This window comes from Agromyces aurantiacus, assembly GCF_016907355.1.
Classification (GTDB): Bacteria; Actinomycetota; Actinomycetes; order Actinomycetales; family Microbacteriaceae; genus Agromyces; species Agromyces aurantiacus.
The window spans coordinates 3,723,695-3,778,169 of the sequence record NZ_JAFBBW010000001.1; the positions used below are offsets into that span (position 1 = coordinate 3,723,695).

56 protein-coding genes and 1 pseudogene (2 of these 57 cut by a window edge) are annotated in these 54,475 nt (G+C 74.5%); 28 read left to right on the forward strand and 29 right to left on the reverse strand.

From position 1 onward, the window contains the following. The 5 genes from paaE to paaA all read right to left on the reverse strand — a co-directional run. Positions 1-972 carry the 5' portion of a 1,2-phenylacetyl-CoA epoxidase subunit PaaE gene (gene paaE, locus JOD46_RS17555; protein WP_204395743.1) on the reverse strand. Its footprint begins 243 nt before the window's first position, so the window shows 972 of its 1,215 coding nt (coding positions 1-972); it begins with the start codon at positions 970-972; its stop codon lies beyond the left edge, outside the window. Continuing rightward, positions 972-1,484 carry a 1,2-phenylacetyl-CoA epoxidase subunit PaaD gene (gene paaD, locus JOD46_RS17560; RefSeq protein WP_204396828.1) on the reverse strand — a complete coding sequence of 171 codons (513 nt, stop codon included), beginning with the start codon at positions 1,482-1,484 and terminating at the stop codon, positions 972-974. The genes paaE and paaD overlap by 1 nt, the downstream gene beginning before the upstream one ends. A 59-nt stretch (positions 1,485-1,543) precedes the next feature. After that, positions 1,544-2,392, reverse strand: coding sequence for a 1,2-phenylacetyl-CoA epoxidase subunit PaaC (gene paaC, locus JOD46_RS17565; RefSeq protein ID WP_204395744.1), 849 nt, complete (start codon positions 2,390-2,392; stop codon positions 1,544-1,546). Then, on the reverse strand, positions 2,389-2,694 hold the full coding sequence (paaB, locus tag JOD46_RS17570) for a 1,2-phenylacetyl-CoA epoxidase subunit PaaB (protein WP_204395745.1): 306 nt from the start codon (positions 2,692-2,694) through the stop codon (positions 2,389-2,391). The genes paaC and paaB overlap by 4 nt, the downstream gene beginning before the upstream one ends. A 67-nt stretch (positions 2,695-2,761) precedes the next feature. Continuing rightward, complete coding sequence (paaA, locus tag JOD46_RS17575; RefSeq protein ID WP_204395746.1) at positions 2,762-3,733, reverse strand: 1,2-phenylacetyl-CoA epoxidase subunit PaaA; 972 nt, start codon at positions 3,731-3,733, stop codon at positions 2,762-2,764. 147 nt (positions 3,734-3,880) lie between these two features. On the opposite strand from paaA, the gene paaI reads away from it, so the two are divergent. The 3 genes from paaI to JOD46_RS17590 are packed head-to-tail and all read left to right on the forward strand — an operon-like array spanning position 3,881 to position 6,376. Beyond that, entirely contained in the window at positions 3,881-4,345 is a 465-nt protein-coding gene (paaI, locus tag JOD46_RS17580) for a hydroxyphenylacetyl-CoA thioesterase PaaI (RefSeq protein WP_204395747.1), read from the forward strand. A gap of 17 nt (positions 4,346-4,362) precedes the next feature. Continuing rightward, a complete protein-coding gene (paaK, locus tag JOD46_RS17585; RefSeq protein WP_372432727.1) occupies positions 4,363-5,739 on the forward strand; it encodes a phenylacetate--CoA ligase PaaK in 1,377 nt (458 codons plus the stop codon). 16 nt (positions 5,740-5,755) lie between these two features. Then, positions 5,756-6,376: a TetR/AcrR family transcriptional regulator gene (locus JOD46_RS17590; RefSeq protein WP_204395748.1), complete on the forward strand. Its 621-nt coding sequence runs from the start codon at positions 5,756-5,758 to the stop codon at positions 6,374-6,376. A gap of 7 nt (positions 6,377-6,383) precedes the next feature. Here JOD46_RS17590 and JOD46_RS17595 read toward each other — a convergent pair whose 3' ends face one another. Next, entirely contained in the window at positions 6,384-6,626 is a 243-nt protein-coding gene (locus tag JOD46_RS17595; RefSeq protein ID WP_204395749.1) for a hypothetical protein, read from the reverse strand. A gap of 175 nt (positions 6,627-6,801) precedes the next feature. Here JOD46_RS17595 and JOD46_RS17600 point away from each other — a divergent pair, with 175 nt between their 5' ends. Both JOD46_RS17600 and JOD46_RS17605 read left to right on the forward strand, forming a co-directional pair. Continuing rightward, positions 6,802-8,904 carry a RecQ family ATP-dependent DNA helicase gene (locus tag JOD46_RS17600; protein WP_204395750.1) on the forward strand — a complete coding sequence of 701 codons (2,103 nt, stop codon included), beginning with the start codon at positions 6,802-6,804 and terminating at the stop codon, positions 8,902-8,904. Positions 8,905-8,936: 32 nt separating this feature from the next. Beyond that, on the forward strand, positions 8,937-9,317 hold the full coding sequence (locus tag JOD46_RS17605; RefSeq protein ID WP_204395751.1) for a SpoIIAA family protein: 381 nt from the start codon (positions 8,937-8,939) through the stop codon (positions 9,315-9,317). A gap of 96 nt (positions 9,318-9,413) precedes the next feature. On the opposite strand, the gene paaZ is transcribed toward JOD46_RS17605, so the two are convergent. From paaZ to JOD46_RS17635, 6 genes are all read right to left on the reverse strand, one after another. Further along, positions 9,414-11,492 (reverse strand): phenylacetic acid degradation bifunctional protein PaaZ, encoded by a 2,079-nt coding sequence (paaZ, locus tag JOD46_RS17610; RefSeq protein ID WP_204396832.1) that lies wholly within the window; start codon positions 11,490-11,492, stop codon positions 9,414-9,416. Between the two features lie 142 nt (positions 11,493-11,634). Next, on the reverse strand, positions 11,635-12,543 hold the full coding sequence (locus JOD46_RS17615) for a 3-hydroxyacyl-CoA dehydrogenase family protein (protein ID WP_204395752.1): 909 nt from the start codon (positions 12,541-12,543) through the stop codon (positions 11,635-11,637). Further along, positions 12,540-13,307 carry an enoyl-CoA hydratase/isomerase family protein gene (locus JOD46_RS17620; RefSeq protein ID WP_204395753.1) on the reverse strand — a complete coding sequence of 256 codons (768 nt, stop codon included), beginning with the start codon at positions 13,305-13,307 and terminating at the stop codon, positions 12,540-12,542. Before JOD46_RS17620 ends, JOD46_RS17615 begins: the two co-directional genes overlap by 4 nt. Then, positions 13,304-14,506, reverse strand: a complete 1,203-nt coding sequence (locus JOD46_RS17625; RefSeq protein WP_204395754.1) for a thiolase family protein — start codon at positions 14,504-14,506, stop codon at positions 13,304-13,306. Before JOD46_RS17625 ends, JOD46_RS17620 begins: the two co-directional genes overlap by 4 nt. Before the next feature lie 170 nt (positions 14,507-14,676). After that, on the reverse strand, positions 14,677-15,378 hold the full coding sequence (locus JOD46_RS17630; protein ID WP_204395755.1) for a hypothetical protein: 702 nt from the start codon (positions 15,376-15,378) through the stop codon (positions 14,677-14,679). 299 nt (positions 15,379-15,677) lie between these two features. Next, on the reverse strand, positions 15,678-17,861 hold the full coding sequence (locus JOD46_RS17635) for a DEAD/DEAH box helicase (RefSeq protein ID WP_204395756.1): 2,184 nt from the start codon (positions 17,859-17,861) through the stop codon (positions 15,678-15,680). A gap of 292 nt (positions 17,862-18,153) precedes the next feature. Between JOD46_RS17635 and JOD46_RS17640 the strand changes: the two genes are divergently transcribed. Then, positions 18,154-18,684: a GNAT family N-acetyltransferase gene (locus tag JOD46_RS17640; protein WP_204395757.1), complete on the forward strand. Its 531-nt coding sequence runs from the start codon at positions 18,154-18,156 to the stop codon at positions 18,682-18,684. 115 nt (positions 18,685-18,799) lie between these two features. Next, positions 18,800-19,942 (forward strand): hypothetical protein, encoded by a 1,143-nt coding sequence (locus tag JOD46_RS17645; protein WP_204395758.1) that lies wholly within the window; start codon positions 18,800-18,802, stop codon positions 19,940-19,942. A gap of 7 nt (positions 19,943-19,949) precedes the next feature. Here the strand turns inward: JOD46_RS17645 and JOD46_RS17650 are convergent, their stop codons facing one another. Beyond that, the gene (locus tag JOD46_RS17650) at positions 19,950-20,714 is read right to left on the reverse strand and encodes an HNH endonuclease family protein (RefSeq protein WP_307835086.1); all 765 of its coding nucleotides are present in this window, start codon (positions 20,712-20,714) and stop codon (positions 19,950-19,952) included. Between the two features lie 145 nt (positions 20,715-20,859). On the opposite strand from JOD46_RS17650, the gene JOD46_RS17655 reads away from it, so the two are divergent. From JOD46_RS17655 to JOD46_RS17670, 4 genes are all read left to right on the forward strand, one after another. After that, a complete protein-coding gene (locus tag JOD46_RS17655; protein WP_204395760.1) occupies positions 20,860-21,876 on the forward strand; it encodes an alpha/beta hydrolase in 1,017 nt (338 codons plus the stop codon). Between the two features lie 138 nt (positions 21,877-22,014). Further along, entirely contained in the window at positions 22,015-22,962 is a 948-nt protein-coding gene (locus JOD46_RS17660; RefSeq protein ID WP_372432735.1) for a YihY/virulence factor BrkB family protein, read from the forward strand. A gap of 107 nt (positions 22,963-23,069) precedes the next feature. After that, the gene (locus JOD46_RS17665; RefSeq protein ID WP_204395762.1) at positions 23,070-23,666 is read left to right on the forward strand and encodes an antibiotic biosynthesis monooxygenase; all 597 of its coding nucleotides are present in this window, start codon (positions 23,070-23,072) and stop codon (positions 23,664-23,666) included. Next, positions 23,663-25,450, forward strand: coding sequence for a glycosyltransferase (locus tag JOD46_RS17670; protein ID WP_204395763.1), 1,788 nt, complete (start codon positions 23,663-23,665; stop codon positions 25,448-25,450). The genes JOD46_RS17665 and JOD46_RS17670 overlap by 4 nt, the downstream gene beginning before the upstream one ends. Before the next feature lie 14 nt (positions 25,451-25,464). Here the strand turns inward: JOD46_RS17670 and JOD46_RS17675 are convergent, their stop codons facing one another. After that, the gene (locus tag JOD46_RS17675; protein WP_204395764.1) at positions 25,465-26,244 is read right to left on the reverse strand and encodes an IclR family transcriptional regulator; all 780 of its coding nucleotides are present in this window, start codon (positions 26,242-26,244) and stop codon (positions 25,465-25,467) included. A gap of 107 nt (positions 26,245-26,351) precedes the next feature. Between JOD46_RS17675 and hutH the strand changes: the two genes are divergently transcribed. From hutH to hutI, 4 genes are all read left to right on the forward strand, one after another. After that, entirely contained in the window at positions 26,352-27,953 is a 1,602-nt protein-coding gene (gene hutH, locus JOD46_RS17680) for a histidine ammonia-lyase (RefSeq protein WP_204395765.1), read from the forward strand. Positions 27,954-28,076: 123 nt separating this feature from the next. Further along, positions 28,077-29,600 carry a M23 family metallopeptidase gene (locus JOD46_RS17685; RefSeq protein ID WP_204395766.1) on the forward strand — a complete coding sequence of 508 codons (1,524 nt, stop codon included), beginning with the start codon at positions 28,077-28,079 and terminating at the stop codon, positions 29,598-29,600. A gap of 82 nt (positions 29,601-29,682) precedes the next feature. Continuing rightward, positions 29,683-31,404, forward strand: coding sequence for a urocanate hydratase (gene hutU, locus JOD46_RS17690; RefSeq protein ID WP_204395767.1), 1,722 nt, complete (start codon positions 29,683-29,685; stop codon positions 31,402-31,404). Between the two features lie 3 nt (positions 31,405-31,407). Beyond that, positions 31,408-32,733, forward strand: a complete 1,326-nt coding sequence (hutI, locus tag JOD46_RS17695; protein ID WP_204395768.1) for an imidazolonepropionase — start codon at positions 31,408-31,410, stop codon at positions 32,731-32,733. A 136-nt stretch (positions 32,734-32,869) separates the two neighbouring features. Here hutI and JOD46_RS17700 read toward each other — a convergent pair whose 3' ends face one another. Then, complete coding sequence (locus JOD46_RS17700) at positions 32,870-33,166, reverse strand: DUF503 domain-containing protein (RefSeq protein ID WP_204395769.1); 297 nt, start codon at positions 33,164-33,166, stop codon at positions 32,870-32,872. Between the two features lie 92 nt (positions 33,167-33,258). On the opposite strand from JOD46_RS17700, the gene JOD46_RS17705 reads away from it, so the two are divergent. Further along, complete coding sequence (locus JOD46_RS17705) at positions 33,259-33,612, forward strand: DUF2200 domain-containing protein (protein WP_204395770.1); 354 nt, start codon at positions 33,259-33,261, stop codon at positions 33,610-33,612. A gap of 4 nt (positions 33,613-33,616) precedes the next feature. Here the strand turns inward: JOD46_RS17705 and JOD46_RS17710 are convergent, their stop codons facing one another. Beyond that, positions 33,617-34,069 (reverse strand): hypothetical protein, encoded by a 453-nt coding sequence (locus JOD46_RS17710; RefSeq protein WP_204395771.1) that lies wholly within the window; start codon positions 34,067-34,069, stop codon positions 33,617-33,619. A 41-nt stretch (positions 34,070-34,110) separates the two neighbouring features. Between JOD46_RS17710 and JOD46_RS17715 the strand changes: the two are divergent. Continuing rightward, positions 34,111-34,257, forward strand: a pseudogene (locus JOD46_RS17715) (imidazolonepropionase); the annotation flags it as partial. A 126-nt stretch (positions 34,258-34,383) separates the two neighbouring features. Then, on the forward strand, positions 34,384-35,010 hold the full coding sequence (locus tag JOD46_RS17720; protein ID WP_204395772.1) for a hypothetical protein: 627 nt from the start codon (positions 34,384-34,386) through the stop codon (positions 35,008-35,010). Positions 35,011-35,044: 34 nt separating this feature from the next. Here the strand turns inward: JOD46_RS17720 and JOD46_RS17725 are convergent, their stop codons facing one another. From JOD46_RS17725 to JOD46_RS17740, 4 genes are read right to left on the reverse strand one after another with little or no spacing between them, the layout of a single operon-like run. Next, a complete protein-coding gene (locus JOD46_RS17725) occupies positions 35,045-35,338 on the reverse strand; it encodes a DUF503 domain-containing protein (RefSeq protein WP_204395773.1) in 294 nt (97 codons plus the stop codon). A 9-nt stretch (positions 35,339-35,347) separates the two neighbouring features. Beyond that, positions 35,348-35,605: a DUF6510 family protein gene (locus JOD46_RS17730; protein WP_204395774.1), complete on the reverse strand. Its 258-nt coding sequence runs from the start codon at positions 35,603-35,605 to the stop codon at positions 35,348-35,350. Next, positions 35,605-36,405, reverse strand: coding sequence for a ferredoxin reductase (locus tag JOD46_RS17735; protein ID WP_307835087.1), 801 nt, complete (start codon positions 36,403-36,405; stop codon positions 35,605-35,607). Before JOD46_RS17735 ends, JOD46_RS17730 begins: the two co-directional genes overlap by 1 nt. Next, on the reverse strand, positions 36,402-36,995 hold the full coding sequence (locus tag JOD46_RS17740) for a sulfite oxidase-like oxidoreductase (RefSeq protein ID WP_204395775.1): 594 nt from the start codon (positions 36,993-36,995) through the stop codon (positions 36,402-36,404). Before JOD46_RS17740 ends, JOD46_RS17735 begins: the two co-directional genes overlap by 4 nt. Before the next feature lie 93 nt (positions 36,996-37,088). Between JOD46_RS17740 and JOD46_RS17745 the strand changes: the two genes are divergently transcribed. The 4 genes from JOD46_RS17745 (at position 37,089) to JOD46_RS17765 (ending at position 40,697) form a co-directional block, all read left to right on the forward strand. Beyond that, a complete protein-coding gene (locus JOD46_RS17745; protein WP_204395776.1) occupies positions 37,089-38,339 on the forward strand; it encodes a molybdopterin molybdotransferase MoeA in 1,251 nt (416 codons plus the stop codon). After that, positions 38,336-39,250, forward strand: a complete 915-nt coding sequence (locus JOD46_RS17750) for an NTP transferase domain-containing protein (protein WP_239562877.1) — start codon at positions 38,336-38,338, stop codon at positions 39,248-39,250. Before JOD46_RS17745 ends, JOD46_RS17750 begins: the two co-directional genes overlap by 4 nt. A gap of 81 nt (positions 39,251-39,331) precedes the next feature. Next, positions 39,332-40,399 carry a GTP 3',8-cyclase MoaA gene (gene moaA / locus JOD46_RS17760; RefSeq protein ID WP_204395777.1) on the forward strand — a complete coding sequence of 356 codons (1,068 nt, stop codon included), beginning with the start codon at positions 39,332-39,334 and terminating at the stop codon, positions 40,397-40,399. Then, a complete protein-coding gene (locus tag JOD46_RS17765) occupies positions 40,392-40,697 on the forward strand; it encodes a MoaD/ThiS family protein (protein ID WP_307835088.1) in 306 nt (101 codons plus the stop codon). The genes moaA and JOD46_RS17765 overlap by 8 nt, the downstream gene beginning before the upstream one ends. 40 nt (positions 40,698-40,737) lie before the next feature. Here JOD46_RS17765 and JOD46_RS17770 read toward each other — a convergent pair whose 3' ends face one another. From JOD46_RS17770 to JOD46_RS17785, 4 genes are read right to left on the reverse strand one after another with little or no spacing between them, the layout of a single operon-like run. Beyond that, positions 40,738-41,157, reverse strand: coding sequence for a molybdenum cofactor biosynthesis protein MoaE (locus tag JOD46_RS17770; RefSeq protein WP_204395778.1), 420 nt, complete (start codon positions 41,155-41,157; stop codon positions 40,738-40,740). Continuing rightward, complete coding sequence (gene moaCB, locus JOD46_RS17775) at positions 41,150-42,214, reverse strand: bifunctional molybdenum cofactor biosynthesis protein MoaC/MoaB (protein WP_204395779.1); 1,065 nt, start codon at positions 42,212-42,214, stop codon at positions 41,150-41,152. Before moaCB ends, JOD46_RS17770 begins: the two co-directional genes overlap by 8 nt. Then, the gene (locus JOD46_RS17780; protein ID WP_204395780.1) at positions 42,211-43,407 is read right to left on the reverse strand and encodes a molybdopterin molybdotransferase MoeA; all 1,197 of its coding nucleotides are present in this window, start codon (positions 43,405-43,407) and stop codon (positions 42,211-42,213) included. Before JOD46_RS17780 ends, moaCB begins: the two co-directional genes overlap by 4 nt. Then, on the reverse strand, positions 43,407-44,510 hold the full coding sequence (locus JOD46_RS17785) for a HesA/MoeB/ThiF family protein (RefSeq protein WP_204395781.1): 1,104 nt from the start codon (positions 44,508-44,510) through the stop codon (positions 43,407-43,409). The genes JOD46_RS17780 and JOD46_RS17785 overlap by 1 nt, the downstream gene beginning before the upstream one ends. A gap of 130 nt (positions 44,511-44,640) precedes the next feature. On the opposite strand from JOD46_RS17785, the gene JOD46_RS17790 reads away from it, so the two are divergent. The 5 genes from JOD46_RS17790 to JOD46_RS17810 all read left to right on the forward strand — a co-directional run bounded on the left by JOD46_RS17790 (position 44,641) and on the right by JOD46_RS17810 (position 48,148). After that, positions 44,641-45,300, forward strand: a complete 660-nt coding sequence (locus JOD46_RS17790) for a GNAT family N-acetyltransferase (RefSeq protein ID WP_204395782.1) — start codon at positions 44,641-44,643, stop codon at positions 45,298-45,300. Between the two features lie 85 nt (positions 45,301-45,385). After that, positions 45,386-45,802, forward strand: coding sequence for a TOBE domain-containing protein (locus tag JOD46_RS17795; protein ID WP_204395783.1), 417 nt, complete (start codon positions 45,386-45,388; stop codon positions 45,800-45,802). A 5-nt stretch (positions 45,803-45,807) separates the two neighbouring features. After that, entirely contained in the window at positions 45,808-46,596 is a 789-nt protein-coding gene (gene modA, locus JOD46_RS17800; RefSeq protein ID WP_204395784.1) for a molybdate ABC transporter substrate-binding protein, read from the forward strand. Next, on the forward strand, positions 46,593-47,411 hold the full coding sequence (locus JOD46_RS17805; RefSeq protein ID WP_204395785.1) for an ABC transporter permease: 819 nt from the start codon (positions 46,593-46,595) through the stop codon (positions 47,409-47,411). Before modA ends, JOD46_RS17805 begins: the two co-directional genes overlap by 4 nt. Then, entirely contained in the window at positions 47,408-48,148 is a 741-nt protein-coding gene (locus JOD46_RS17810; protein ID WP_204395790.1) for an ABC transporter ATP-binding protein, read from the forward strand. The genes JOD46_RS17805 and JOD46_RS17810 overlap by 4 nt, the downstream gene beginning before the upstream one ends. A gap of 13 nt (positions 48,149-48,161) precedes the next feature. Here the strand turns inward: JOD46_RS17810 and JOD46_RS17815 are convergent, their stop codons facing one another. The 5 genes from JOD46_RS17815 to JOD46_RS17835 form a co-directional block, all read right to left on the reverse strand. Next, positions 48,162-48,644, reverse strand: a complete 483-nt coding sequence (locus tag JOD46_RS17815) for a SixA phosphatase family protein (protein WP_204395792.1) — start codon at positions 48,642-48,644, stop codon at positions 48,162-48,164. Continuing rightward, entirely contained in the window at positions 48,641-49,663 is a 1,023-nt protein-coding gene (locus tag JOD46_RS17820) for an arginase family protein (protein ID WP_204395794.1), read from the reverse strand. The genes JOD46_RS17815 and JOD46_RS17820 overlap by 4 nt, the downstream gene beginning before the upstream one ends. 82 nt (positions 49,664-49,745) lie before the next feature. Beyond that, on the reverse strand, positions 49,746-50,033 hold the full coding sequence (locus tag JOD46_RS17825; protein WP_204395796.1) for an SHOCT domain-containing protein: 288 nt from the start codon (positions 50,031-50,033) through the stop codon (positions 49,746-49,748). A 71-nt stretch (positions 50,034-50,104) separates the two neighbouring features. Beyond that, entirely contained in the window at positions 50,105-51,097 is a 993-nt protein-coding gene (locus JOD46_RS17830) for an NAD-dependent epimerase/dehydratase family protein (RefSeq protein WP_204395798.1), read from the reverse strand. A gap of 42 nt (positions 51,098-51,139) precedes the next feature. Beyond that, positions 51,140-53,998: a cation-translocating P-type ATPase gene (locus JOD46_RS17835; RefSeq protein ID WP_239562879.1), complete on the reverse strand. Its 2,859-nt coding sequence runs from the start codon at positions 53,996-53,998 to the stop codon at positions 51,140-51,142. Between the two features lie 152 nt (positions 53,999-54,150). Here JOD46_RS17835 and JOD46_RS17840 point away from each other — a divergent pair, with 152 nt between their 5' ends. Then, on the forward strand, positions 54,151-54,475 hold the 5' portion of the coding sequence (locus JOD46_RS17840) for a heavy metal translocating P-type ATPase (RefSeq protein WP_372432728.1). 2,006 nt of this gene lie beyond the right edge of the window; the window shows 325 of its 2,331 coding nt (coding positions 1-325); its start codon is at positions 54,151-54,153; its stop codon lies off the right edge, out of view.

Sequence of the window (54,475 nt, forward strand, 5' to 3'; positions counted from 1 at the left end):
CGACGAATTGCCATCGAGCGTGAACTCGATCTCGACCGTCTTCTCGCCGCGCTCGACGACGACGGGCCGGCCCTGGCGCGGCTCCGTCGCGCGGTCGGCGTCGGTCGTGAAGAGCTCATAGCGCACGCGACCGGATGGCACGCCGCGCGCTTCGAGCGTGTCGCGCGCGAGCTGCACGAGCTCGAACGGCCCGCACAGGAACCATTCGTCGACCGTCGCCGGCGGGATGAGGGCGTCGAGCATGCGTTCGAGCTTCTCGGCGTCGATGCGCCCCGACAGCAGCGGCGCGGTGCGCTGCTCGCGCGAGAGCACGTGGTGCAGCGCGAGCCGGGCCGGGTAGCGGTCCTTGAGCTCGGCGAGCTCCTCGAGGAACATCACGTCGCGCGTCGACCGGTTCGTGTAGACGAGCGTGAACCGCGCGTCATCCGAACGGGCCAGCACGGTGTGCGCGAGCGCCATGAGCGGCGTGATGCCCGAGCCCGCGGCGATGCCGACCACGTGCTTGCCGTCGAGCGAGTCGAGCCCCGACGTGAACGTGCCTTGGGGGCTCATCACGTCGATGCGGTCGCCCGCCGCGAGCTCGGAGTTCGCCCACGTCGAGAAGCGCCCGCCGAGGTCGCGCTTGATCGCGACCGACACGTTGCCGCGCACTGGCGGGCGGCAGATCGAGTACGAGCGGCGCAGCTCGTGCCCGTCGAACTCGCGGCGGAGCGCGACGTACTGCCCCGGCAGGTAGGTGTAGTCGTCGGCGAGCTCGTCGGGCACCGCGAAGGTGACCTCGACCGAGTCGTCGGTCAGCGGGCGCACCTCGGCGACCTCGAGCGAGTGGAACCGCGCGCGGCGACGCTTCGGCACGTGGTCGCCGCCGACCGCGCTCTGCAGGAACGCGTCGGCGATCGCGGCATCCGTCGTCAGCGTGCCCGCGGCGCTGCGGGCGGGGGCTCCGGTGGAGCCCAGATTGATCGCGGCCATCAGAGCACCTTGAAGTAGTCGAAGGGCTCGAGGCAGTCGAGGCACTCGTAGAGCGCCTTGCACGACGTCGAGCCGAAGCGGGCGAGTTCGCGGGTGTTCAGGGAGTCGCAGCGCGGGCACTTGACGGCCATCGTCAGGCGGATCGGCCCGCCGTCGCGCACGGGTGCGTGACCGCTCGGCGCCTGGATCCCGTACTTCCGGAGCTTGTCCTTGCCGGACTCGCTCATCCAGTCGGTCGTCCACGCGGGTGCGAGCACCATCTTCACGTCGACGTGGTCGTAGCCGGCGTGCGTGAGGGCCAGCACGACGTCGTCGCGCATGGCGTCCATCGCCGGGCAGCCGCTGTAGGTCGGCGTGAGCTCGACGCGCACGGCGCCGTCGTCGTCGACGGCGACCGAGCGCAGCACGCCCAGGTCCTCGATCGTGAGCACGGGCACCTCGGGGTCGGTCACCGTGGCGGCGACGTCCCACGCGGCGCGTGCGGCCGGGTCGGATGGGACGGGGCGGGCGATCGTCTCGGCGGGTTTCGAGACGGCGCTGCGCGCCTCCTCAACCCTCACACGCTCCGCGCTCACCACGACGCCCCCGGATGGGCGCGGGCGAGCACCTGCATCTCGGCGAGCATCGGGCCGAGGTGCTCGGTGTGCCGGCCCTCGCGGCCGCCGCCGGAGGCGACGAACGCGAGCCGGCCCTCGGGCCGGGCGAGGTCGGCCTCGGCGAAGACCTCGTCGATCACGGCGTCGAAGGCCGGACGCAGCGACGACGGCAGCGGCGCCACGCCCTCGGCGGCGAGTCGCTCGACCAGCACGTCGTCGCGGAACAGCTCGTCGACGTAGGGCCACGTCTGCTCGACCGCGCGTAGCATGCGGCGGCGCGACTCGTCGGTGCCGCCCGCGAGACGGAGCGTCCACTGGATCGCGTGGTCGCGGTGGTAGTCGACCTCCTTCGAGGCCTTCGCCGCGATCGCCGCGAGCGTGGCATCCGTCGACTGCTCGAGCGCGCGGTAGAGCTCGACGAGGTAGGTCGCGACGAACAGCTGCCGCGCGATGGTGTGGGCGAAGTCGCCGTTGGGCTGCTCGAAGATCCACGCGTTGCGGAAGTCGGGCTCGTCGCGGAAGTAGGCGAGATCGTCCTCGCTGCGGCCGTCGCGCGTGCCGGCGTAGTGCAGCAGCGAGCGCGCGTGGCCGAGCAGGTCGAGGGCGATGTTCGCGAGCGCGACGTCCTCCTCGAGCTCCGGTGCGCGGCTGATCCAGTCGCCGAGGCGCTGGCTGAGCACGAGCGCGTCGTCGCCGAGGCGCAGCGCGTACTCCGCGACGTCGTCGGATGCCGCGTGGCCGGCGCCGGCCGCCTCGCCGGCGTACTCCTCGGCGAGCGCGACCCGGTCGACGGTGACGTCGCCGTGGGGGTCGATGTCGCTCACAGGTGCTTCACCCCTTCGGACTTCGTGTAGTACACGGCGTGCCGGTAGTTCTTGCCCGCGGGGCTCTCGAAGAACGCGCCCTTCGCGTCGGGATCGCTCGTGGTGACCGCGTCGGCGGGCACGACCCAGATCGAGACGCCCTCGTTGCGGCGCGTGTAGAGGTCGCGCGCGTTGCGCACGGCCATCTCGGCGTCGGGCGCGTGCAGCGAGCCGACGTGCACGTGCGAGAGGCCGCGGTTGGCACGCACGAAGACCTCCCAGAGGGGCCAGGCCTCGGTGCCCGTCTCACCTGGAGTCGACATCAGTTGATCCTCTCGTCACGGGTTTCGAGACGCTCGCTGCGCTCGCTCCTCAACCCTCGATTGCGCGTCATGCGGCAGCCTGCTGCTTCTCGGACTGCTTGCGTGCGTACTCGGCGGCCGCCTCGCGCACCCACGCGCCCTCCTCGTGCGCCTCGCGGCGTCGACGCAGGCGCTCGGCGTTGGCGGGGCCGCGACCGGCGAGCACCTCGTGGAACTCGGTCCAGTCGATCTCGCTCATGTCGTAGCGCTGCTCGGCCTCGTTCCACTTCAGGTTCGGGTCGGGCAGGGTGACGCCGAGCACCTCGGCCTGCGGCACGAGCATGCCCACGAAGCGCTGGCGCAGCTCGTCGTTCGAGAAGCGCTTGATGTTCCACGCCATCGACTGGGCCGAGTTGGGCGACTGGTCGTCGGGCGGACCGAACATCATGAGCGACGGCCAGTACCAGCGGTCGACGGCGTCCTGCGCCATCCGCCGCTGCGCCTCGGTGCCCTGCATGAGCTCGAGCAGGATCTCGAAGCCCTGCCGCTGGTGGAACGACTCCTCCTTGCAGATGCGCACCATCGCGCGGCCGTAGGGGCCGTATGAGGCCCGGCACAGCGGCACCTGGTTGCAGATCGCGGCGCCGTCGACGAGCCATCCGATCGCGCCCATGTCGGCCCAGGTCGGCGTCGTGTAGTTGAAGATCGACGAGTACTTGGCCTTGCCCTCGATGAGCTGCTGCGTCATCTCCTCGCGGCCGATGCCGAGCGTCTGCGCGGCCGAGTACAGGTAGAGGCCGTGGCCCGCCTCGTCCTGCACCTTGGCCATGAGGATGGCCTTGCGCTTGAGGCTCGGCGCGCGCGAGATCCAGTTCGACTCGGGCTGCATGCCGATGATCTCGGAGTGCGCGTGCTGGCTGATCTGGCGGATCAGCGTCTTGCGGTACGCCTCGGGCATCCAGTCTCGCGGCTCGATGCGCGAGTCCTGGGCGATGAGGTCGTCGAAGCGGGCCTGGGCGGCCTCGTCCTCCACGACGCTCAGGTCGGCGGGTGCGGTCATCGTCGACTCCAATGCTCTCGGGATCGGGCGGGACGGATGTCGCGGCATCCGCATTACCAACCGATCGTTCAGTTAGTATAGGCTCGTGTCAAGCGCCGCGGCAACACGACCCGCGGCAGGTCCCCCGCACTCGATGAGGAGCAGCGCATGACGGATGTCGCGACCGAACGCCACGACGCGGCCCAGCCGGCCGGCGAGACGACGGATGCCGCGGCATCCCGCCTGAATCGCGACATGATGCAGCGCGACCTCGCCTCGGCGATGCTCGGCATGGTCGTCGAACGCGACGAGCCGGGCCACGCCGTCGTCTCGATGCGCGTGCGCGAGGACATGACCAACGGGTTCGCCATCACCCACGGCGGGCTCGTCTTCACCCTGGCCGACACGGCCTTCGCGATCGCCTGCAACGAGGACCACCGCGTCACCGTCGCGGCGGGCGCCGACATCACCTTCCTCAAGTCCACGGTCGCCGGGCAGACGCTCACCGCGACCGCCGTGCGCCGCGCCCGCAGCGGCCGCACGGGCCTCTACGACGTGACGGTCGTCGACGAGCAGGGCGACGCCGTCGCCGAGTTCCGCGGCCGCTCGATCTCCACCAACCGCACGTTCTGACCACCCCGGGAGCCACCGTGTCGACGACGACCATTCCCAGCACCACCGCCACCCCGGCCGCGCCCGCCATCCGCGCCACCGTCTCGGGCGTCGCGCCCGCCGCGGCCGACGAGCTCGACCCCGAGGAGCGCCTCTCGCGCGCCGAGATCGAGGCGCTCCAGCTCGAGCGCCTGCAGTGGACCGTGCGCCACGCCTACGAGAACGTGCCGCTGTACCGCCGCAAGTTCGACGAGCACGGCGTGCACCCCGACGACATCCAGACCCTCGCGGATGTCGCGAAGCTGCCGTTCACGACCAAGGCCGACCTGCGCGAGACCTACCCCTTCGGCATGTTCGCGGTGCCGATGGAGCGCGTCGCGCGCATCCACGCCTCGTCGGGCACGACCGGCCGGCCGACGGTCGTGGGCTACACGCACGGCGACCTCGACCGCTGGGCCTCGCTCATCGCGCGCTCGCTGCGTGCGAGCGGCGTGCGCCCCGGCATGAAGGTGCACAACGCGTACGGCTACGGCCTCTTCACGGGCGGCCTCGGCGCGCACGCCGGCATCGAGAAGCTCGGGGCGACCGTGATCCCGATGTCAGGCGGCCAGACGGCGCGCCAGGTGCAGCTCATCCGCGACTTCGAGCCCGACGCGATCATGTGCACGCCGAGCTACCTGCTCACGATCGCCGACGCCATGGAGGAGGCGGGCATCGACCCGCGGTCCACGTCGCTCAAGGTCGCGATCCTCGGCGCCGAGCCGTGGACCAACGAGATGCGCCGCCGCATCGAGGAGAAGCTCGGCATCGACGCCGTCGACATCTTCGGCCTCAGCGAGGTCATGGGCCCCGGCGTCGCGAACGAGACGGTCGAGACGAAGGACGGTCCGCACGTCTGGGAGGACCACTTCCTGCCCGAGGTCATCGACGGCGAGACGGGCGAGCCGCTGCCCGACGGCGAGAAGGGCGAGCTCGTCTTCACGTCGCTGACGAAGGAGGCGTTCCCGGTCATCCGCTACCGCACGCGCGACCTGACCCGCCTGCTGCCCGGCACCGCGCGACCCGGCATGCGCCGCATCGAGAAGATCACGGGCCGCAACGACGACATGATCATCCTGCGCGGCGTCAACGTCTTCCCGACGCAGATCGAGGAGCTCGTGCTCGAGATCGAGCACCTGACGCCGCACTTCATCCTCGAGCTCACGCGCACGGGTCACATGGATGACATGACCGTCCGCATCGAGCGCCACCCCGACCTGCCCGTCGACGCCTGCCAGGCCGCCACGGTCGTGCTCGCGGGCAAGATCAAGGAGTTCATCGGCTCGTCGGTGAAGGTCAAGCTCGAGGAGCCGGGCGCGCTGCCGCGCAGCGAGGGCAAGTACAAGCGGGTCTACGACCTCCGCGAGCCCCGCTGATGCGAGACTGAGGGGGATGTCGGAGAACGCGAACGGGGCGCAGCGGCGCGGGCGCCCGGGATACGACCAGCAGGGGATCCTCGAGATCGCCGTCGCCGCGTTCAACGAGTACGGGTACGACGCCACGTCGATGGGCGTGCTCGCCGACCGGCTCAAGCTGTCGAAGTCGGCGATCTACCACCACTTCGCATCGAAGGACGAGATCCTCGACCGCGCGCTCGACCAGGCGCTGAGCTCGCTCGAGCGCGTCATCGACGAGGCCGAGGCATCCGGCGGGACCGCGGCCGATCGGCTCGACCACGTGCTGCGCGGTGCGGTGCACGTGCTCGTCGCCGAGTTGCCGTCGGTGACCCTGCTGCTGCGCGTGCGCGGCAACACCGAGGTGGAGCGCAACGCGCTCGCCCGTCGTCGCGCGTTCGACCGCCGCGTGACCGAGCTCGTGTCGGCCGCGCAGGCCGAGGGCACGCTCCGCAGCGACATCGACGTGCGCGTGGTCGAGCGCCTCCTCTTCGGCATGATCAACTCGATCGTCGAGTGGTACCGCCCCGGCGGGCGCGAGGACGCCGCACGGCTGGCCGACGACGTGATCGCGGTCGCGCTCGACGGGCTCCGCGTGCCGTCCCCGGCGGTGGAGTAGCCCGCGGCTACGGGCACGCGACGCACGGCTCGGCACCGCGCCGCGCCGGCGCGGTGCGCGCGCCCGTCTCGCTCGACCGCAGTCGTGCGGCCCACGCGCGGAACCCGCGAGGCGCGACCGCGGGCGACGCGGCCGCCGCGCCATCCGCCCGCCGCTCTGCCACGAGGCGCCGCCGCTCGAGCTCGACCGCGATCCGGTCGTCGTGCGCCTCGCGAAGGTGGGGGAAGCTGAACTCCGAGATCTGCATCATTCCGGTTCCTTCCTGTGGTGCGATCAGCCTGCTCGCTGAGGTGCGTGCCGGGCATCGGGCGGATGCCCTATTCCCGACCGTGTCGGCGGCCGGGAACAGGGCCCGGCCTGAGGATGCACGAGTCCGACGCGGTCCTCCCCGGGCGACTGTCAGCGGCGTCGACCAGAGTGGAGGCATGACCTCGACCACCGCGCCCGCCGACACCCGCGCCGAGGCGCTCGCCGCGCTGCGCGAGCTGGTCGGTCGCGACGACGCCAAGTTCCACGACGGGCAGTACGAGGCCATCTCAGCCCTCGTCGACGGGCGGCGGCGGGCCCTCGTCGTGCAGCGCACCGGATGGGGCAAGTCGGCGGTGTACTTCGTCGCGACCCTGCTGCTGCGCCGACGCGGCGACGGACCGACCGTGCTCGTCTCGCCGCTGCTCGCGCTGATGCGCGACCAGATCGCCGCGGCCGAGCGCGCCGGGGTGCGTGCGGTCGCGATCAACTCGACCAATCCCCACGAGTGGGCCGACGTGCAGCAGCGACTCGCCGACGACGAGGTCGACGTGCTGCTCGTCTCACCCGAGCGGCTGAACAACCCGTCGTTCCGCGAGCAGCAGCTGCCGGCGCTCGTGCGGCGCATCGGCCTGCTCGTGGTCGACGAGGCGCACTGCATCAGCGACTGGGGCCACGACTTCCGGCCCGACTACCGCCGCTTGCGCGACCTCATCGCCGAGATCCCGGCCGGCGTGCCCGTGCTCGCCACCACGGCCACCGCGAACAGCCGCGTGGTGGCGGATGTCGCCGAGCAGCTCGGCCACGGCGACGACGTGCTGACGATCCGGGGGCCGCTCGCGCGCACGTCGCTCCGGCTCGGGGTGCTGCGCCTGCCCGACGCGCCGACACGCCTCGCGTGGCTGCTCAGCCACCTCGGCGACCTGCCCGGCTCGGGCATCATCTACACGCTCACCGTGTCGGCCGCGAACGACACCGCGCGGCTGCTGCGCGAGCGCGGCCACGACGTGCGCGCGTACACGGGCCAGACCGACCCCGACGAGCGCGAGGAGTCCGAGCGGCTGCTCAAGCGCAACGAGGTGAAGGCCCTCGTCGCCACGAGCGCGCTCGGCATGGGCTTCGACAAGCCCGACCTCGGCTTCGTGGTGCACCTCGGCGCGCCCTCCTCGCCCGTCGCCTACTACCAGCAGGTCGGCCGCGCGGGCCGGTCGAGCGAGAGCGCCGACGTGCTGCTGCTGCCCGGCCCGGAAGACCGGGCGATCTGGCACTACTTCGCCACCGCGTCGATGCCCGATGAGGAGCGTGCGCAGCGCGTGATCGCCGAGCTCTCCGACGTGCCGCTGTCGACGCCCGCGCTCGAGGCGCGGGTCGACCTCCGCCGGACCCCTCTCGAGCTGCTGCTCAAGGTGCTCGACGTCGACGGGGCCGTCCGCCGCGTGCAGGGCGGATGGGTCGCCACGGGCGAACCGTGGGTGTACGACGCCGACCGCTACGCCCGCATCGCGGAGGCGCGCGAGGCCGAGCAGCAGCACATGATCGAGTACGAGACGACCGACGGATGCCGCATGGAGTTCCTCCAGCGATCCCTCGATGACGCGACCGCCGCGCCGTGCGGCCGGTGCGACACCTGCGCGGGGGCCTGGTATCCCACGGCGCTCGCCGCGGGCGCGGCCGACGCCGCGGCCGGCGCGCTCGACCGCGTCGGCGTGCCGATCGAGCCGCGCCGCGCCTGGCCGACCGGCGCCGACCGGCTCGGCGTGCCCGTGAAGGGCCGCCTCACGCCGGGCGAGCAGGCGGCCGAGGGGCGGGCGCTCGCGCGGCTGACCGACCTCGGCTGGGGCGGCACCCTGCGCGAGCTGTTCGCCGCCGGCGCCCCCGACGGCCCGGTGCCGCCGCAGGTCATGGCGGCGTGCGTGCGCGTGCTCGCCGACTGGGGCTGGGACGAGCGGCCGGTCGCCGTGGCATCCGTGCCGTCGCGCTCGCGCCCGCAGCTGGTCGACTCGCTCGCGCGCGGGCTCGCCGAGGTCGGGCGGCTGTCCTACCTCGGCGCGCTCGCGCTCGTCGACGGCGGCCCGACCGGGGCGCCGGGCGGCAACAGCGCGTTCCGGCTCGCCGGCGTCTGGAACCGGTTCTCGGCCGACGGCCTCGACGTGCCGGCAGGCCCGGTACTGCTCGTCGACGACCTCGCCGACAGCCGCTGGACCCTCACGATCGCCGCCCGCGCGCTCCGGCAGGCGGGCGCGACCGCCGTGCTGCCCTTCGCGCTCGCGCTGCGCGGCTGAGCCGGGCATGATGGCCGCGAGGGGGAACCATCATGATCGAACTGCTGGACGACCTGCCGTCCGACGTCATCGGCTTCCGGGCCGTGGGCACCGTCACGGCCTCGGACTACCGTGAGGTGCTCGATCCCGCGATCGACGCGGCAGCGGCGTCCTCGGGCAAACTCGACCTGGTCTTGGTGATCGACGACGAGTTCGACCACTACTCGCTGGGCGCGATGATGGAGGACGCCAAGCTGCTCGGGCGCCCGCTCTCGATCTGGGACCGCGCCGCGTTCGTCACCGACCGCGACGTGCTCACGGGCATCGCCGTCGCCTTCGGCGGACTCGTGCCCGGCGAATTCCGGGTGTTCCCGCTCGACCGCCTCGACGAGGCGATCGCCTGGGTCGGGAAGGGCGCCGCGGCACGCTCGTGACGCCGTGGGCCGGGCCGGATCCGGTGGTCGAGTAGCGAGCGCAGCGAGCGTATCGAGACCTCCGCGGTCTCGCTACACGGCCTCCTCCGTCGGCGGCTACTCGACCCCCGCAGGCACCGGCGCCGGCTCCTTCGCCACGAGCGTGAGCACGTCGTAGGTCGCGACGATCTCGTCCTTCTGGTTCTTCAGCACCGCGTCCCAGCGCACCTCGCCGTACTCGTCGGTCTCACGCGGCGAGATCTCCTTCGCCGTGAGCTCGACGCGGATCGAGTCGCCCGGCGAGACGGGCGTGATGAACCGCAGGTTCTCGAGCCCGTAGTTCGCGAGCACCGGGCCGGGCGCGGCATCCACGAACAGGCCCGCCGCCCACGACACGAGCAGGTACCCATGCGCCACGCGGCCGGGGAAGAACGGGTTCGCGGCCGCGGCCGCCTCGTCCATGTGCGCGTAGAACGTGTCGCCGGTGAAGTTCGCGAACGTCTCGATGTCCTCGAGCGTGACCGTCCGCGGCTCGGAGGCGACCTGGTCGCCGATCCGCAGCTCGGCGAGCGACTTGCGGAACGGGTGCGGCTCCCCCGCAGCCTGGTAGGGCCGCGCCTCGGCACCCGAGTGCCACACGCCGGTCAGCGCGGTGAGCATCGCGGGCGAGCCCTGCACGGCGGTGCGCTGCATGTAGTGCTTGACGGCACGCATCCCGCCGAGCTCCTCGCTGCCGCCCGCGCGACCCGGTCCGCCGTGCACGAGGTGCGGCACGGGCGAGCCGTGACCGGTCGACGAACGCGCGTCGTCGCGGTCGAGGAACAGCAGGCGCCCGTTCATGGGCGCGATGCCCGTGGCGAGCGCGACCGCGACCTCGGGGTCGTGGGTCGCGACGCTCGTCACGAGCGAGCCGCCGCCGCGCGCGACGAGGTCGACGGCCTGGTCGAGCGAGTCGTAGGCGATGACGGATGCCACGGGGCCGAACGCCTCGACCTCGTGCACCGCCGGCGCGGTGGCATCCGTGAATTTCAGCAGCATGGGCTGCACGAACGCGCCCTCGGCTTCGACGCCCGACGGCGGCTCGGTGGAGCCGATGACGAGCTCACCGCCGGCCTCCTGCAGGCGGCGCACCTGGCGCAGCACCTCGTCGCGCTGCCCGGTCGAGGCGAGCGGGCCCATGGTGATGCCCTCGGTGCGCGGGTCGCCGACCACCACGCGCTCGGCGAGGCGGGCGCGCACCGCGTCGATGACCGCGTCGACGGATGCGGCCGGCACGATCGCCCGACGGATCGCGGTGCACTTCTGGCCGGCCTTCGAGGTCATCTCGACGACGAGCTGCTTCACGTACGCGTCGAACTCGGGCGTCTCGGGCGTGGCATCCGTGCCCAGGACCGACGCGTTGATCGAGTCGGTCTCGCTCGAGAACCGCACCCCGCCGGTCTGCACCGAGTCGTGGGCGCGGAGCCGCTCGGCGGTCGAGGCCGACCCGGTGAACGCGACGAGGTCGCCGAGCTTCAGGTGGTCGAACAGGTCGGGCACGCTGCCCGACACGAGTTGCAGCGAGCCCGCCGGCAGCAGGCCCGACTCCACGAGGATGCGCACGTACGCCTCGGTGAGGTAGCCGGTGGGCGTCGCGGGCTTCACGACCGTCGGCACGCCCGCGAGGAACGCCGGAGCGAACTTCTCCAGGGAGCCCCACACGGGGAAGTTGAACGCGTTGATCTGCACGGCGACGCCGGGCAGGCGCGTGTACACGTGGCGGCCGATGAACGAGCCGTCCTTCGAGAGCGGCTCGACCGGCCCGTCGACGAGCACCTTCGCGTTCGGCAGCTCGCGGCGGCCCTTCGACGAGTAGGTGAAGAGCACGCCGATGCCCCCGTCGATGTCGACCCACGAGTCGCGCTGGGTCGCGCCCGTGCGCGCCGACAGCTCGTACAGCTCGGCCTTCCGCTCCGTGAGGGCGAGCGCCATCTGCTTGAGCAGGAGCGCGCGCTGGTGGAACGTGAGGTCGCCGAGCGAGCGCTGGCCGACCGTGCGGGCGTGCTCGAGCACGGCGCCGAGGTCGAGCCCCTCGGTCGAGACGCGCGCGACGAGCTCGCCGGTCGAGGCGTCGCGCACCTCGGCGGCGGATGCCGCGGCGTCGGCGCCGGGGGTCCACCACGCGTCGCGCACGTAGCTGGGCAGGATCTCGGTCATCGTGTTCTTCTCCTCGTTCATGCCTGGGTGCTCCACGCCCCTGCGCCGGTTGCACGCCCGTTGCGCCGGCCCGGGTGGCGCGGCGCACGCCGAGGTGGCGCGCCGGGCGTGCCGGCCGCGGGCGCCGCACCGCGGGACCGCATCACTGCGCGTCCCACAGGTAGAAGCCCTCGCCGGTCTTGCGGCCGAGCTTGCCCTCGGCCACCATGCGGCGGAGCAGGGCGGGCGGTTCGAATCGGTCGCCGAGCTCGCCCGCGAGGTACTCGGCGATGCCGAGCCGCACGTCGAGTCCGACGAGGTCGGTGAGCTTGAGCGGGCCCACCGGGTGCTTGTAGCCGAGCGTCATGGCCGCGTCGATGTCCTCGGCGGAGGCCACGCCCTCCTCGAGCATGCGGATCGCCTCGAGGCCGAGCGCGACGCCGAGCCGGCTCGACGCGAAGCCCGGCGCGTCGTGCACGATGATCGGCGTCTTCGCGATGGCCTGCACCCAGCCGCGCGCCTCCTCGACGAGCGCGCCGTCGGTCTGCGTGCCGCGCACGACCTCGACGAGCGCCGACGCCGGCACGGGGTTGAAGAAGTGCAGGCCGAGGAACCGCTTCGGGCGCTCGAGCCGCCCGGCGAGCTCGTCGATCGAGATCGACGACGTGTTCGACGCGAGCGCGGCATCCGCTGCCAGCACCGCCTCGACGCGGGTCAGGGCGTCGAGCTTGAGGTCGAGGTCCTCGGGGACCGCCTCGACGACGAGCCCCGCCCCGCCGAACCCGTCGACGTCGGTCGCGACCGCGAGCCGGGCGCCGAGCGCCTCGGCGGTCTCGCCGGTCGTGCCGCGGGCGACGGATGCCGCGACCGAGTCGAGCACGCGCGTGCGCGCCGCCTCGGCGGCCACGTCGTCGCGTTCGACCACGGTCACGTGCGACCCCGCGAGCAGGAACGCGTGCGCGATGCCCGCGCCCATGCGCCCGCCGCCGAGCACGCCGACGCGTTCCGGGGCGTGATGCGCGGGCCGGGATGCGGCGGGCGGCCGTGTCTCGGAGCCGGTCGTGTCGGTCATTCCGCGCTCCTCTTCGCTCGCTTCTCCAGGAACTCCGTCATGCGGCGGTGCTTCTCGGGGCTCTCGAAGAGCACGGCCTGCTCCTCGAGGTCGACACGCGGGTGATCGGCCCGCGGCGCCCGCAGCACGCGCTTGGTCGCGATGGTCGCGGCGCGATCGTTCCGCGCGATGCGGTCGGCGATCGCGTGCGCCTCGGCGAGCAGCTCGCCGACCGGATGGACCGACGTGACGAGTCCGATCGAGAGCGCCTCGGCCGCGTCGACGATGCGACCGGTGAGCAGCAGCTCGGCGGCGCGCGCCTCGCCGACGATCTCGCGGAGCCGCCAGGTGGCGCCGGCCGCCGGGATGATGCCGAGGCCCGTCTCGGGGTTGCCGAACTTCGCTCCGGGCGTGGCGATGCGGATATCGGCGGCGAACGCGAGCTCGGCGCCGCCGCCGAGCGCCCAGCCGTCGATCGCCGCGATCACGGGCATCGGCAGCTCGTTGACGCGCACGAACGCGTTCGCGTTGATGCCCGCGAGCGCGTCGGCCGCGCGGCGGTCGCGCAGCTGCGCGATGTCGGCGCCCGAGGCGAACACGCCGCCCGCGCCCGTGAGGATGAGCGTGCGCGGCTCGGCCTCGAGCTCCTCGGACAGCGCGTGCAGCGCGTCGATCGTCGCCTGGTCGATCGCGTTGCGCTTGTCGGGGCGGTTCAGGGTCGCGACGACGCGATCGTCGCGGCGCTCGACGAGGAGCGGCGTGGCCGCGGCATCCGCCTGGCTCATCGCACCCCCTCGACGATCATCGCGGTGCCCTGCCCGACGCCCACGCACATGGTCGCGAGCCCGTACCGGGATCCCTCGCGCTCCATGCGGCCGAGGAGGGTGACGACCAGGCGACAGCCCGACGAGCCGAGCGGATGGCCCAGGGCGATCGCGCCGCCGTCGGCGTTGACGAGCTCGGGGTCGAGGCCGAGGCGTCGCATGCTCGCGAGCGACTGCGTGGCGAACGCCTCGTTGAGCTCGATGGAGCCGATCTCGTCGAGGTGGATGCCCGAGCGTTCGAGCGCCTTCTCGGTCGCCGGCACGGGGCCGAGTCCCATGATCTCGGGTGCGAGGCCGGCCGAGGCGCCGACGACCACGCGGGCGCGCGGCGTGAGGCCGTACCGCTCGACAGCCGAGGCGCTCGCGACGACGATCGCGCTCGCGCCGTCATTGAGCGAACTGGAGTTGCCCGCGGTCACGACCGAGCCGCCCTTCACGACCGGGCGCAGCCCGGCGAGCACCTCGAGCGAGGTGTCGCGGCGGGGCCCCTCGTCGACGAGCACCTCGCCGCGCGCCGTGGGCACGCCGACGATCTCGGCCTCGAACCGGCCCGCGTCGATCGCGGCCGCGGCGCGCTGCTGGCTCCGGAGGGCGAACGCGTCGGCGTCCTCGCGCGTGATGCCGTCGACGCGCGCGACCTCCTCAGCGGTCTCGGGCATCGAGAACGTGGCCTTGTCGCGCGCGAGCAGCGTGGGGTTGGGGAAGCGCCAGCCGATCGACGTGTCGTACGCGTCGCCGGGCTTGGCCCACGGCTTCTCGGGCTTGGCCTGCACCCACGGGGCACGCGTCATCGACTCGACGCCGCCCGCGACGATGAGGTCGGCGTCGCCCGCGCGGATCGCCTGCGCGGCCATGATGATCGCCGACATGCCCGACGCGCAGAGGCGGTTGACCGTGATGCCGGGCACCGAGTCGGGCAGGCCCGCGAGGAGCACCGACATGCGCGCGACGTTGCGGTTGTCCTCGCCGGCCTGGTTCGCGGCGCCGAGGATCACCTCGTCGATCGCGCCGGCCTCGACGGCCTCCTCGTCGAGCCGGGCCCGCCGGATCGCCTCGCCCACCACGAGGCTCGCGAGGTCGTCGGGCCGGACGCCGGCGAGCGCTCCGCCGTAGCGGCCGACGGGCGTCCGCACTCCGCCGACGAGGTAGGCCTCGGCCATGGGGTCACTCCTGACTGCGTCGTCTGGAACCTCGCCCGCCAGCGTATCGACGGGTCGCGGCATCCGCTCGGGGCCGATTTCAAAACCGACCGTTCAGTCAGTAAGTATGCCCAACGGATGGCGCGGACGCCAGTCGGGCGCCCGGCGCCGCAGCCGCGGGGCTCCGCAGATCACCCCTGGTCGGGCGTCTCGGAGGGCTCGGGCGTCTCGGTCGGGGCCGGCGTCGCGGCCGGGCCGAAGAGCACCCACCGTCCCGACGCGCACTCGTAGAACTGGAGCGCCTCGGTATCGACGTAGAGGTCGCCGTCGGTCGTGCACCGGTCGTCCTCGGGTGCTCCGAGGCCGAGCGTCATCTGGGTCCCGGGCGCGCCCTGCTCGCCCTGCTCGCCCTGCTCACCCTGGGCGCCCTGCTCGCCCTGGGCGCCCTGCTCGCCTTGAGGCCCGGTCTCGCCGCTGAGGTTCTCGGCCGCCGACTCGCGGATGTTCCCGACGAGCACCCAGTCGTCCTGGAAGAGGTACACGTCGGAGGTCGAGATGTCGATGTAGACGTCGCCCTCGTACCCCTTGCCGGACTCCGGAGCACCCGTCCCGGCTCGCACGGCCGACCCCGCCGGCAGGATCTCCTCGAGCGCCTGCTCGTAGTCGACGGCCGCCGCCGTCTCGGTCGGCGCCGGCGTCGCCTCGGCCTCATCCGTCGAGGACGAACGGGCGAGCCATCCGCCCAGGAACGCGGCGACGAACGAGAGCACCACGATCGCGATCCCGAAGCCGATGAGCCATCCGCGGCTCACCTGCGCGGGCGCAGTGGGAGCGGGAGTCGCCCGCTCGTCCGATCGCCTCGCCTCGCCCGCAGGAGTCCGCTCGTCGCTCATACCGGCCGCCCCTCGCATCACGCCGTCCGGCTCGTCGCGCCGTGCGGTCGTACGGGCGTGAGGCTACGGCGTCGGGGGCGCGCCGCCGTGCGCCTTTGGTCCCGTGGGGCCTCGGACGCGGGCCTCGCCGAGCCTGCGCTGGCGCGACGCGGGGCGTCGCCGAACCTGCGCTGGCGCGACGCGGGGCATGCGCGCGCGACTGCGGGCGGCGCGGAATGCGCGAATCCCGGGTTCCTGCGGGTGGACCCGCAGGAACCCGGGATTCGGGAAGGGAAGGTTGGCCGGGTGAGCCGGCGCCGCTACGGGGTGGCGACCGCGACGGGACCCAGGTCCGCGAGCTGCTCGTCGCCGAGGCGCACGTCCTCGAAGTCGACCTCGATCTCGGCGCGGCCGAGGAGCTCGGCGAGGCGGCGCTGCCGATTGCGCGGGACGAGCGTGACCACGCGGCCCGTGCGGCCGGCACGGCCGGTGCGGCCGGAGCGGTGCAGGTACGTCTTGTACTCGTCGGGCGCATCGGCCTGGATCACGAGGTCGATGTCGTCGACGTGGATGCCGCGGGCCGCGACATCCGTCGCGACGAGCACGTCGACCCGGCCGCTCGTGAGCTGCTGGAGGTTGCGCGTGCGCTTGGCCTGGTTCAGGTCGCCGTGGAGCGCGACGGCGAAGATGCCGGCGTCCTCGAGGTGCATGGCGAGGTCCTCGGCGAACGCGCGGGTGCGCGCGAACACGAGCGTCTTGCCGTCGCGGTCGGCGAGCTGCGCGACGATGTCGCGCTTGTCGCGGTTGTCGATCACGAACACGCGGTGCTCGATCGTGCCCGACGCCTGGTCCTCGCCGGCGACCTCGTGCACGGCCGGGTCGACGAGGAACTCCTCGACGAGCGCGGCGACGCCGGTGTCGAGGGTCGCCGAGAACAGCAGCTTCTGGCCGCCGTCGCGGGTCAGGCGGAGGATGCGCTGCACGGGCTCGAGGAATCCGAGGTCGCACATGTGGTCGGCCTCGTCGAGCACGGTGATGCGAATGTCGGACAGGTCGAGGTGTCCCTGGCGCACGAGGTCCTCGATGCGGCCGGGGGTGCCGATCACGATGTCGACGCCGCGGCGGAGCGCGCCGACCTGGCGCGCCTGCGGCACGCCGCCGTACACCTGCGTCGTGAAGAGGCCCACCGACTGCGCGATCGGCTGCACCGTGCGGTCGATCTGCAGCGCGAGCTCGCGCGTCGGCGCGAGGATCAGGGCGCGGGGGGCACGGCCCATCGAGCGCTTGCGCCGGGCGTCGCCGCCGGCGTCACGACCCTCGTCGGCCCAGAGCTGCATGAGCCGCTCGACCGTCGGCGCGCCGAACGCGATCGTCTTGCCGGAGCCGGTGCGGCCGCGGCCGAGGACGTCGCGGCCCTCGAGCACGACCGGGATCGTGGCGGCCTGGATGGGGAACGGCGACTCGGCGCCGAGACCCGCGAGGGCGCGCACGATGTTGCCGCCGAGACCGAGGTCGGCGAAGCCGACTCCGTCGACCGCCTCGGCCTGGATCGCCTCGGCCTCGAGGCGCTCGAGCACGACGTCGTCGGCCGGCGCGACGCGGTCGCGCTGCGCGGATGCCTCGGGGTAGAACGACGACGGGCGGCGCTCCGAGTCCCGGAAGCCGGGACGGTCGAACTCGCGGTCGCGGCGCGGGGCGCGGTCGTCGCGGTCGAAGCGGCGCGGAGCGCGGTCGTCGCGACCGGCCGGACCCGCCGCGCGGTCGTCGCGGTCGAACCGGCGGGGAGCACGGTCGTCGCGGTCGAACCGGCGGGGAGCACGGTCGTCGCGGTCGAACCGACGGGGGCCGCGCTCGTCGCGGTCGTACGACCGGGCCGGACGGTCATCGCGGTCACGACGGGGAGCACGGTCGTCACGGTCGTACGACCGGGCCGGACGGTCATCGCGGTCCCGACGGGGAGCGCGCTCGTCACGGTCGTACGACCGGGCCGGACGGTCATCACGGTCACGACGGGGGCCGCGGTCGTCGCGGTCGAACGACCGGGCCGGACGGTCATCGCGGTCACGACGGGGGCCGCGCTCGTCACGGTCGTACGACCGGGCCGGACGGTCATCGCGGTCCCGACGGGGAGCACGGTCGTCGCGATCGTACGAACGGGCCGGACGGTCATCGCGGTCACGACGGGGGCCGCGGTCGTCGCGGTCGAACCGGCGGGGAGCGCGGTCGTCGCGGTCGAACCGGCGCCCGCCGCGCTCATCGCGGCCCGCGCGGTCGCCGCGCTCCGCGCGGTCATCGCGACCCGCCCGCTCGGAGCGGTGCGGCGAGCGACCCGAGGCGACGCGCTCCTCGCGCGACCAGCGGGGCGCACGGTCGCGCGTGGGCTCCTCGGGACGGTGACCGCGGTGGCCGGGGCTGCGCGAGCCCGGCTTCCGGCGAGCGCCGGAGGCGGCGGGGTCGAAATCGCGGGCGGGGCGTCCGCCGGCGGGCTTGGTGTTCTTGGGCATGGCTGCTTTCCGGGTTGTATCGAAGTACATGGCAGCGGGCCGCGCGGGAGCGCGGCTCGACTGAGAACCCGGGTGCATCGTCGACCGGGGCCGTTCACATACGGTGTGACTTCCCGCACGCGGATCGCGCACGGAACCGGCCCTCAGGACTCACAAACCCATCCGCGCGGCGCGCGGCGTCCAGAACCGACCCTCCGATGCTACCGGACACGCTCCTGTGAATCCCCTCGGCGCGGCATCCGCACCACCGGAACGTAACGACCCGGTAACGCGATTCGCGTACGCTCTCGGCGTGACCACACCGCCGTCGATCTCGATCGAGTCGCCTCGAGCACCCGGTGTCGAGCTGCTGCTCGACGCGGGCATCGCCCATGCGCGAGCGCTGTACCCGTCGGAACCCGCCACGCTGCCGGACGCCGCGCAGCTCGAGGCGGTGGGCACGCTCGTCTACGTCGCCCGGTCGGGCGGCGGCGAGGGCGAGGCACTCGGCGTCGCCGCGATCGTCGAGGGCGACACGGTGGGCGCCGGCCGCGGCGAACTCACGCGCATGTACGTCGATCCCGGCGCGCGCGGCAGCGGCGTGGCGAGCGCCCTGATCGAGCGCATCGAGACGGATGCCGCGGCGCGCGGCCTGCGCGAGATCGTGCTCGAGGCCGGGCGGCTGCAGCATCCGGCACTCGCGCTGTACGCCAAGCACGGGTATCGGCGCGTGCCGCCCTTCGGGCGGTACGTGGGCGAGCCGACGAGCGTGTGCATGGCGAAGTCGCTCGTGGGATTCGCGTCCGGCGCGCTCGACGACCTCCCGCTTGCCGTCGGCGAGTGAGCAGCCGCCGAGTGGTGAGCAACCGCGCGGCGGAATGAGCAACGCCTACCCATCCCGGCGGGCACCGCGACGCGGCATCCTCTGACTCATCCCAACTGTTCTCGGAGGATGACCCATGCTCGCCTTCATCTCGGCCATCGCGTTCGGCGTCACGATCGGCGGCGCCGTCGGCGCGATCGCGACCGGCGACCCGCGCTACACGATCCTGTGGAGCATCACGCTCACGATCGCGATCCTCACGGGCACGTTCGCGGGCCTCGGCGCGGCCGGGCTGTTCGGTCGCGGCCGCGCCGGCGCGGCCCCCGAGCCGCCGACGGGCGAGCTCACCCTCGCGCGCGTCGAACGGATCAGCCGCACGGGGCTGACGGTCAACGACCAGCCGCAGGTCGAGCTGCTGCTGACCGTCGCGCCGCGGTTCCGCCCCGCGTACACGACGACGCACCGGCAGATCGTCGACATCGTCACGCTCCCCCAGGTGCAGCCCGGGTCGATCATCGTGGTGCGCCGACCGGATGATGCGAAGGCCAACGTGGTGCTCGAGCTCGAACCCCCCGAGGACTGGGCGCGCGTGCGCGACGCGGAGCGGCTCCGCACCGGCTCCGAGCGCACCGTGCCGGTCGCCGAGCAGGCTCCGCTGTGGGCGGCCGAGCCGACCACGCTGTTCGGCGGACCGAAGCGGCCGGCCCGCCCGTGGCGGCGCGTGCTGCTCGCGGGCGTCACCGTCGCGACCGCCGCGATCGTGCTGATCCCCGCGTACGACTCGATCGGCCGCACCGTGCAGGCGTTCGCCTCGGGGAATCCGGATGGCGCCGGCGTCGTGCTCGGCGACCGGCACCAGGAGATCGTGGACGCCCTCGCGGCGGAGACCGGCGGCACGCAGTTCATCCGGATCGGCTTCTACGACAGCTACGCGCTCGCGGCCGCGCCGAGCGCGCCGGGCGCCCTCACCATCGACACCTACCAGTTCCGCTACGACCGCACCGAGCACCAGGGGCCGGACCTGATCCAGCCCGACGACCCGGCATCCGACCTCTTCGATGCGAGCGAGGTGGACTGGTCGGGCATCCCCGCGCACATCGCCACGGCGGAGGAGCACTCCGGCATCACCGACCCGACCTCGGTCATCGTCTCGGTGGAGCGGGCGGCCATCGAGGACGAGTCGGGCGAGCGGCCGGTCCGCGTGCTCGTGATCCTCGATTCGACGTACGAGGATGCGACGGTGCAGATCGACCCCGCCACGGGCGAGGTCCTCGGCTGACGGATCGTCAGGCCGCGGGTCGGCAGCCTTCGAGCACGCGCACCATCGCCTCGCGTTCGGGCGCCGTCACCCACAGCCCGTACGACGCCTTGACCTCGACCTGCCGGGCGACGTACTCGCACCGGAACGAGCGATCGGGCGGCAGCCACGTCGCCGCGTCGCCCGCGCCCTTCTGCGCGTTCGTCGGGCCGTCGACGGCCAGGAGGTTGCGCGGGTCGTTCGCGAACGCGACGCGCTCCTCCTCGGCGAGGCGCTGCGCCCCGGTGACCCACGCGTTCGCGAGGGGGACGACGTGGTCGATCTGCACGAGCTGCGACGTGCCCTCGCCGCGGACGAACGAGATCGACCGGCCCGTGTACGGGTCGTCGAGAAGGCCGGCGAGCACGCGGCATCCGGCCGGTCGGTCGAGGTCGACGAGGTCTCGCGCGAGGATGTCGTTGCGCGTGTCGCAGCCGTTGCGGTCGACGTCGATCCAGCCGTGGCCGAACTCGTCGCGCTCGTACCCGGTCATCGGGGCCCGGCCCTTGACCGGCAGCTGCGCGAGGGTCGCGAGGGTCGCATCGACCGCGGCGGCGTCGAGCGTGCCGTCGGGCGAGCCGCCCGGAGCGCCCTCGGGTGCCGCGTCGGTCGCAGTCGGCGCCGCGCCATCCGGGGCCTCGATGACGATCTCGATCTCGGGCAGCAGGTCGAGCAGCTCCTCACCCGCGGCGCACGAGCACAGGGCGAGGCTGAGCGCCGCGGCGAGCGCGGCGCGGACGAGGCGTCGGGTCACGCGGGTCCGATCGGGGAGGAGGAGACGGGGTCCTCGCAGGCTACCGGCAACGGCCGACGCCGCGCGGCACGGCGAAACCGCCCCGGACGGTTGCATCCGGCCGATCGTGGGTTAGCATCACTGCACCCCTGAACCCGGAGCCCCCGTGACCACCACCCGACCCTCCGGCGGTCTCGGAGGCCGGCGCCGCCGGTCGGCCCGGATCGCCCTCGCCGTGACCGCGGCCCTCGCGATCGTCGGCGCCGTCTCGGCGTTCCACCAGCCGCTGCGCGAGCTGGACCCGAACGCCGAGCAGGCTTCGAGCGAGGTCGCGGGCACCGAGGTCATCGGCATCCGCACGTTCGAGCCGCCCGCGGGGCTGCGGATCCACGCCGACCTCGAGTACGGCGTTGCCGACGACGGCACGCTGCTCACGCTCGATCTCTGCCGCCCCGAGGCCGACGACGCGATCGACGACGCGCTGCCGGTGGTGCTGTCGGTGCACGGCGGCAGCTGGGCGCGCGGCGACAAGGCCAACTCGGACTGGCGCGCGGTGTGCCTGTGGCTCGCGAGCGAGGGCTTCGTCGCGGCATCCGTCAATTACCGGCTCGTGCCCGAGGCTCGCTACCCCGCCCAGATCGAGGATGTCGCGACGGCCGTCGCGTGGCTGCGCGAACCGGGGCAAGTCGAGCGGTACGGCATCGACCCGACCCGGATCGCGGCGTTCGGCGGGTCGGCGGGCGGCCATCTCGCGTCGCTGCTCGGCACGCTCGGGGACGGCCCGCTCGACGCGGGCTCGCGGGTCGCCGCCGTGGTCGAGCTCTCGGGCCCGGTCGGCCTCGGCCGGGCCGAGCTCGATGCGGACGGCGCGTCGGAGTGGCTGCGCGGCATCGTGGGGCAGTTCCTGGGGTGCGACCCGGGCGCGGCCGACGCCGACTGCCCGCAGGCGATCGAGGCCTCGGCGACGGCGCACGTCGACCCGAGCGACCCGCCGTTCTTCATCGGTCATGCCGAGGCCGAGGTCGTGCCCGTGGGCCAGTCCGAGCGGCTCGCCGCCACGCTCGAGGCCTCGGCGGTGCCGGTCGAGCTGGCCGTGGTCCCGGGCGACGCGCACTCGATCGGCATCCTCGACGCGGGCCTGCGCGAGCGCGTCGCCGCGTTCCTGCACGCACAGCTCGGCTGACCCCGCAAGGCCTCAGCCGCGGGCGCGTCGCCGCCTAGGCTCGGGCCCATGACCTCGCGCCCAGGGAACCCGGATGCGGCACCGGTGACGTCCGACTCGCCGGCACGGCTCTCCCGCGCCGAATGGCGCGTCGTGCTGGTGCGCACGGCCCACGAGTTCCGCATCCACCAGTGCTGGGACATCGCCGCCGCGCTCACCTACTACGTCGTCCTCATGGCGTGCCCGGCGCTGCTCGCCGCGCTCGCGTTCCTCGGCCTGTTCGGGAGCGCGGAGGATGTGGCGACGGGCGCGCTGCACGTCGTGCGCGACCTCGGCGGGGAGGGCGTCGCGCAGGCGCTCGCCGAGCCGATCGACCAGCTGCTCGGCGCGTCGCGCGCGGGCCTCGCGCTCGTCACGGGCCTCGCGCTGACGCTGTGGACCGCGTCGGCCTACCTCGGCACGTTCGGGCGCGGCATGAACCGGATCCTCGGCGTGGAGGAGGGCCGGCCGTTCTGGCGCTCGCGTCCGGCGATGATCGCGACCGCCGCGGTGCTCGTGCTGCTCGGCGCGCTGATCGCGTTCGGACTGCTGGTCAGCGGCGCGGTGGCGACGGCCGTGCTGCATGCCATGGGCTTCGACGAGGAGCTCGCGCGCGTGTGGGATGTCGCGAAGCTGCCTGTCATCGCCGTGCTCGCCGGGCTCATGCTCGCGGTGCTGTACTGGGCGGCGCCGAACGTGCGCCGTCCCCAGCTGCGGTGGGTCTCGACGGGCGCCGCGATCGCGCTGGCCATCTGGATCACGACGACCGCGCTGTTCGGCGTGTACGTGTGGAACGTCTCGCACTACGACCGCGTCTACGGCGTGCTCGGCGGAGTGGTCGCGTTCCTCGTCTGGATCTGGCTGTCGAACACGGCGATCCTCGTCGGCGGCGTGCTCGACGCCGAGCTCGAGCGGGCCCGCCAGCTCCGGGCCGGCGTCCCGGCGCACGAGCGCCTGGAGCTCGAGCTGCGCGACGACCGGCTGATCCGTCTGAATCGCCGCCAGCGCGAGTCCGACGTGCGGGCGTCGGCGGCGATGCGCCCGGCGGCGGCCGCCGACGAGCCGTGAGGCGCACCGCGCCGGCTGCACGCGGACGGCGCCCAGGGCTGGTGGCCGCACGCGCTCGGAGCCGCGCACGCAACCTCCCCGAAGCATCCGTGCGCTTCGATGGAGGCATGGGCAGTGAACCGATCACCGTGTCGATCCGCCGCGAGGTCGACCCCGACCGCATCGCCGAGGCGACGGTGTGGGTGCAGACCGGCGTGAACCTCGCCAACCGCTACCCGGGCTTCCTCGGCTCGGGCTGGGTGCGGGCGGGCGAGCACTCCGACGTGTGGCACATGCTCTACCGCTTCGCGAACGAGGAGACGCTCGAGGCGTGGGAGCGCTCGCCGGAGCGCGCGTGGTGGCTCGAGATGGGCCGGGGCTTCGTGCGGGCCGAGCGGGCCCGGCGTCGCACGGGCATCGAGGGCTGGTTCGACGAGCCGGCGACGGGGTCGGTGCCGGCAGTGGCGGATGGCGCGGGGCCGGTCGAGGGCGCGGCGCTGCCGCCCGCCCCGCCGCGCTGGAAGCAGGCGGTGAGCATCTGGCTCGGCTTCTTCCCGGTGAACCTCGCGTTCGCGCTGCTCGTGTCGCTCGTGCCCGCGTGGGAGGGGGTGCCGCTCGCCCTCCGCGTGCTGCTCACGACGCTCGTGCTGACGCCGATCATGACGTACTGGGTGCTGCCGTGGGTGACGCGGATGCTGCGGAACTGGCTGGCGCCGCGCGCATGAGCGGGCGACCCCTGCTGCCGCCGGGCCGGCAGCTCGCGATCACGTGGTCGATCCCCGACGGGTTCGGCGGGATGACCGCGGCGCTGCTGCGGCGTTCGGGCGCGTTCGTCCGACTCGCGGGCACCGAGGTCGACGTGCTCACCTTCGATGGTCGGCCCGACTACGCCGAGGTGCGGGCGCGCCTCGAGGAGCGGGGGCAGCTGGTCGACGGGGTCCGGGTGCGGAACCTGTACGAGCGGCTGCGCACCGAGCCGGTGACGCCCGGCGAGGTCCCGATCCCACCCGATGTCGCGGGGCTCGACGAGGCCGGGATCCGCCGCGAGACCGCCGCCGACGGTGCGGCCCGACTCGAGGTGTCCTCGGCCGACGGTCGGTTGCGCGTCGCACACCTCCGCGCCGACGGCTCGCTCGCGGTGCTCGACGAGCACGGCCGGGCCGAGCGGCCGAGGCGGCTGATCACCGCGTTCGGCGCCGATGGGCGTCCCGTCCGCCAATGGCGATCGGCGCGGGCCTGCTCCGCCGACTGGATCGCCGAGGTCGCGGGCGACGGCGACGCGTTCGCGATCGTGGACAGCAAGACCGCGGCCGCCTTCCTGGCGCACGTGCGGCTTCCTCGCCTGGTGACGCTGCACGTCGTGCACAACGCACATCTCGCGGCACCCGGCGGCCCGATCGGCCGCCTCCGCGCGACGCGTCGCGAGGTGCTCTCGCATCCCGAGCGCTTCGACGCGGTCGTGTTCCTGACCGAGCGGCAGCGGGCGGATGCCGCAGCGCTCCTCGGGGCGCCCGGGAACTTCGCCGTGGTGCCCAATCCCACGGAGCGCCCCGCGGCGCCCCCCGCCGACCCCGTCGCCGACGACGCGGCGCGCGACCCCGCGTCGGTCGTGGTCGTGGCCGGCCTCACTCCGCGCAAGCGCGTCGACCGCGCCATCCGCGCGGTGGCGCTCGCACGCGACCGCGGACCCGACGCACGGCTCCGCGTGGTCGGCGACGGCCCGCTGGCCGAGGCGCTGCAGGAGCTCGCGCGCGAGGAGGGCATCGCCGACGCGGTCGAGTTCGCGGGCTACCGCACGGACGCCGCCGACGCGTTCGCGCAGGCGTCCGTCACCCTGCTCACGAGCACGTCCGAGGGCGCACCGCTCGTGCTGCTCGAGGCGATGGGCCGCGGGTGCATCCCGATCGCCGACGACATCGAGTACGGCCCGGCCGACGTCATCGACGACGGCGTGAACGGGTTCCTGGTGCCGCCGGGCGGGGTATGGGCGATGGCCGGCACGATCGCGCGGATCGCGAGGATGGCGCCCGAGGAGCGCGCCGCGATCCGGCAGGCGGCGCGGGCCACGGCGGCGAAGTTCTCCGAGGCGGGCATCGTGGAGCGGTGGGGCGAGGTCGAACGCGCGGCGGCGGAGCGGCACCTCGCCGAGCGGTCCGCCGGGGCGCTGTCCGTGTCGCTCGAACGCGTGCGGCTGCGACGCCCCCGGGAGCGGCTCGGGGTGCGGCTGCGGCTGCACGGCGCCCCGGAGGGCGCCCGCGTCACGATCGACCTCCGGCCCCGCCGCACCGACGCGGTGCTCCGCCGCACGGCGACGGCCGGGTCCGGGCACGTGCGATTCCGGTTGTCGCGCACCGAGACCGCGCTGCTCGCCGGGGGCGGGCCGATCCGGGTGCGCGTGCTCGTCGAGGCGGGCGGCGCTCGTGCGGAGCTCGACGCCGGCGAGCTGCGGCCCGACACGCGGTCGCTCGCGCGGCGCGGGGCCGGGCGCCTCCGGCCGCGTCCGTCCTGAGCCCCCGGAGGGCGTCAGCGCGCGCCGCGGATGCGGCGGGACAGGGTGGCCGCGGCGTCGCGCACGGCGTCGGCCGCGGACTGCACGAGCTCCGGCGGCGATCCTTCGGCGAACGTGACGGCGATCGCGGCCGCAGGCCAGCCGAGGTGGTCGAGCACGGCGGCGCCGACCGACGCGAGCCCTTCGGTCACCTCGCCGTGCTCGCCGGCGACCCCGGCCTGCCGGGCCTCGGCGAGCACGGCCTTGAGCCGCGAATAGGTCCAGGGGGTCGCGCCGGCGGTCGACGGATGGCGCTCGCTGAACGCGTCCCGGTCGGGGTAGAGCGCCCGCAGCTGCGCGGGCGGGAGCGCCGCGAGCATCGCCCGGCCCGACGCGGTGAGGTGTGCGGGCAGGCGCACGCCGACGTCGGAGACGAGCGACGGCCGCCGCGGCGCGCGTTCCTCGACGAGGTAGAGCACGTCGCGGCCGTGCAGCACGGCGAGGTGTCCCGACTCGCCGAGACGGTCGACGACGCCGGCGACGAGGGGTCGTCCGAGCCGGGTGAGCGGCTGCTGGCGGCTGAAGCCGCTCGAGAGCTCGAACGCGGCGACGCCCAGGCCGTAGCGCCGCTCCTCGGGAAGGTGCACGACGAAGCCGCGCTCCTGCAGCACGCCGAGCAGGTGGTAGGTGGTCGAGCGCGGAAGGTCGAGCGCGTGGGCGATGGATGCCGCGGGCACGGGGCCGCGCTGCGCGGCGAGGTGGGTGAGGATCCGCAGCGCCTGGTCGGCGGCGGGGACCTTGGACGTCTCGGGCATCGGCCACCTCCGTCGGCTCGCGGGGTCCGGCGCGTCGTCCGGTATCCCGGACGCAAGCGTACGCGCACGCGTTCCGCCGCGCTCGGTCGCGGTGTGGAATCGAGGACATGAGCAGCACCGCGCCCTCTCCCGCCCCCGCCGTCGCGACCTCCGCCCGACCGGTGCAGGACGGCGCCGTCACCGTCGGCACCGGAGCGCTGACGATCGACGAGGTCGTCGCCGTGGCTCGGCACGACGCGCGGGTCGTGCTCGATCCCGCCGCGCTCGAGGAGGTCGCGCGCAGCCGCGCGATCATCGAGGGCCTCGCCGCCGACCCGCAGCCGCACTACGGCATCTCGACGGGCTTCGGCGCGCTCGCGACCACGTTCATCGCCGAGGACCGGCGGGCGCAGCTGCAGGCGAGCCTCGTGCGCTCGCACGCCGCGGGCTCCGGCGCCGAGGTCGAGCGCGAGGTCGTGCGTGCGCTCATGCTGCTGCGGCTCTCGACGCTCATGACCGGACGCACGGGCGTGCGTCGCGAGACCGCCGAGACGTACGCCGCGATCCTGAACGCGGGCATCACGCCCGTCGTTCGCGAGTACGGCTCGCTCGGCTGCTCGGGCGACCTCGCGCCGCTCGCGCACTGCGCGCTCGTCGCGATGGGCGAAGGCGAGGTCCGGGTCGCACCGGGACCGGGCGCCCCCAGCCCCGCGAGCGAGGCGCTCGCGGCCGCCGGGATCACCCCCCTGCGCCTGGGCGAGAAGGAGGGCCTCGCGCTCATCAACGGCACCGACGGCATGCTCGGCATGCTCGCGCTCGCGGTCGACGACCTCCGGATGCTGCTCACGACCGCCGACGTCGCCGCCGCCATGAGCGTCGAGGGCCTCATGGGCACCGACGCGGTGTTCGCCGCCGACCTGCACGAACTGCGACCGCAGCGCGGCCAGGCCGCCTCGGCCGCGAACCTCCGCGCCCTGCTCGCCGGGTCGCCGATCGTCGCGAGCCACAAGGGCCCCGAGTGCACGCGCGTGCAGGACGCCTACTCGCTGCGGTGCGCCCCGCAGGTGCACGGCGCCGCGCGCGACACGCTCGCGCACGCGGCATCCGTCGCCGACGCCGAGCTCGCGAGCGCGGTCGACAACCCCGTGCTCACGCCAGACGGCCGCGTCGAGTCGAACGGCAACTTCCACGGCGCCCCGGTCGCCTACGTGCTCGACTTCCTCGCGATCGCCGTGGCGGATGTCGCATCGATGAGCGAGCGGCGCACCGACCGCTTCCTCGACAAGGCGCGCAACCAAGGCCTGCCGCCGTTCCTCGCGCACGAGGTGGGCGTGGACTCGGGCCTCATGATCGCGCAGTACACGGCCGCCGGGATCGTGTCGGAGCTCAAGCGCCTCGCGATGCCCGCGTCGGTCGACTCCATCCCGTCCTCGGCCATGCAGGAGGACCACGTGTCGATGGGCTGGCACGCGGCGCGCAAGCTGCGCCGGGCGATCGACGGGCTCGCGCGCGTGCTCGCGATCGAGGTGATGACGGCCGCGCGCGGACTCGCGCTGCGCGCGCCGCTCGAGCCCGGAGCGGCGACCGGCGCCGTGGCCGGACTCGTCGCCTCGACGGGCGCCGTGCCCGGCGAGGACCGGTTCCTCTCGCCCGAGATCGAGACGCTCGCGGCGGCGGTCGCATCGGGTGAGATCGTCCGTCGCGCGGCGGCCGTCGTCGAGCTCGCCTGACGGGCACCGCCCGCTGCGCCCCGAACGGGGGAGCACCGGTTCGAGGCCGCGTCTTGTGGGGGCCCGGACGATCGGACAGACTTGGGTGATGCCGGCGCCGCAGCCGGCCGCACTGGAAGCCCTATGTTCCCAACCCGAGACGTCGACGAGCGCAACCCGATCCGAGTGAGGCCCGCTCGGAGGTGCTCGATCGCGATCGCCGCCATCGGCGGCCTGATCATCGCGCTCTCGTCGGTCGCGCCCGCCTCGGCGGAGGAGACCGACCCCGTCGTCGCGACGGACGGCACGACCACCACCACGGATGGCACGACCACCGACGGCACGACCACGGACGGCACGACCACGGAGCCGACCGCCGAGCCGACGCCCACCGAGACGCCCGCGCCGTCGCCCGAGCCGACTCCGACCGAGGAGCCGACCCCGACCCCCGAGCCCACTCCGGAGCCGACACCCACGCCCGAGCCCACGCCCGAGCCCACCCCGACCCCGACACCCGAGCCGACCCCGACGCCCACGCCGACGCCCACGCCGACGGACGGCCCGACGCCGACACCGACCCAGAGCCCGACGCAGTCCCCCGTCGCGAGCCCGACGCCCGGCGTGCAGGCCCCGTTCGTCCTCGTCGGAGACGGGCCCGTCGCGCGGATGATCACGACCTCGTCGGCCGCCTCGGGCAGCGCCGAGGCGACGGCGGTGAACACCCTGCGCGTGAAGCTCCAGCAGGCGATGACCGAGCTGCGCAGCGCCGAGTCCGCGCTCGAGTCGGCCAAGAGCACCCGCGTCGTGGCGCGCGCCGTGGCCGAACGACTCGACGAGCGCGCCGCCGAGGCGCGGCACCTCGCCGAGACCGCGGCCGGCGTCTACCTCGACGCGGTCGAGGGCGATGGGGCCGCGCTCTCGTCGATGAGCGCGGCGTTCGGGGCGGGCGACGACCTGCTCGCCGGCCTCGGCGGGCTCGAACGGGTGCAGAAGCTGTCCGGCGACTCGAGCCGGCTGCGTGAGATCGCCGAGCAGCGCGACGTCGAGGCCGATGCGGCCGAGGCCCGCGCCGAGGCGGCCTGGGCCGCGGTCGATGCGATCCCGGTCGCCGAGCTCGAGAACGCCGTCACCGCCGCCAAGGGCGTCGTCTCGGCGGCGCGCGCCGAGCTGAACGGCGCGCAGACGCGGCTCGCGTCGGCCGGCAGCGTCGTCGCGTTCGACAACCTGCCCTCCGACTCCGGCCAGCTCAGCGCGCAGGGCTGGGCGTCTCCGGTCGCGGGCAGCATCACCGACGGCTACGGTCCGCGCCCGAACAAGCCGCTCGCGGGCGTCAACGAGTTCCACCGCGGCACCGACCTCGCGACGCAGTGCGGCACCGCGGTGTTCGCGGCGACCGACGGCGTCGTCGTCGACGCCGGACCGAACGGCACGTACGGCAACTGGATCCTCATCGACCACGGCGCGGGCGTCGCGACCGGGTACGCCCACCTGCGCGACGGCGGCATCCTCGTCTCCGTGGGCCAAGCCGTGAAGGCGGGCGACCTGATCGGCGCGGTCGGCAGCACGGGCGCCTCGACCGGATGCCACCTCCACTTCGAGGTGCGGATCGACGGCACGGCCATCGACGCGGTGCCGTTCATGGCCGCGCGCGGCGTGCGGCTCGGCTGACCCGAGCGGCGCGTCCGGGATCCCGGACGCGCGCCCCGCGACATCCGTTGAACGATGCCCCTCGACGGTGTGTGATCGGAACATGACCACCGCTGCACCCACCTCGACCGGCACCGCCGCCGGTCCCCGCACCGTCCGCGCCGCACGCGGCACCGAGCTCTCGGCGAAGAGCTGGCAGACCGAGGCGCCGCTGCGCATGCTCATGAACAACCTCGACCCCGAGGTCGCCGAGCGCCCCGAGGACCTCATCGTCTACGGCGGCACCGGCAAGGCCGCCCGCACGTGGGACGCGTACGACGCGATCGTCCACACGCTCGAGGGCCTCGAGTCCGACGAGACCCTGCTCGTGCAGTCGGGCAAGCCCGTGGGCGTGTTCCGCACGCACGAGTGGGCCCCGCGCGTACTCATCGCGAACTCGAACCTCGTCGGCGACTGGGCGACCTGGCCCGAGTTCCGTCGGCTCGAGCAGCTCGGGCTCACCATGTACGGGCAGATGACGGCCGGATCGTGGATCTACATCGGCACGCAGGGGATCCTGCAGGGCACGTACGAGACGTTCGGCGCCGTCGCCCGCTCGCTCGCCGCCAAGCGCGGCGCGAGCGAGGCCGAAGCCGCGACGGCGTCCCTGGCCGGCACCCTCACGCTCACCGCCGGATGCGGCGGCATGGGCGGCGCGCAGCCGCTCGCGGTCACCATGAACGGCGGCGCCGTGCTCATCGTCGACGTCGACCCCGCGCGCCTCGAGCGACGCGTCGAGCACGGGTACCTCGACGAGGTCGCGCCGTCGCTCGACGAGGCCGTCGAACGGGTGCTCGCGGCGAAGGCCGAGCGCCGGGCACTCAGCGTCGGCGTGGCCGGCAACGCGGCGACGGTCTTCACCGAGCTGCTCGAGCGACGCGTGCCGGTCGACATCGTCACCGACCAGACCAGCGCGCACGACCCCCTGTCGTACCTGCCCGAGGGCGTCTCGGTCGAGGAGTGGCACGCGCTCGCGGCATCCGACCCGCACGAGTTCACGACGCTCTCGCGTCGCTCGATGGCCAAGCACGTGGAGGCCATGGTCGGGTTCCAGGCCGAGGGCGCCGAGGTCTTCGACTACGGCAACTCGATCCGTCGCGAGGCCGAGCTCGGCGGGTACGACCACGCGTTCGACTTCCCCGGCTTCGTGCCCGCCTACATCCGGCCCCTGTTCGCCGAGGGCAAGGGCCCGTTCCGCTGGGCGGCGCTCTCGGGCGACCCGGCCGACATCGCGGCGACCGACCGCGCCATCCTCGAGCTGTTCCCCGACGACGTGCACCTGCGCCGCTGGATCGAGCAGGCCGGCGAGAAGGTGCACTTCGAGGGCCTGCCCGCGCGCATCTGCTGGCTGGGCTACAAGGAACGGCACCTGGCCGGCCTGAAGTTCAACGAGATGGTCGCCTCGGGCGAGCTCTCGGCGCCCCTCGTGATCGGCCGCGACCACCTCGACTCGGGCTCGGTCGCGTCGCCGTACCGCGAGACCGAGTCGATGGCCGACGGCTCCGACGCGATCGCCGACTGGCCGCTGCTCAACGCGCTGCTGAACACCGCCTCGGGGGCGACCTGGGTGTCGATCCACCACGGCGGAGGCGTCGGCATCGGCCGCTCCATCCACGCCGGCCAGGTCGTGGTCGCCGACGGCACCGACCTCGCGGCCGAGAAGATCGCGCGCGTGCTCGTGAACGACCCCGGCACGGGCGTCATGCGCCACGTCGACGCCGGGTACGACCGCGCGGTCGAGGTCGCGCGCGAGCGCGGGCTGCGCGTGCCCATGCTCGAGGGCTGACGGATGGCGCGACCCGCCGTCTCCTCGCGGCTGCTCGTGACGGGCATCGGCGAACTCGTCACGAACGACCCGGCGCCCGGGCGAGAGGGCGGCCCGCTCGGCATCCTGCGCGACGCCGCGCTGCTCGCCGAGGACGGCGTGATCACGTGGATCGGGCCGTCCGCGGAGGCACCGGAGCTCGTGGCCGCGCCGGCGAGCGCGTCCGATCATCGAGTGGGCGATCCTGGCGGCCCGAGCCGCCAGGAGGCCGCCGAGATCGCCCACTCGATGGATGACACCGCGCACCCGCACCCGCACCGGATCGAGGTCGTCGACGCACGCGGTCGCGCGGTGATCCCCGGATTCGTCGACTCGCACACGCACCTCGTGTTCGGCGGCGATCGCGCGGACGAGTTCGCGGCGCGGATGGCCGGCCGCGCGTACGAGGCGGGCGGCATCCGCTCGACCGTCGCGGCGACGCGAGCGGCGAGCGACGACGAGCTGCGCGCGCGCCTCGCGGGCTTCGTGCGCGAGCTGCACCGGCATGGCACGACGACCTTCGAGGTGAAGACCGGGTACGGGCTGACCGTCGCCGACGAGGCGCGGCTCGCCCGGCTGGCCCGCGAGGTGACCGACGAGGTCACGTTCCTGGGCGCGCACGTCGTGCCGGCCGAGTTCCGTGAACCCGACGGCCCGGGCGCCGACGCGTACGTCGACCTCGTGGTCGGCGAGATGCTCGTGGCGTGCGCGCCGCACGCCCGCTGGGTCGACGCGTTCTGCGAGCGCGGCGCGTTCGACGCCGCGCAGTCGCGGCGCGTGCTCGAGGCCGGCCGCGCGGCGGGCCTCGGTGTGCGCGTGCACGGCAACCAGCTCGGCGAGGGCCCGGGCGTTCGCCTGGCCGTCGAGCTCGACGCGGCCTCCGTCGACCACTGCACCTACCTCTCCGACGCGGATGTCGCCGCGCTCGCGGGCTCGGGCACGGTCGCGACGCTGCTGCCCGGCGTGGAGTTCTCGACGCGGCAGCCCTACCCCGACGCGCGCCGGCTGATCGACGCGGGCGTCACCGTGGCGCTCGCGAGCGACTGCAACCCCGGGTCGAGCTTCACGAGCTCGATGCCGTTCTGCATCGCGGTCGCGGTGCGCGACATGGGCATGACGCCGGCCGAGGCCGTGTGGGCGGCGACGGCGGGCGGTGCCGCGGCGCTGCGGCGAACGGATGTCGGCGCGCTGCGGCCGGGCGCGTTCGCCGACCTCACGATGCTCGACGCGACCTCGCACGTGCACCTCGCGTACCGCCCGGGCGTGCCGCTGATCGCGGAGACCTGGAAGGACGGCGTGCCCGTCGGCTGACGCCCCGCCACCCATCCACCCCCGCCACCCCGCCACCCTCACCGTCAGCCGGTGCCAGGTGTCCACGAATGGCGGCCTCGCGCACCGTGAACCCGCATCGAGTGGACACTCGAGGCAGCCAGGGGCCCGCCCGCGGTCAGTCGTCGTCGCTGCGCCGCAGGCGGCGACGCGCCGAGAGCAGCGTGAACTCGGGGTGCGCGGCGACCAGGCGCTCGGCGCGGTCGAGCACCTCGGTGACGCGCTCGGCGCCCGCCGCGACCACTCCCGCGCCGATCGCGGCGCGCCGGTGCAACTCCTGGTCGCCCACCTCGGCGACGGATGCCTCGGTCGCCCGCCGCAACTCAGCCAGGAGGGGCCGCAGCACCGCGCGCTTCTGCTTCAGCGAGTGCACGTCGCCGAGCAGCACGTCGAACTCGATCCAGCCGATCCACACGCTGCCAGCGTGGCACGGACGCGGGGCTGAGGCATCTCGCCGAGGCCCGTATCCTGCAGGTGCAGGCGACCGACCTCGAGGGAGGGGCGAGCATGGCCGCGCACCGCATCTTCGCGACGAGCTTCGCGAGCATCCATCCGCTCTACGTGCAGAAGGCCGAACGCAAGGGCCGCACGAGCGCCGAGGTCGACGAGGTGATCCGGTGGCTCACGGGCTACGACGACGCCGGCCTGCAGGAGGCCATTGCGGACGGCCGCGACCTCGAGGCTTTCTTCGCAAGCGCGCCCGCCTTCAATCCGGACGCCGCCCTGATCACCGGCGTGGTCTGCGGCGTGCGCGTCGAGCAGATCGAGGATCCGCTGATGCAGCGCATCCGCTACATGGACAAGCTCGTCGACGAACTCGCACGCGGGAAGAAGATGGGCTCGATCCTCCGGAGCGCGTGACCGCTCAGGAGCCGGGTGGGTCGGGTTCGTGCGCGCCGAGGCGGGCCGACTCGGCGGCGGGCCCGCGGTCGCCTGCCTCGTCGAACGCGCGCCGCAGGTACTTCGGCGCCTGCACGCGCCACGCCTCCGTCACGAGTTCGACGAGATGGTCCCGGTCGATGCCCGCCATCCGGAACGCGACCTTGGGCTCGCCCCACGACGTGGTCTCGCGCAGGAACACCTCGGGCGCCATCTCGACGAGCGCGAGCGCGTCGAGCCGCTCGGCGACCTTGACGCCGACGACCGGCTCGCCGGCGATGATCTCGCGCATGTCGGCGGGGATGCTCGGCCAAGGATGGCATTCCCACGCGTAGAGCCGGCCGCGGACGAACCACGCGAGCCCGCCCGTCATCGCCCGCTCCTCGCTGCCGGGCAGCAGGGCGGTGATGCGGCGCAGGTCATCGAGGGTGGCGGCCACGACCGGAGCCTACGCCGCGCCGCCGACAGCGGTCGTGGCGCTCCGCCGAGCTCGACGCGGCCTCCGTCGACCGCTGAACGTACCGCTCCGACGCGGACGTCGCCGCGCTCGCGGGCTCGCGCACGGTCGCGACGCTGCTGCCCGGCGTGGAGTTCTCGACGCGGCAGCCCTACCCCGACGCGCGCCGGCCGGGCGTGCCGCTCATCGCGGAGACCTGGAATGACGGCGTGCCCGTCGGCTGACTGCGCGTGGCGTCGGCCGATCGGCCCCGGAGGGAGGACGATGGGTCCGGGGCCCGGACCGGGGGTGGCTCGATGGAGATGGCGGTGCAGCCGATGATCTCGGTGGAGCAGGTGCGCATCTGGGCAGGGGTCCAGGGGTTCGTGAGCATGGCCGCCCTCGTGGCGCTCGCGCTGTTCTACGCACTCGCGGCGCCGTTCGGCGGCGGCACGTCGCGGTGGTCGTGGCTCGGCCCGGTGAACGACTGGCTGTCGGTGATCGGCGCGGCCCCGTGGATCGTGGCGATGATCCTGTTCGCGATGCGGATCGGCGCCGCCAGATGGCTGTGGGTGTTCACCGCGGCCGCGTGCGTCGGCGCCGCGGCGATCGCGATCGTGACCCTCCTCATGTTGTCCGGCCGGGCGAGCCTGCAGACGCAGGCCGTCGTGGCGCTCGCAGCCACGCTCGTCGCCTTCGCCTGGACGGCGGTCGCCGCGGAGCGGGCCCGGTCGGCGGGGGTGATCCCCGCGTGGGTGTCGTTCCTCGCGATCGCGCTCGTCGTGGCGCTGGTCGTGGCGGGGGTCGCCGCCGGCATCGGCGCCCTCGCGCCCGCCGGCTCGGCCGGCCGGACGACGCTCTACGTCGTGGGCGGGGCGGTCGGGGGCCTGGCGTGGTTCGCCTTCCCGGTGTGGTGGCTGGCCGTCGCCTCGACGGCGGCCTGATGCGGCCCGAGCGTTCGTCGCCCGACGCGCTCAGTCATCGTCGCCGCGCCGGAGGGCGGCGGCGCGTGGCGAGCAGCGTGAACTCGGGGTGGGCCGCGGCGAGCCGCTCGGCGCGGTCCAGCACGTCGGTGACCCAATCGGCCTCGGAAGCCACGATCCCGACGCCGATCGCGCCGCGCCGGTGCAGGTCCTGCCCGCCGACCTCGGCAACGGAGGCCTCGGTCGCCCGCCGCAACTCCGCGAGCGCGGGCCGCAGCACCGCGCGCTTCTCCTTCAGGGAGTGGACATCGCTCAGCAGGAGGTCGAACTCGATCCACCCGATCCACATCACGACTCGCTACCGCCGCACCTCGATCGCGCTGACGCCCGCGAGGTCGATCCAGGCGCGCTCGCCCGTGTCGACGAGCACCGCGAGCACGTGGTCGCAGGTCGCGCAGCGCACGACGGTGCCGGCGCCGCTCATGTAGACCATCGCGCGGGCGAACTCGGCGACGGTGCCGCACGCGTTGCACCGCCCGGTCGTGGTCGTGATGTCGAACGAGAAGAAGTCGGCGAGCGGGCCGGCGAGCGCGTTGCCGTCGAGGTGGCCGGTCATCACGTGCCTCCGTATCGTTCGGTGCGGATGTCGCCGGGCGCGTGGCCCAGGCCGACGAGCCAGTCCGCGACGCGCTCGACGAAACCGGTCGAGCCGCACACGTACACGCGGGGCCGTTCGGCGGCGGGGATGACGGCCGCCTCGAGCGCCTCGCGCGTGATACGGCCGGGCGGGGCCGGCCAGTCGTCGGGCGCCTGCCGCGTGTAGACGAGGTCCACCTGCAGCGGTGCGGATGCCGCGGCGAGCGCGCGCCACTCGTCGGCGAAGTACACGTCGCGCGGCGTGCGCACCGAGTAGAGCAGCCGGAAGGGCGTCGGGTCGCTCGCGTCGGCGTGCGCGTGCGCCATGGCGTAGAGCGGCACGACCCCCGAACCGCCCGCGATGAGCTGGACCGGTCGGTCGTCGCCCGACTCGACCGCGGGCCGCCACACGAAGAACGCGCCGAGCGGCCCGTGCACCTCGAGCTGGTCGCCCGCGCGCAGGTCGTCGACGAGGAACGGCGAGACCTCGCCGTCGGGCAGCTTGTCGACCGCGAGCACGACCCGCGTCGAGTCGCCCGACGAGGCGATCGAGTACGAGCGCGTCGCGGTGTACGCGTCGGGGGCGGTCAGCCGCACGTCGAGGTGCTGGCCTGCGGCGTTGCCCGGCCAGCCGTCGACATCGAGCTCGATGCGGCTGGCGTTGGGCGTCTCGCGGTGCGTGGCCGCGACCGTGGCGACGTGCCATCCGGCCCGCGGCACGGCGCGTATCGCCGCGAGCGGCGACGCGCCCGGTGGCGCCGCGATCCCGTCGGCACTCACCAGTACCGCTCCTCCTTCCACGGATCGCCGCGCAGGTGGTACCCGTTCTGCTCCCAGAACCCGGGCTCGTCCTCCTCCATCATGGTGAGCCCGCGCACCCACTTCGCGCTCTTCCAGAAGTAGAGGTGCGGCACGAGCAGCCGCGCCGGACCGCCGTGCTCGGGGTCGAGCGGCTCGCCGTCGAACTCGAACGCGACCCACGCCTTGCCGTCGAGCAGGTCCTCGAGGGGCACGTTGGTGGTGTAGCCGCCGTAGCTGTGCGCCATCGTGTAGCCGTAGTCGGTGTCGACGCCCTCGAACAGCGTGTCGAGCGCGACCCCGCGCCATCCGGTGCCGAGCTTCGACCAGTGCGTGACGCAGTGGATGTCGGTCGTGACGTCCTCGATGGGCAGCGCCATGAACTCGTCCCAGGTCCACGTGTGGTCGACGCCCGACTCGGTGCGGATCGTGAAGGCCCAGTCGGCGGTGTCGATGTCGGGCGTGGGCCCGGCGGAGAGCACGGGGAAGTCGCCCACGAGCGTCTGCCCAGGTGGCAATCGGTCGTCCCGCTCGCGACCACGCCCGCTGAATCCCCTGGTGATGAACGACATGCCCGTCTCCTCCCGGTCGGGTCGAGCACCGTCGGGTTCGACGATAACGATGCGGGGGCGCGATGTCACTGGTTCCGGCGATACCGTGGGGTCATGCCGACCTTCCCGCCGGCGTCCGCGGGCGTCGCCGCCGTCTCGGTGGACGCGCACTTCGAGCGCGTCCTCGCGGGCGTCGCGCCGATCGGCCGCGTCGATGCGGTGCGACTCGCGGATGCCGCGGGGCGCACGCTCGCGACCGCCGTCGACGCCCGGGTCGACGTGCCCGCGTTCGACAACTCGGCCATGGACGGCTACGCCGTGCGGAGGGCGGATGTCGCGAGCGCGTCGCCCGACGCGCCGGTCGTGCTCGACGTGGTCGCCGACCTGCCGGCCGGCTCGGCGGAGGACCGCTTGATCGAGCCGGGTCGCGCCGCGCGCATCATGACCGGCGCGCCGATCCCGCCTGGTGCCGACGCCGTGGTGGCGGTCGAGCGCACGGACGGCGGGAGCGACCGTGTCGCGATCCTCGCCGCCGCGAGGCCGGCCCATCACGTGCGCCGTCGCGGCGAGGACGTGCGCGCCGGCGAGCGCGTGCTCGAGCCCGGCGTGCTCCTCGACGCGGCGCGGGTCGCCGCGGCCGCGGCGGCGGGACTGGCCGAGCTCGCGGTCGCGGCCCCGCCGCGGGTCGCGGTCGTCGCGACGGGCAGCGAGCTGGTCGAGCCGGGCGCCCCGCTCGGGCGCGGGCGCATCCACGACTCCAACTCGCTGCTGCTCGCGGCGCTCGTGGCCGACGCGGGCGGCGTCGTGTCCGAGGCGCTGCGCGTGCCCGACGACCCGGGGCTCCTGCTCGAGTGGATCGAGGCGCGCGAGCCGTGCGATCTCGTCGTCTTCGCGGGCGGCGTGAGCGTGGGCGCCCACGACGTGGTGCGGCACGTGCTCGGCGGGCTCGGCGGCGTCGGGTTCTCGCGCGTCGCGATGCAGCCGGGGGCGCCGCAGGCGTTCGGCGCGCTGCCGGGCGGCACGCCCGTGTTCGGGCTGCCCGGCAACCCGGTGAGCGTCGCCGTCTCATTCGAGGCGTTCGTGCGGCCCGCGCTGCGGCGCATGCTCGGGCACGCCGACGTGCGGCGGGCGACGTGGCGCGCGACGGTCGACGACGGATGGCGCTCGCCCCCCGGGCGCCGCCAGTACATGCCGGTCGCCCTCGCAGTCCGCGACGGCCGGCCCGTCGTGCGCCGCGCCACGCGAGGCGGGGCGGGCTCGCACCTCGTCGCGGGGCTCGCCTCGGCCGACGGCTTCGCGATCGTCCCGGAGGAGGTCGAGGACGTGGCTGCCGGCGACGCCGTCGAGGTGGCGATCACGCGATGAGGTCCCTCGACGCGGTCATCCTCGCGGGGGGTCACGCCGGCCGTCTCGGCGGCGCCAGCAAGCCCGACCTCGTCGTGGGCGGGCGTCCCCTGCTGGAGACCGCGATCGCGGCGGTCCGATCCGCGGGCGGCGAGCGGGTCGTCGTCGTCGGTCCGCCGGAGCTCGAGGCCTACGGCTGCCCCGTGGTCCGCGAGGACCCGCCGTTCGGCGGCCCGGTCGCCGCGCTCGCCGCCGGGCTCGCGGCGCTCGGGAGTGTCGGGGCGGGCGGTGACGGAGCGGTCGCTCCGGCTCGCGACGTGCTCGTGCTCGCATGCGACATGCCCGGAGCGGTGGGCGCCGCCGCCCGGCTCGTCGCCGCGCGCGCGGCGACGCCGGGCAGCGACGGGGTCTGCCTCGTCGACGTGACCGGACGCGCGCAGTGGCTCGCCGCGGTGTACTCGCGGGCGGCGCTCGCACGTGCGTTCGACGTGCTGACGGGACCGACCGGCGACCCGGCCGCGCTCGACGGCGCCGCGATGCGCCGGCTCGCGGCATCCCTCGACCTGACCACCGTCGCCGACGACGGGACGACGCACGACATCGACACGTGGAGCGACCTCGCCGAGGCGCGCCGCCGGACCGGAGGAGACACCATGGCCGATTCCCAGCACCCCGCGATCCTGGACGAGTGGGTCGCCGAGGCCGCCGCGATCGCGGGCATCGACCCGGCCGACGTGCCCATCGGCACGCTGCTCGATCTCGCGCGACGCGCGGCGCACGGGGTCGCGCGCCCGGCCGCCCCCGTCACGACCTTCGTCCTCGGCCTCGCGATCGGCTCGGGCCGCTCGGCCGACGACCTCACGACGCTCGCCGACCGCCTCGGCGCGCTCGCCGAGCAGCGCGGCGCCGCGGGCGAGGGCGCCGCGATGTGACGGCGCCGTGCTCCGCCACGCGAGATCGCACCGCCGACATCCGGGGTCGCACCCGAGTCGCCCGCGCGTAGGGTGGGGAGCATGACGACGCTCGCGCTCGGGATGCCGGCGGTGCGGCGGTCGCCGGCCGAGGCGCCGTCGATCGACGGCCGGCCCGACACGCCCGCACTCGTCGACCGCTTCGGCCGCGTCGCGCACGACCTGCGCATCTCGATCACGTCGGCCTGCTCGCTGCGGTGCACCTACTGCATGCCCGCCGAGGGCCTGCCCGTCATCCCGCGCGACGAACTGCTCTCGGCCCCCGAGATCGCCCGGCTGGTCGGCATCGCGGTGCGCGACCTCGGCGTCCGCGAGGTGCGGTTCACGGGCGGAGAACCGCTCACCCGACCCGACCTCGTCGAGATCGTGCGCCTCAGCGCCCTCGCCGCGCCCGGCACGCCCCTGTCGATGACGACGAACGGCATCGGGCTCGACCGGAAGGCCGAAGCGCTGCGCGACGCCGGCCTCACGCGCGTGAACGTCTCGCTCGACACGCTCGACCGCGAGCACTTCACGCGCCTGACCCGACGCGACCGGCTTCCGGCGGTGCTCGCGGGCATCGCCGGTGCGCATCGCGCCGGCCTGGGTCCGCTCAAGCTCAACGCGGTCCTCATGCGCGAGACGCTGCACGACGCGCCCGAGCTGCTCGCCTGGGCGATCGAGCACGCGTGCCGCCTGCGGTTCATCGAGCAGATGCCGCTCGACGCCGACGAGGCATGGGTCCGCGAGAACATGGTCGACGCGGCCGAGCTGCTCGCCGTGCTGCGCGAGCGATTCGTGCTCGAACCGGTCGGCCGCGAGGATCCGGCCGCGCCGGCCGAGGAGTGGCTCGTCGACGGCGGCCCCGACACCGTGGGCATCATCGCCTCGGTGACACGGCCCTTCTGCGGGGCGTGCGACCGCACTCGGCTCACCGCCGAGGGGTCGGTGCGCTCGTGCCTGTTCGGCGACGATGAGACCGACCTGCGCGCGCTGCTCCGCTCCGGGGCATCCGACGCCGAGCTCGCCGACCGGTGGCGCGCGGCCATGTGGGGCAAGAAGGCCGGGCACGGGATCGACGACCTCGACTTCGTGCGTCCGGTCAGGACGATGGGGGGCATCGGTGGCTGAGGGAACGACGACGAGCGTCGCGGGATCCGTCTCGACCGGCACGTCGGTGCTAGTTCGGTATTTCGCGGCGGCGGCCGAGGCCGCGGGCGTCGAGGAGGAGCGCATCGAGTTCGCGGGCCTCGCCGACCAGGCGCCGACCGTCGGCGCCCTGCGCGACCTCCTCGTCGAGCGCTACGGCCCGGCCATGGCGCGCGTGGTCGCGAACGGGTCGTTCCTCGTCGACGGCGTCGTGCGCCGCGACCCGGCGACCCCGCTCGGGGCGCAGGTCGACGTGCTTCCGCCCTTCGCGGGCGGCTGAGCCGCGGCCGGCTGAGCCGCGGCAGAGGGTCGCCCGCCCGTCAGAGGTTGACCCACTCCGTGGTGCCGCCCTCGAGGTGCTGCCGCTTCCAGATCGGCGTGCGCTCCTTGATCCGGTCGACGAGCAGCGCGCACGCGGCGAAGGCCTCCGCACGGTGGGGCGCGGCGACGCACGCGACGAGCGCCACGTCGCCGATCGCGAGCGCGCCGACCCGGTGGGCCGCGGCGACGCGCAACCCGGTCTCGCGAGCCACCTCGGCACAGGTCTCGCGCAGGAACCGCTCCGCCTCGGGGTGCGCCTCGTAGTCGAGCGCGGTGACCGGCTCGCCGTGGTCGTGGTCGCGGATGACGCCCTCGAAGGTCACGAGCGCGCCGTCCCGTCGCGACCGGACGAACGCCTCGAGCGCGGCCCGGTCAAGCACCTCGGTCGTGACCAGCGCGAGCACGTCGGCGTCAGGCATGCGGGGCTCCCCCGTGCTCGAGCCGGTCGGCCTCGCCCTGGTGCGCGTGCCCGCGCGGGGCGTGGTCGCCACCGGCGACCTGGTCGAGCAGGTGCGGCAGCAGCTGTTCCAGCACGTCGAGCCCGTCGGCGACGCCGCCGCGCGAGCCCGGCAGGTTCACCACGAGCGTGCGGCCGGCGAGCCCCGCGAGTCCACGGCTGAGCGAGGCGGTGGGCGTGGCGGCGCGACCCGCCGCACGGATCGCCTCCGCGACGCCGGGCAGCTCCTGGTCGAGCACCGCGCGGGTCGCCTCGGGCGTGCGGTCGTGCGGGTTCACGCCCGTGCCGCCCGTGGTCACGATGACGGCGGGGCGCTCGTCGACCGCGGCGCGCAGCGCTTCGGCGATCGCGGCGTCGGCCACCACGCGCGGCGCGTCGGCGTCGAGGCCGTGCTCCGCGAGCCACTGCGCGATGACCGGCCCCGTCGTGTCCGCCGCGGTGCCGGCGGCCGCGCGGGTGGATGCGACGAGCACGACCGCGCGGCGGCCGGCCGAGGCATCCGGAGCCTCGCCCACGACCGCGGCGCCCGCCTCGAGCGGCTCGCCCGGGCCGTCGGCACGCCAGACGCCGCGCTTGCCGCCGCGCTTCTCGACGAGGTGGATGCCGCCGAGCCGCGCCGCGGGGTCGACCGCCTTGACCATGTCGTGGAGGGTGAGGCCGGCGATCGCGACCGCGGTGAGGGCCTCCATCTCGACCCCGGTCCTCGCCGTCGTCGACGCCGTCGCCCGGATCGTCACGGCCGAGGGCTCGAAGCCGAAGTCGATCGAGACCGCGTCGAGCGGCACGATGTGCGCGAGCGGGATCAGTTCGCTCGTGCGCTTCGCGCCCGCGATGCCCGCGATGCGCGCGGTCGGGAGCACGTCGGCCTTCTTCAGGCCGTCGCTGCGGACGAGTTCGACGACCTCGGGCGTCGTGTCGAGGCGCCCCTCGGCGATCGCGACCCGGTGCGTGACCGGCTTGCCGCCGACGTCGACCATGCGCGCGCGGCCGTCGTCGTCGAGGTGGGTGAGCGGGCTCATAGGTCCACGGTATCGACGAGGGCGCCGGCGTCCAGCCGCGTGACCTCCTCGGGGACGACGATGAGCAGGTCGGAGGCCGCGAGGGCGGCGACGAGGTGCGAGCCCGGACCGCCCACCGGCTCGGCTCGGCCGTCGGGCGTGCGCCGGCCGCGCAGGTACTGGCGTCGGCCGGCGACGGACGCGACCGGCTCGGCGAGCGCCAGCCGGTCGGTGCCGGCCGGCGGCAGTCCCGCGATCGCGCGCAGCGACGGCGCCACGAAGAGGGCGAACGAGAGCTGCGCGCTCACGGGGTTGCCGGGGAACCCGATGAGCGGCACCCCGCGGTAGACGCCGGTGGCCTGCGGGCCGCCGGGTTGCATGGCGACCGACCCGACCCACGCCCCGAGCGGCTCGATGAGCTCGCGCACGACCTCGTACGCGCCCTGCGAGATCCCGCCGCTCGTCAGGACGAGCTCGGCCCCGGCGTCGACCGCCGCGTCGAGTTCGGCGTGCAGCGTCGCGACGTCGTCGCGCACGCGGGCCGTGTGGACGACGACCGCGCCGGCCGCACGCACGGCGGCGACGAGCGCGGTGCCGTTCGCGTCGGGGATCTCACCCGGGCCGATCGGCTCGCCCGGCGCGACGAGCTCGCTGCCCGTGCTGATGACCGCGACGCGCACACGCTCGCGCACGAGCAGCGCGGTGAGGCCGGATGCCGCCGCCGCGGCCAGGTGGCGCGGCGCGAGCCGGAGTCCGGGCGGCAGCACGTCGGAGCCGGCCGCGAGGTCGGAGCCGGGCTCCCGCACGTACTCGCCGACCGCGCGCCCGCGGAGGATGCGCACGCTGCCGGCGTCGCCGGGCTCGGTGTCCTCGACGGGTACGACGGCATCGGCCCCCGCGGGCACGGGCGCGCCCGTCATGATGCGCACCGCCGTGCCGGGGGCGAGATCGGCCGGCGCACCGGGCGCGGCCGCGATCTCGCCGGCGACGGGCAGCTCGACGGGGGCCTCGGCGACGTCGGCGCCCCGGACCGCGAACCCGTCCATCTGGGCGTTGCGGAACGGGGGCAGCGCGATCGGCGACTCGACGGGCGACGCGGTGATCCGGCCGAGCGCATCGTCGAGCCGCACGCGCTCGGTCGGGCGGGCGCCGAGCGGCGCGAGCAGCGACCGCACGAACCGCGCGTGCTCGTCCACGGGGATCCGCTCGGCCATCAGTAGCGCTCCACGCTCGGGTCGACGGCGCGCGACCACGCGTCGATGCCGCCCGCGAGATTGCGCACGTCGGCGAAGCCGGCGGCGACGAGTCGCTCGGCCGCGAGGCGCGACCGCACGCCCAGGTGGCAGTACACGACGAGGGAGGCCTCCGCGTCGAGTTCGTGCGCGCGCGCCCCGAGCTCGTGCAGCGGGATCAGGGTCGCTCCGGGGATGGCGGCGACCTCCGCCTCCCACGGCTCGCGCACGTCGAGGAGACGGGGCGGAGTGGCGGAGGCGAGTTCGGCGGCGAGCGCCACCGCGTCGAGCTCGGCGATGTCCGGCCCGGCGGGCGGGTGCGCCGTCGGCGCCGCAACCGGCACCGCCGCCTCCTCCGGCTGCTCGGCGCGGGCGTACGCGATCTCGCGGGTCCGCCCGGTGAGGGCGTCGTACACCGCGACGCGACCGAGGAGCGGTTCGCCGATGCCCGTGAGGAGCTTGAGCGCCTCGCCCGCCATGAGCCCGCCCGTCACGGTGCACACGCTCGGCAGGATGCCGTCGACCTCGCAGCTGAGTCCCGCGTCGGCCGGCGGCTCGGGGAACAGGTCGCGATAGGAGACCCCGCGGGCCTCCCAAGCGACGCCCACCTGTCCGGAGAAGCGTGCGGCCGACCCCCAGACGAGCGGGATGCCGCCGCGGGCCGCGGCGGCATCGGCGACGTAGCGCGTGAGCACGTCGTCGGTGCCGTCGATGACGAGGTCGGCGTCGGCGAGCAGTTCGTCGGCGTCGTGCTCGTCGAACCGGACCGGGAGCCCGCGGATGTCGGCGTCCGGGGCCAGCCGCGCCGCGGCATCCCTCGCAGAATCGACCTTCCGACGCCCCACGTCGGCATCGGCATGCAGGGTCTGGCGGTGCAGGTTCGTGATCTCGACGCGGTCGTCGTCGATGATCGTGAGCCGTCCGATGCCGGCGGCGGCGAGCGGCGGGATCACCGCGCTGCCGAGCCCGCCCGCGCCGAGCACGACGACGTGCGCCTCGGCGAGCCGGCGCTGGCCCGCCGTTCCGAAGCCGGGCAGCACGCGCTGCCGCGCGTAGCGGAGGGCACCGGGATCGAGAGCCGCCATCCCTCGATTCTCGCAGCACCTGCGGCGCATAGCGTGCGGATCCGCTCGGCGCAACGCCTGACGGATTCTCAGGATCGCGGCATAGCGTGAATGCAAAGGTATTGGCCCGCCGGGTCGCGAAGGGTCGAGCATGAGCCGGACGAGCGAAGGGTCGCCGATGGTCGAGGACCACGGCGATCACTCGATGCTGCGCCTGCTCCGCTCAGCGCTCCCGCAGCGGCCCCGGTTCCTGCGCGGCCCACGGATCCCCGACGGCGTCCGCTCCCCCGTCATCCGGACCGAGCGCCTCCTGCTGCGGCCGCACCGCCTCGCCGACGCCGACGCGTGGTACGCGCTCCAGTCCGATCCGCGCGTGATCGAGCACCTGTCGTGGCCGCTCCGCACCCGGGCCGAGTCGTTCGTGCACCTCGCGCACCGCACGCGGCACACGCGGCTCGAGCAGCGCAACGACTTCCTCGCGCTCGCGGTCGTGCTCGACGGGCAGCTCATCGGCGATGCGTCGCTGCACCTCCGCAGCCTCGACCGGGCGGAACGGCGCCTCGAGATCGGCTGGGTGATCGGGCCGCAATGGCAGGGGCGCGGCTACGCGCGCGAGGCGGCGGAGGCGATGCTGCGCTTGGCGTTCGAGGACGTGTCGGCCGCGGTCGTCGAGGCGCACATGACGTCGGCGAACGAGGCGTCGACCGCGCTCGCGGAGCGCCTCGGATTCGAGCTGCGCTCCGACGACGGCGTCGAGCGGGTGATGGTGATGACCGCCGACGACTGGCGGTCCCGGCATCCGCTCGACTGAGCTCAGGAGCCTCACGCCCGACACCCTCGCATGTCCGCATCCGCGGGTATGATCGCGGAATGCAGACGCATCCGCGGAACCGATCATGACGCAGTTCCGCATCAGCGAGGCTGCCGCCCTCCTCGGGGTGAGCGACGACACCGTCCGCCGCTGGGGCGACCAGGGTCGGCTGGCGCTCGGTCGCGCCGCGAACGGCATGCTCGTCGTCGAGGGCGTCGAGCTCGCGCGGCTGCTCGCCGAGCAGCCCGAGGGAGGCGCGCTGGCCGACGCGTTCCCGCTCGCGCGCGCGTCGGTGCGCAACCGGTTCGTGGGCCTCGTCACCGCCGTGCGGCGCGACGGGGTCATGGCCCAGGTCGAGCTGCGGGCCGGCCCCTTCCGCATCGTGTCGCTCATGAGCCGCGAGGCCGCCGATGAGCTCGGACTCGAGCCCGGCATGCTCGCCACCGCGAGCGCGAAGGCGACCGTCGTCTCGATCGAGCTGCCGGCGGGCGGGGAGGCGTGACCGGGATGCCGCGTCGCGCCGCGGCACTCCTGGCCGCGACCCTCGGGGTCGCCCTGGCCGGCTGCGCGCCGGTCGCCGACGGCGCCGGCTCCCCCGCGACCGGCGACTCGTCCGGGTCCGACCAGGTCAGCCTGACGGTGTTCGCCGCGGCGTCGCTCACCGAGGCGTTCGACGAGCTCGCCGCGCGGTTCGAGGAGCGCACGCCGGCGGTCGACGTGCGGCTGAGCTTCGGCGGGAGCTCGGCGCTCGCGCAGCAGCTCGTCGAGGGCGCACCCGCCGACGTGTTCGCCGCGGCGGCGGAGGCGCCCATGCAGACCCTCGTCGACGCGGGGCTCGTCGAGGAGCCGGTCGTGTTCGCGACGAACACGCTCGAGCTGGTCGTCCCGGCGGGCGATCCCGCGGGGGTCGAGGGCCTCGCCGATCTCGCTCGCGACGAGCTGCGCATCGCGCTGTGCGACCCGTCGGTGCCCTGCGGCGCCGCGTCCGACGAGCTGCTCCGCGCCGAGGGCGTCGAGGCGGCGCCCGACACGCTCGAGTCCGACGTGAAGGCCGTGCTCACCAAGGTCTCGCTCGGCGAGGTCGACGCCGCGCTCGTGTACCGCACCGACGTGCTGGCGGCGGGCGACGCCGTCGAGGGCATCGAGGTGCCGGCCGCGGCATCCGTCGTCAACCGCTATCCGATCGCCGCGGTGACCGGCTCGGCCGCCGCGGACGCGGCTGCCGCCTTCGTCGCGTTCGTGACGGGCGACGAGGGCCGGCAGGTGCTCGACGGGGCCGGGTTCGGCGCCCCGTGACGACGCGACCCGGCGCGGCAACCGGCCGCCTCGCGTGGCCCGTCGCGGCGCTCGCACTCGTCGGCCTCGCCGTGCTCGTGCTCCCGCTGGTCACCCTCGTGGCCCGTGCGCCCTGGGCCGACCTGCCCGAGCTCGTCGCACGCGAGTCGGTGCGCGAGGCGCTCGTGCTCTCGCTCGTGACGGCGGTGATCGCGACCGGTCTCTGCCTCGTGCTCGGCGTGCCGCTGGCGGCCCTGCTCGCCCGCGCGGCCGACTGGCCGACGCTCCCGCGGCGGCTGCTGCGGGCCGCCGTGACCGTGCCCCTGGTGCTGCCGCCCGTGGTCGGCGGCATCGCGCTGCTCATGCTGCTCGGCCGGCGCGGGCCCGTGGGGAGCCTGCTCGAGGCGTGGTTCGGGGTCGGCGTGCCGTTCACGACCGGTGCGGTGGTGCTCGCCCAGGTGTTCGTCGCGCTGCCGTTCCTCGTGTTCGCGGTCGAGGGCGCGCTGCGCACCGCCGACCGCCGCACCGAGCTCGCGGCGGCCACGCTCGGCGCGTCGCGTTGGCAGGTGTTCCGACACGTGACGCTGCCCGTGGTCGCGCCCGGCGTCGCGGCGGGCGCCGTGCTGTGCTTCACGCGCGCGCTCGGCGAGTTCGGCGCGACCATCACGTTCGCCGGCTCGCTGCCCGGCGTGACCCGCACGCTGCCGATCGCGAGCTACCTCGCGATGCAGACCGACCCCGACGAGGCGGTCGCGCTCGCGCTCCTGCTGCTCGGGGTCTCGGTCGCGGTGCTGCTCGCGCTCCGCGACCGCTGGCTGCCGGGGGTGCGCGGATGACGCCCGCCGCCGCCGCGCCGGAGACTCACCCGATCCTCCACGCCGACGTCGCCGTCGCGCGCGGCGCGCAGCGCATCGCGGCCGCGTTCGAGGTCGCGCCGGGGCATCCGCTCGCGATCATCGGCCCGAACGGCGCGGGCAAGTCGACGCTGCTCGCGGCGATCGCCGGGCTCGTGCCGCTCGAGGCCGGGAGCGTGCGCATCGGAACCCGCGCGATCGACGGGCTCGCGCCCGAGCAGCGCGGCGTGGGCGTGGTCTTCCAGGACTACCTGCTGTTCCCGCATCTCAGCGTCCGCGACAACGTCGCGTTCGCGGCGCGCATGCGCGGACGGTCCCGCGCGGCCGCACGCGCCGCCGCCGCCCCATGGCTCGAGCGGTACGGGCTCGCCCCGCTCGCCGACCGGCTGCCGCGGGAGCTCTCGGGCGGGCAGGCGCAGCGCGTCGCGCTCGCCCGTGCGCTCGCGGCCGAACCCGACGTGCTGCTCCTCGACGAGCCCATGTCGGCCCTCGACGTCGAGCTCCGCGACGACATGCGCGCGGAGCTCGCATCGCACGTGCGCGAGTTCGGCGGCGCGACCGTCCTCGTCACGCACAGTGCGGCGGATGCCGCAGCCCTCGCCGACGCGATCCTCGTGCTCGAGGCCGGCGCCGTCACGCAGCGCGGCACGCTCGCCGACCTCGCGGCCGATCCGGCGACGCCGTACGTGCGGCGGATGCTCGCGTCATCCGGCGACTGAGGGCGAGCCGCGGTCAGCGCGGCGTGTCGAGGTGCACCTCGAGGGGTTCGGCGTCGCCGACCTCGGACCAGGACCACACGGCGAATCGGAACTCGGCGACCCCGCACGTGGGCAGGTGCTCGATCTCGCCGGAGAGCCGGTGCGCGAGATCGGACATCCCCGGGTCGTGCGCGACCACGACCGCGGTCGTGACCTCGTCGTCGAGCTCGGCGACGACATCGAGGATCGTCTCGGGCGACGATGCGTAGAGCCGCTCGTCGAGCACCAGCGCGCCCGGCGGCACGTCGAGCTGCTCGGCGATCGCCTCGGCGGTCGTCCGCGCCCGCGCCGCGGTGCTGGAGAGGATCGCGCCGGGGGAGATCCCGCGCTCGCGGATCCGACGCCCCATCTCGGGCGCGTCGCGACGGCCCCGGTCGTTCAGCGGCCGATCGTGGTCGGCGAGCGTGGGATCGCCCCACGCCGACTTCGCGTGGCGGACGAGCACCAGCGTCTTCATGCGCCGAGTCTGCCACCCTCCGGCTCGGGCGGCACCCCCGCGGCGGCGCGGCGCACGGCGAGTCCGGCGGCGAACTCGAGCACGCACAGCGCGGCGAGCCGCACGGTCCGCCCGTCGGGCGCATCCGCCGTCGCGTCGATCTCGACGAGGTCGGCGCTGCGCACGCGGGGGTCGGTCGCGGCGGCGCGCACGAGCGCGCGCAGCTCCCATGCCGAGAGGCCGCCCGGCACGGAGGCGGGGCACGCGGGCACGACGGACCGATCGCATGCGTCGACGTCGACGTCGAGGTGCACCGGCCCGCCCGCCGCGCCCGCGACGGCGAGCGCCTCGGCCATCAGGTTCGCCGGATGGGCGTAGTACCGCAGCTCGTCGCGGTGGACCACCGTGATGCCGAGGTCGTGCGCGCGGCGCGCGTAGGCGGCCGAGTTGGCGAAGTCGGCGATGCCGATCTGCACGATGCGCCGGGGATCGAGCCCGGCCTCGATGAGGCGCCGCACGGGCGAGCCGTTCGAGACGCCGTCGCGCAGGTCGTAGTGCGCATCGATCGTGACGAGGCCGGCCGTGCCGAGGTCGTCGCCCCACGCGCCGAGCGCGGTCGCGACCGTCACGGAGTTGTCGCCGCCGAGCGCGACGAGGGCCTCGGACCGGGTGAGCGCGTGGGCGACGCGGGCGCGCGTTCGCGCCTCGCCGGGCTCGCCGTCGGGCTCGTCGATGTCGCCCGCATCGGCGTAGGCGAGCTCGCCGAGGTCGACGACGCCGGGCGGCCGCGCGCCCGGCAGGCCGGGGTCCCAGAACGGATCCCGCGACCGGTCGGGCACGAGGGCGGGGCTGTAGCGGCGCAGCGCCTCGCGGATCGCGGCCGGCGTCGCGTGCGCATTCGTCGGCGAGAGCGACGTGCGCCACGCGGGCACGCCGATGATCGCGAGGTCGGCGCGAACGCCGGGCGGGAGGCCGTCGAGGTCGGGCCAGTCCCCGGCCCGAGGCCAGAGCGGGTCGTGCGAGAGGGCGCCGGCGGTCATGGTCCGACGCTAGCGAGGCGGATGCTACGGCGGTCGCCACGCCCACCGCCGCGCGTCTGCGATCCCGGACGCACGGTCACCGTCACGGGCCGGGCGGACGCGACGTCTCGTCGAGCGCGCGCACGATCTCGCGGTACTCGTCGGGCGTGATCTCGCCGCGCGCGAGGCGTTCCTCGACGATCGCGCGCGCGGTGCTCGCCGTGCCCGCGGGCGGAGCCGCTCCGTACCCGGCCGGCGGGGCCGCGTGATGGGTGGTGGAGCTCGTGCGCGTGACCAGGACGATCACGACCACGACCGCCGTCACGATGAGCAGGATCGGCAGAAGCACCCAGATCCAGCCCCAGCCCATGCCGTAGTGATCCCAGTACACGTGCACCACCTCCGATGCCCAGCGGGGCGCGCGCCCCGCTGCAAGGAGGCTACGTCGCCGACCCGCCCGGCTCAGGGCCGAAAGGCCTCCACGAGCTCGCGTTCCCGGTCGGCTCCGAGTCCGGCGCGGCGCACCCGGTCGAGACCCGCCTCGCGCTCCCACGCGAGCGCGTCGGCGAGCGTCTCGCGGATCGGGCGCAGGCGGAGCCCCGCACGGCGTGCCGCCGCGTTCGAGCGGTCGAGGAACGCGTTCCACGTCGGGTCGGCGATCCACAGCGGCAGCGAGTCGGGGCCGGCCCACTCGGCGACGCCGAGCTCGGCCAGCCGATCGGGAGCTGCCGGCACGAGCTCGCCGTCGTGCCCGCCGAGCTCGCGCGAGACCGCGAGCCAGTCGGCGAACGTCGTGCGCTCGCCCACCGCGTTCACGGTGCCATCGATGCCGCCCTCCACCGCGTCGACCACGAACGCGACGAGGTCGCGCACGTCGATGGCCTGCACCGCGGCATCCGGGATGTCGGGCACGAGCATCGGCTCGTCGTCGCGCGCCGCGCGCGCGACCCAGTAGCCGGCGCGGTCGGAGGGGTCGCCGGGTCCGGCGATGAGGCCCGGGCGCACGACCAGCAGCCGAGCAGGAGCCGCCTCGCGCCACGCCGACTCGCACGCGACCTTGCCCTCGCCGTAGGTCTCGGGCGCCGACTCGTCGGCGTCGAGGGCCGGCAGCAGCGCGGCCGACTCGTCGGCGCCGGGCTCGTCGTGCCGGGCGTACACGCTGCACGAGGAGACGAACACCACGTGCCGGGCCCGCGCGGCGAGCGCGGCGGCCGCGCGGCGCGCATGGCCCGGTTGGCGGGTGAGGTCGATGACGGCGTCCCAGTCGCGGCCCGCGACCGCGTCGTACGCCGTCGTGCCGGGGGCGTCGCGGTCGGCGACCACGAGGTCGGCGCCCGGAGCGACCGCGCCGGCTTCGCCGCGCGCGAGGCACGTCACGTCGTGGCCGCGCGCGAGCGCCTCCGTCGCGAGCGCGCGTCCGAGCCACTGGGTTCCGCCGAGGATGAGGAGGTCCATGCGGTCATCCCAGCACGGCCGACCCGTGGTTCGCGCGCGTGTTCACGCAGCGCGAACCCGCGGGGCCCCGCCATCCGCCCGGCGCCGCGCCGCCGCCCGCATGCCGAGCTTGCGGAGTTCCTCGACCCAGAGGACGACGGAGGCCATGCCCGCGCACACCGCCCAGTGCGCGGCGTCGAGCGGCGCGGTGCCGAACGCGACCTGCAACGGCGGCAGCGAGACCACCGCGACCTGGAGCGCGACCGCGAGCAGCACCGAGCCCCAGAGCCAGCGGTTGGCGAAGAGCCCGCGGAACGCACTCGACGTCGCCGACCGGGCGTTGAACGCCGTGACCAGCCCCGCGAAGACGAGCGTGGTGAACCCGGCCGTGCGGGCGACGTCGAACGTGTCGGTGCCGCCCGGGATGATCCCCCCTGGCAGGAACACGTCCATCGTCAGCAGCGTGATCACCGCGATCACGAGGCCCGTCACGCCGATGCCGATCCACATGCCGCGATCGATCGCCCGATCGTGCAGGCCTCGCGGCGGCCTCGCCATGACGTCGTCGACCTCGGGGTCGACGCCCATCGCGAGCGCGGGACCCGAGTCGGTGACGAGGTTGATCCACAGGATCTGCGTCGCGAGCAGCGGCAGCACGAGGCCGTCGGCGCTCGCCGCGGTGAAGCCGAGCGCCCCCGCGAACACGACGCCGAGGAACACCGTGAGCACCTCGCCCATGTTCGAGTAGAGCAGGTACCGCAGGAACTTGCGGATGTCGTCGAAGATGCTCCGCCCCTCCCGCACGGCGTGCACGATCGTCGCGAAGTCGTCGTCGGCGAGCACCATGTCGGCCGCCTCCTTGGTGACCTCGGTGCCCGCGATGCCCATCGCGATGCCGATGTCGGCCGACTTGAGGGCGGGCGCGTCGTTGACGCCGTCGCCCGTCATCGCGACGACCAGCCCCTCGGCCTGGAGCGCGTCGACGATGCGGAGCTTGTGCTCGGGCGCGACGCGCGCGAACACCGAGACCGTGCGGACGGCATCCCGCAACTGGTGCTCGTCCATGCCGTCGAGCCGCGCGCCGGGCAGCGCGATCCCCTCCTCGCCGATGATGCCGAGGTCGCGCGCGATGCGCGTCGCCGTGGCGGGGTGGTCGCCCGTGATCATCACGACCCGGATGCCGGCGGCGCGCGCCTCGGCGACCGCCGGCCGCACCTCGGGGCGGGGCGGGTCGATGATGCCCACGACGCCCGCGTACACGAGGTCGCGCTCCGAGGCCTCGCCGAACCCCGCGGCATCCGCCCGGCCCTCGCCGCCCTCAAGCTCGGGCGCGGGCCGGTAGGCGACCGCGATCGTGCGGAACGCCTCCTCGGAGAGGGCCTCGGCCTCGGCGAGCGCATGAGCGCGCCGGACCGCGTCGAGCGCCACCACGCGCGTGCCGACCTGGATGCGCGTGCAGTGCCGCAGCAGTACGTCGGGCGCGCCCTTGCTGAGCACCACGAGCGCGCCGCCCTCGTGCCGGTGCGCGGTCGACATCATCTTGCGCTCGGAACTGAAGGGCACCTCGCCGATGCGGTCGTACCGGGCGGCCTCGTCGACCGTGCCCGCGAGCTTGCGCGCGGCCACGAGGAACGCGGCCTCGGTCGGGTCGCCCTCGATCTGCCAGGCGCCCTCGCGTTCGGCGAGCTGGGCGTCATTGGCGAGCGAGCCCGCGCCGAGCACGATCTGCGCCTCGACCCGGAGCGGTCCGTCGGCGAGCGGCCGCCCGAGCACGGTCGCCTCGCCCACGGGCTCGTAGCCGACGCCGCCGAGGTCGACCGCACCCGACGCCGTCACCACGCGCTGGATGGTCATCCGGTTCGTCGTGAGCGTGCCGGTCTTGTCGGTGCAGATCACCGAGGCGGACCCGAGCGTCTCGACGCTCGAGAGCCGTTTCACGACCGCGTTGCGCTTCGCCATCCGCTGCACGCCGAGCGCCAGGACCAGCGAGAGGATCGCGGGCAGGCCCTCGGGCACGGCGGCGACCGCGAGCGACACCCCGAGCAGCAGCACGGTCACGAACTCGGCGGGGGTCCGCACGCCCTGCACGAGCGCGACGGTGACCATCACCACGATCGCGATGACGATCACGATGCGCCCGAGCGTGCGACCCAGGTGGCCGACCTCGACCTGCAGCGGCGTGGATTCCGCCTCGGTGCGGTCGAGCATGGTCGCGATCGCGCCCATCTCGGTGGCCATGCCGGTGGCGGTGACCACGGCGCGGCCCGTGCCGCGACTGACCGCGGTGCCCTTGAACACCATGTCGCGGCGGTCGCCGAGGGGCACGGCCCCGCCGAGGGTGCCGGGGTGCTTCTCGACCGCCGAACTCTCGCCCGTGAGGGCGGCCTCGGCGACCTGCAGCGATGTGGCACGGATGAGCCGGGCGTCGGCCCCGACCTGGTCGCCCTCGGCGAGCACGAGGATGTCGCCGGGCACGAGCTCCGCGCTCGCGACGGTGCGCAGCTCGGCGTCGCGCAGCACCGAGGAGCGCGCCTGGGTCATGACGGCGAGGGCGGCGACCGCGCGCTCGGCGCGCGACTCCTGCACGAGCCCGAGCACGGCGTTCAGCACGATGATGCCGAGGATGACGAGCGCGTCGATCGGCCAGCCCTCGGCGCCCTCGACGAGCCATGCGACGACCGAGACCACCACGGCGGCGAGCAGGAGCAGGATCAGCGGATCGGCGACCTGGGCGAGCGCGCGTCGCCAGAAGGGGGTGCGGCGTGCGCTGCGGAGCTCGTTCGGGCCGTGCACGGCGAGACGCGCGGCCGCCTCCGCCGAAGACAGCCCGTGGTCGGGGTCGACGCCGAGCCGCCGGGCGACCTCGTCGGCGTCGGTCAGCGCCGGATCGAGCCCGGTCGACGCGTCCCCCGGCATCCCCATGGCTCCATCCTCCGGGCCCGGCGGGCCGGGTCGCAATGCACGGCCTCCGATGGATGCGACGCGCCGCGGAAGCGGGAATGATGGCGGTGCCGAATGGGTTGACGGAGATACCCCCTCGGGGTATATTCGGACCCACGTTCCCGGAGGTCACCATGGACAGGCACCCCAGTTCCCCGACACCGCACGGCGGGCATGCGCCCGAGCCGCACGACCACGACGACCACGCCGCACACGCGGGCCACACCGCCCACGCGGCATCCGGCACCATCGCGACCGAGCCCGACGGCGCGGCCCACGACCGCCACGGCGGCGATGACGCCGCGGCCGTGCACGCCGGACACGACGCGCACGGCGGGCACATGGAGCACGCCGGCCACGACGCGCACGCGGGGCACGACGCGCACGCCGGACCCATGGACCACTCCGGCCACGAGGCGCACGCCGGGCACATGGGCCACGCCGGCCACGCCGGCCACG

What these genes read in the sequence shown, in the direction of transcription:
- paaB (WP_204395745.1), bottom strand. Translation starts at nt 2,694, where the DNA reads ATGTCGACTCCAGGTGAGACGGGCACCGAGGCCTGGCCCCTCTGGGAG.
- paaA (WP_204395746.1), bottom strand. Translation starts at nt 3,733, where the DNA reads ATGACCGCACCCGCCGACCTGAGCGTCGTGGAGGACGAGGCCGCCCAG.
- paaI (WP_204395747.1), top strand. Translation starts at nt 3,881, where the DNA reads ATGACGGATGTCGCGACCGAACGCCACGACGCGGCCCAGCCGGCCGGC.
- JOD46_RS17590 (WP_204395748.1), top strand. Translation starts at nt 5,756, where the DNA reads ATGTCGGAGAACGCGAACGGGGCGCAGCGGCGCGGGCGCCCGGGATAC.
- JOD46_RS17595 (WP_204395749.1), bottom strand. Translation starts at nt 6,626, where the DNA reads ATGATGCAGATCTCGGAGTTCAGCTTCCCCCACCTTCGCGAGGCGCAC.
- JOD46_RS17600 (WP_204395750.1), top strand. Translation starts at nt 6,802, where the DNA reads ATGACCTCGACCACCGCGCCCGCCGACACCCGCGCCGAGGCGCTCGCC.
- JOD46_RS17605 (WP_204395751.1), top strand. Translation starts at nt 8,937, where the DNA reads ATGATCGAACTGCTGGACGACCTGCCGTCCGACGTCATCGGCTTCCGG.
- paaZ (WP_204396832.1), bottom strand. Translation starts at nt 11,492, where the DNA reads ATGACCGAGATCCTGCCCAGCTACGTGCGCGACGCGTGGTGGACCCCC.
- JOD46_RS17615 (WP_204395752.1), bottom strand. Translation starts at nt 12,543, where the DNA reads ATGACCGACACGACCGGCTCCGAGACACGGCCGCCCGCCGCATCCCGG.
- JOD46_RS17620 (WP_204395753.1), bottom strand. Translation starts at nt 13,307, where the DNA reads ATGAGCCAGGCGGATGCCGCGGCCACGCCGCTCCTCGTCGAGCGCCGC.
- JOD46_RS17625 (WP_204395754.1), bottom strand. Translation starts at nt 14,506, where the DNA reads ATGGCCGAGGCCTACCTCGTCGGCGGAGTGCGGACGCCCGTCGGCCGC.
- JOD46_RS17630 (WP_204395755.1), bottom strand. Translation starts at nt 15,378, where the DNA reads ATGAGCGACGAGCGGACTCCTGCGGGCGAGGCGAGGCGATCGGACGAG.
- JOD46_RS17635 (WP_204395756.1), bottom strand. Translation starts at nt 17,861, where the DNA reads ATGCCCAAGAACACCAAGCCCGCCGGCGGACGCCCCGCCCGCGATTTC.
- JOD46_RS17645 (WP_204395758.1), top strand. Translation starts at nt 18,800, where the DNA reads ATGCTCGCCTTCATCTCGGCCATCGCGTTCGGCGTCACGATCGGCGGC.
- JOD46_RS17665 (WP_204395762.1), top strand. Translation starts at nt 23,070, where the DNA reads ATGGGCAGTGAACCGATCACCGTGTCGATCCGCCGCGAGGTCGACCCC.
- JOD46_RS17670 (WP_204395763.1), top strand. Translation starts at nt 23,663, where the DNA reads ATGAGCGGGCGACCCCTGCTGCCGCCGGGCCGGCAGCTCGCGATCACG.
- JOD46_RS17675 (WP_204395764.1), bottom strand. Translation starts at nt 26,244, where the DNA reads ATGCCCGAGACGTCCAAGGTCCCCGCCGCCGACCAGGCGCTGCGGATC.
- hutH (WP_204395765.1), top strand. Translation starts at nt 26,352, where the DNA reads ATGAGCAGCACCGCGCCCTCTCCCGCCCCCGCCGTCGCGACCTCCGCC.
- JOD46_RS17685 (WP_204395766.1), top strand. Translation starts at nt 28,077, where the DNA reads ATGTTCCCAACCCGAGACGTCGACGAGCGCAACCCGATCCGAGTGAGG.
- hutU (WP_204395767.1), top strand. Translation starts at nt 29,683, where the DNA reads ATGACCACCGCTGCACCCACCTCGACCGGCACCGCCGCCGGTCCCCGC.
- hutI (WP_204395768.1), top strand. Translation starts at nt 31,408, where the DNA reads ATGGCGCGACCCGCCGTCTCCTCGCGGCTGCTCGTGACGGGCATCGGC.
- JOD46_RS17705 (WP_204395770.1), top strand. Translation starts at nt 33,259, where the DNA reads ATGGCCGCGCACCGCATCTTCGCGACGAGCTTCGCGAGCATCCATCCG.
- JOD46_RS17720 (WP_204395772.1), top strand. Translation starts at nt 34,384, where the DNA reads ATGGAGATGGCGGTGCAGCCGATGATCTCGGTGGAGCAGGTGCGCATC.
- JOD46_RS17725 (WP_204395773.1), bottom strand. Translation starts at nt 35,338, where the DNA reads ATGTGGATCGGGTGGATCGAGTTCGACCTCCTGCTGAGCGATGTCCAC.
- JOD46_RS17730 (WP_204395774.1), bottom strand. Translation starts at nt 35,605, where the DNA reads ATGACCGGCCACCTCGACGGCAACGCGCTCGCCGGCCCGCTCGCCGAC.
- JOD46_RS17740 (WP_204395775.1), bottom strand. Translation starts at nt 36,995, where the DNA reads ATGTCGTTCATCACCAGGGGATTCAGCGGGCGTGGTCGCGAGCGGGAC.
- JOD46_RS17745 (WP_204395776.1), top strand. Translation starts at nt 37,089, where the DNA reads ATGCCGACCTTCCCGCCGGCGTCCGCGGGCGTCGCCGCCGTCTCGGTG.
- JOD46_RS17750 (WP_239562877.1), top strand. Translation starts at nt 38,336, where the DNA reads ATGAGGTCCCTCGACGCGGTCATCCTCGCGGGGGGTCACGCCGGCCGT.
- moaA (WP_204395777.1), top strand. Translation starts at nt 39,332, where the DNA reads ATGACGACGCTCGCGCTCGGGATGCCGGCGGTGCGGCGGTCGCCGGCC.
- JOD46_RS17770 (WP_204395778.1), bottom strand. Translation starts at nt 41,157, where the DNA reads ATGCCTGACGCCGACGTGCTCGCGCTGGTCACGACCGAGGTGCTTGAC.
- moaCB (WP_204395779.1), bottom strand. Translation starts at nt 42,214, where the DNA reads ATGAGCCCGCTCACCCACCTCGACGACGACGGCCGCGCGCGCATGGTC.
- JOD46_RS17780 (WP_204395780.1), bottom strand. Translation starts at nt 43,407, where the DNA reads ATGGCCGAGCGGATCCCCGTGGACGAGCACGCGCGGTTCGTGCGGTCG.
- JOD46_RS17785 (WP_204395781.1), bottom strand. Translation starts at nt 44,510, where the DNA reads ATGGCGGCTCTCGATCCCGGTGCCCTCCGCTACGCGCGGCAGCGCGTG.
- JOD46_RS17790 (WP_204395782.1), top strand. Translation starts at nt 44,641, where the DNA reads ATGAGCCGGACGAGCGAAGGGTCGCCGATGGTCGAGGACCACGGCGAT.
- JOD46_RS17795 (WP_204395783.1), top strand. Translation starts at nt 45,386, where the DNA reads ATGACGCAGTTCCGCATCAGCGAGGCTGCCGCCCTCCTCGGGGTGAGC.
- modA (WP_204395784.1), top strand. Translation starts at nt 45,808, where the DNA reads ATGCCGCGTCGCGCCGCGGCACTCCTGGCCGCGACCCTCGGGGTCGCC.
- JOD46_RS17810 (WP_204395790.1), top strand. Translation starts at nt 47,408, where the DNA reads ATGACGCCCGCCGCCGCCGCGCCGGAGACTCACCCGATCCTCCACGCC.
- JOD46_RS17815 (WP_204395792.1), bottom strand. Translation starts at nt 48,644, where the DNA reads ATGAAGACGCTGGTGCTCGTCCGCCACGCGAAGTCGGCGTGGGGCGAT.
- JOD46_RS17820 (WP_204395794.1), bottom strand. Translation starts at nt 49,663, where the DNA reads ATGACCGCCGGCGCCCTCTCGCACGACCCGCTCTGGCCTCGGGCCGGG.
- JOD46_RS17830 (WP_204395798.1), bottom strand. Translation starts at nt 51,097, where the DNA reads ATGGACCTCCTCATCCTCGGCGGAACCCAGTGGCTCGGACGCGCGCTC.
- JOD46_RS17835 (WP_239562879.1), bottom strand. Translation starts at nt 53,998, where the DNA reads ATGGGGATGCCGGGGGACGCGTCGACCGGGCTCGATCCGGCGCTGACC.